Here is a 57,671-nt window from a genome sequence, read left to right as displayed (position 1 = left end):
GTCGCAAGCCGTATCGACAACTACTACTGGCCCTACCACAACGAGGTGACCCGCCTTCTGAAGAAGTTCAAAGCCGAGCATGGTGTCGCCTATCATCTGAGCTGCCATTCGATGCCTGCCATGCCCTCGCCGAGCGCGCCGGACGCAGGCCAGCGCCGGTCGGACTTCGATCTGGGAGATCGCAACGGCCAGACCAGCGGCAAGGATCTCCTTGAACTTGCAACCGAAGTCTTGCGGAGCTTCGGGTATCGGGTGACGCACAACGCGCACTTCATCGGCGCGGAAGCTGTCCGCAAACACGGCAATCCAGCGGAAAACATTCATAGCCTGCAGATCGAGATGAACCGCAGCCTTTACATGGACGAAGCAACGTCTTTGCGCGGCAAAAAGCTTCCCGAGATCCAGAGCCATCTGAAGACGCTGGCGTCTCGTATTGCCGACCATGCGCGTGCGAAGGGCTGATCCGATGGACGCTCTATCACGCGATATCCCGTTCAAACTCGTTCGGGTGAACAGCAACGACAAGCTGCCCGAGCAAGCCGATGTCGTCGTCATCGGCGGCGGCATCGCCGGCATTTCGGCCGCCTACTATCTTGCCAAGAAAGGTCACAGCGTCGCCGTCATCGAAAAGGGTGCCGTTGCGGCCGAGCAATCCAGCAGAAACTGGGGCTGGGTGCGGCAGCAGAATCGCGACGAGCGCGAGCTTCCTTTGGCGAAGTGGTCGCTCGCAGCATGGCAGGAACTATCCGACGAAATCGGTCCGGATCTAAGCTTTGTCCGCAGGGGCCTGATGTATGTTACGAGCAGCGAGAAAGAGCTCGCCGGTTGGGAAAAATGGGTGAAGATGGCGGGCGGCTATGGCGTTCAAAGCCGCATGGTGTCCAGTGCCGAAATCAAGGCTGCCGCTACCGGCTCCACCACGCAATGGATCGGCGGCGTTCATTCTCCGACCGATGGGTTCGCGGAACCGACAATGGCGTGCTCGGCTATTGCCAAGGCGGCTCAGAGGCATGGGGCGACGATCCACCAGAACTGCGCCGCCAGAGGCATCGAAACACAGGCCGGCAAAATACACAGCGTCGTCACCGAGAACGGAAGCATCCGCACGTCACGCGTACTATGCGCCGCGGGCGCCTGGACCTCGATGTTCTTCCGTTGGCATGGGATCAGTTTCCCGCAGGTTGGTGTAAGGGCAACAGCTTTCGCGACCAAGCCAGGCGCGAAGGTGATCGAGGGTGGTTTCTCCACCCCATCGTTCACCTTCAGACCGCGCGCAGAGGGCGGCTATACCGTTTCCATCCGCGGACGGGCAAAGGTCGAATTGACACCTCAGGCCTTCCGGTATGCGCAGCAGTTCATGCCAATGTTCAAGGCGCGCTGGTCGACGAGCCTGTCGCTCGGGATCAGCCGCTTCGCGGTAACCGGGCCCGAGGCTCTGGCCCGGTGGACTTTGAGTAGCGTTTCGCCTTTCGAGAAAATGCGGGTGCTCAACCCAGCACCGGACGCGAAGACGGTAGAACTCGCCATGAAGGCTTTGATGGAAAGTTTTCCGGAGCTTTCCGGAATCGGTGTGTCCCACGCCTGGGGAAGCTGGATCGACTCGACGCCGGATGCGGTCGCTACAATCGGTCCAGTTCCTCAATTGCCCGGCCTTTACGTGGCGTCCGGGTTTAGCGGGCATGGATTTGGCGTCGGACCGGGCGCAGGTCGGCTCGCAGCCGATCAGATCATCAACGACGACCCGATCGTTGATCCCACCCCGTTGCGGTTCACCCGCTTCTCCGAGCATGACGTGGGCGCTCCGGCGGCCATGTAAGAACACCTCCCGCCTTCGGGTGTTGAATTCCAAGCCCATCTCATATAGTGGCGACTGCACCGCAATTCGCGTGATGCCCAGCCGCATATGAGATGGTTTTTTTGCGTGGGGGAGCCCCCTGTAGCACGACCGCGACTTGCCACCGCTAGGATTACGCGCCGTTTGGCCACCTGCGGCTTCAAGCAAATATCTGGATCTGAACCCTTCTAATGTTTGACAGGATTGCGTGTTTGGGCGAAGTATTGACACATCGCGCCGCGCAAATTCTGATAGTTGTCATGATCAAGCGCAAATCGTTCTCTTAACTGGAATTTTCGGTCGATGAAATTTTCCGCTTCTTCTTCAAATGCCGAACGCGCACTTGACATATTGCTGCTGCTTGGAGAGGTGGGGCCAGAGGGTTATAGCCTTGCCGAGATCGCGAGCCGGATAGGTACTGCGAAACCCGCGGCGCACCGCACTTTGGCGGCTATGGTGTCAAAAGGTTTTGCGGAGCCGACCGAGCGTTATGGACACTATCGCCTGGGCACCGCCGTACCGATGCTTGCGCGTCGGCAGGAACGACTTGAGCCTCTGGTCCAGAGATATCGTCCCGGAATGACCGAATTCGCCCGCAGAACCGGGTTCAATGTATATCTCCTTGTTCAGTCTGGTATCGACGCGATCTGCGCTGAAATGATCAGCCGCTCTTCTCGGCACCAGTTTGCAATGGGCCTCGGCGCCCGGGTTCCGATGGGCGTGGGAGCCGGCAGCCTCGCATTGATGTCGCTACTCGCGGAGAATGTCGTTGAGCAGATCCTCGATGCAAATGCCGAGCGATATCAGGCCCATCCGTCAATACGTCCTGTGGACCGCGACATTATTCGCAACCAGGTGCTTGAGGCAAAGCAGCGCGGCTACGCCGTCAACCAGGGCTTCTTCTTTTTCGGAGAAGGCGGCGTGGGCCTGCCGCGGATGGCTTCAGGCATGTACGAGGTCAACATGGCCTTCTCCTTCAACGCACCACTCGACATGATGAACGATGCCTGGGTCGAAGATCAGGTCGGTCAGTTGCGGGAATGCCTGCCCTGACGCAGCGCGAGTCAGCTGATCAGACCGCGCCTGCAGCGCACTGACGGAGCTTGTGCGTTCTAAATATTGAGAGGCCGGACAGCGGAAGCTGTTCCGGCCTCAAGGCCCTCGTGCCTGTATTTTCTGGAGCGCGTCTACATCGCTCTAGTCTTCAAAGTGGGTCGCTTCGGTGACCAACGGACCGAGCGACATCGATCCCTTAAGGTCAAAGCCCCATTTGAGCTTTTGATTGTGGACCCACACCTGGCTTGTTTCGGTGATCGGAATCGCACATACGTTTTTCAGGATCAGTCTTTGAGCTTCTTGCCATAGGGCAATCTGCTTGGCCGGATCGATCTCGGTTCGAGCTTCTCTGATCTGCTTGTCCGCGACGTTGCAATGACTGAAGTTCGTTACCGCGCCTGGCTGGCCGACGATCGAAGCAGAATCGTAAAACTGGGTGAGAAAGATGTCGGCGATCGGGAAGCGTGCCGCTCCGTAAAGTACGACGGGGCTTAGATCCTTGCGGATCATCTGATGCCAGCTCGCGTGCTCGACCGGTTGCAACTGCATGTGGATGCCTGAATCCTCAACCTGACCCTGGAGGACCTGGGCAGTGGTCTCGTATTCCGGCAGCTGGCTCGACAGCATCGAGAATGTCAGGCCATCTCCAAAGCCAGCGTCCTTGAGAAGGGCCTTTGCTTTTGCCGGATCATAAGGGAAGACGCCTGCATCCTTGAGATAACCCAAATTGTTCGACGGGACGACGGATGTCGGCCGGGTTGTGAACCGTGCGCCCTTGAATTCGACGACTGCTTGCGGGTTAACCGCGTAGGCGAGAGCCTCGCGTACACGGATATCGTCAAACGGAGGTTTTGTGATGTTGATATGGAGCAGGCTGACTTCCGCCGGATAGAACACATCGATCACCGCGCCCGGAAGCGGTTCGGTCCGCTGAAGCCAGTTCTTGTTGGCAAGACCTGCAGCGGCCTCGATTTCACCGGCGACGAAGGCAAGGTCACGCGACGCATTGTTGTTGATGAAGCGGTAGTTGAGGGTGCTCAGCTTGGGGGCACCCCGGAAGTAATCCTTGTTGGCAACGAAGCTGACATTCTGACCGGCGACGATCGACTTGACCTCGAACGGACCAAACCCGACCGGCGCGCGAGCAAAACCTTCCTTTCGCTCTTCGAAAGCCTTCTTTGAGACGATGAAGCCGCCGGCGTAGTTCGTCACGAGGCCAAGCAGGTTCGGAACGCGCCTCGAAAGCGTGATGCGGACAGTGTGAGGATCGACCGCGTCGACCTTGTCGAAAGCCGCGAAATCGGCAGAAAACGCGGATCGCTTCGGATCGCGAGCCTTGTCGAGGCTGAACACCACGTCATCAGCGGTGACTTCACCATAGCCAGCCTGCCATTTGACATCGGACCGCAACTTGAAGGTCCAAACGAGCTTGTCGTCGCTGGATTGCCAGCTCTCGGCCAGATCAGGTTCTAGCGTTGCCGGATCAGTGGATCCCGGAGCAAACCGGACGAGCGCGCCGTAAATCCACGCAACCAGGGTTCTGTCGGATGTGCTCGTCGCGTAGTGTGGATCAAGCGTGCCGACATCATTTGCCGCCGCACCCAATGTCAGTGTTGTCTTGGCGGCAAATGCGGGCGAAGGCCCCATCACGCCGCCGGCAAGAAGGCTGGCAAGAACCAGCGCGCCGAAACCCGTTTTCAAATTTTTCATGAGTTCCCTCTCCATCAAACGGAAGTGCATACGAAAGCGCAGCCGAAACCACGGCCAAAGGTCCGTCGTTCACGACCTAGACCTCTTCAGGTTGGTAAGTTTTTCTGAGGCAAGACTCGAGCGCGGATGCACTTCGGTTACACCTCTCACCCTGGAACGACCGGTTCATTGGCGGTCACTCAGGACAGTTCCCACTTTTCTTTTTGTTGCCGAAAACTGACCAGAGAATCGGCAGGGTGTCAACGAAATTCTTTTATTCGATATTATTTAGCTTAACGATTCTATTATTTAGAATTCTAGCCGAGGAAGACAGCTACCTTGGTAGTTCGCCAAGAGAGATCAGCTTGCATACAAACGCATTATGCGACGGCCCTATCAGGAAAAAAACAACGAACCCCTCAAGGACAATGCCGCCAGGAAACACGAAAGCGGGCGAAATTCTCGCCCGCTTCTCTAACAGTCCATGTGCTTTCCCGAGGTCTCGGCGGCTAAGTGCCGATCTCACGCTCGGGACTGTTGGGAGGTCAGTCTTCAATGCTCACGCAAAGATATTTGATCTCGACATAGTCATCGATTCCGTATTTCGAACCCTCTCTACCCTGCCCCGACTGCTTGATGCCACCAAAGGGCGCGACCTCTGTGGAAATCAGCCCTGTATTGATCCCGACCATCCCGTATTCCAAGGCCTCCGCGACGCGAAATACGCGCGAAAGATCCTTAGCATAGAAATAAGAGGCCAAACCGAATTCGGTATCATTGGCCATCTCGACAACATCGTCTTCAGTTTCAAACCGGAACAACGGTGCAACGGGACCAAAGGTCTCCTCCTTTGCCACTTTCATTGCAGAGGTTACGCCCGTCAGAACGGTTGGCTGGAAGAACAGACCGCCACGGACGTCCCGCGAGCCGCCTACTGCGATGGCGCCACCTTTTTTGAGTGCATCGGCAATGTGCTCCTCGACTTTGGCGACGGCTTTTTCAGTAATGAGCGGACCAGCCATGACGCCGTCCTCGAACCCATCGCCAACCTTCATGGTCGATACACGAGCCGCGAGCTTCTCCGCGAACGCGTCATACACCCCGGCCTGCACGTAGAGGCGATTGGCGCAAACGCAGGTTTGGCCGTTGTTGCGATATTTCGAAATCATCGCGCCTTCGACGGCAGCATCGAGATCGGCGTCATCGAAGACGATAAATGGCGCGTTGCCGCCAAGCTCCAGCCCGAGCTTCATGATCTGCTCAGCGCCTTGGCGCATTAAGATCTTGCCGACATCTGTTGAGCCCGTAAAGGTCAGCTTCCTGACCTTGTCGTTTTCGGTGAATTCTCGACCAATATCGGCTGATTTCGTCGAGGTCACGACGTTAAACAAACCAGCCGGCAGCCCGGCCCGCTCTGCAAGAACAGCAAGCGCAAGAGCCGAGAGAGGCGTTTCCGACGCCGGCTTCGACACGATAGAGCAACCGGCCGCGATGGCCGGGGCGAACTTTCGCGCCAGCATGGCATTGGGGAAGTTCCAGGGTGTGATCGAGGCGACAACTCCGATTGGCTGCTTCAATACGATGATGCGCTTGTCCTGTTGATGACCGGGAATCGTGTCACCGTAAATGCGCTTTGCTTCCTCGCCGAACCATTCCACGTAGGACGCACCATACAGGATTTCACCTTTGGCCTCGGTGAGCGGCTTTCCCATTTCCGCGGTCAAAATGACAGCCAGGTCGTCCGCATTCGCGACCATCATGTCAAACAACCTTCGCAGGACGGCGGCTCGCTCTTTCCCAGTCTTCCTTGCCCATAGCTTCTGCGCCTTAAAAGCTGCGTCAATGGCACCAGCGGCATCCACGCGTGTCATATCGGGCAAGACGGCGATCACGTCGCCGGTCGATGGATTGGTAACCTCGAAACTGGCACCGTTCTCGCCCGTCGCTTGCCACTGCCCCGCAATAAATGCCTTATCGGTGACAAGCGTGGGGTCTTTGAGCCTTGATAGAAGCGAATTTGAAATAGCCATCAATCGAACCTTTTATTGCATGAGCATGTAAGCGCTCATGGGCGGGTCTGTTGTCGGAGCTTCCAGCAGGGATCCGACGCCGAGCCTTCCCCCCCTTAAACGCTGCCGTCCGGGCAGTTCACCTTCTGTCTTGATCACAAAGAAGATGTATCGCCGATCCCGGACAAAACATATGGACCGTCTCGCCAGCGCGTAGCAAACGTTGCTCTCGCGTATTACGAACGCGCGCGACTATTGCCGCCCCCCCGTTGAGACGAATAGAGTAGAGACGGTCGGCCCCGACATAGACGTCACTTTCAATCTGACCAGTAAAGACGACGTCGTCGGCCTCCCTACGAGTGAACGTCAAGGCTTCTGGCCGCATCGCGACCGTGCAATCCGCATTGACGACCAATCCAGCTGTACATTTCAGTTTCAATCGGGTTTCTGCTGCCAGAACTTCAAAAACGTCGTCTTGACGCTCCACGACTTTCGCAGGAAGCATATTCATATCGCGGATGAAACTTGCGGTGAACCGATCGGCGGGGCGCTCATAGATCCCTACAGGGTCATCAACCTGTTGAATTACCCCAGCGCTCATCACAGCGATGCGATCCGACATCGTTAACGCTTCCTCCTGGTCATGTGTGACGAAGATGAACGTAATGCCAAGCCGGCGCTGCATCTCCTTGACCTCGATCTGCATTTCGCGCCGGAGCTTGAGATCGAGGGCGCCGAACGGCTCGTCTAGCAGGAGAACGGAGGGTTCATTGACCAGGGCGCGCGCCAATGCGATGCGTTGCTGTTGACCACCGGACAGTTGCGACGGCTTTCTCCCGGCGGCGTGACGCATGCGCACCAGATCAAGCGCAGCTGCGACACGGTCGTTCCGTTCACTGCGGGGAACTCGTTTTACCGAGAGACCGAACGCGACGTTGTCCTCGACCGAAAGATGCGGAAACAGCGCATAGCTTTGAAAAACTGTATTGGTGTTCCGCAGATGGGCTGGCAACCCCGAAACGTCGCGGCCGTCGAGCAGGATTTCCCCTGCAGACGGGCTTTCGAAGCCTGCGATCATCCGCAGCGTCGTGGTCTTTCCGCAGCCAGAAGGACCGAGAAAGGTAAAGAACTCACCCGAAGCTATCTTTAGGCTGAGATGGTCCACAGCATAGGCCGGAGGCGTAACCGAGGTCTCGAACACCTTGCAGACATCGACCAGTTCCACGGCCGTCTGCCGCGTTTTGGGCGGTTTGCTCATTTCATCGTTGGACATTGAGAATACTAACCCTGTCGAGAGTCAAAGCAGATCCGTGACAGGTCTGTTGACCTGTCACGGAATGAAACGATCGGCTTGTGACTACTGGGCAGTCTTCAGCTTTGTCCAACCGTCTTGATAGAGTTTCATGGCGTCCCCGACATCAAGGATGAAATCAACCTTCTTCAGCTTGTCGGCCGCCGGGTAGATTGCCTGGTTGTCGGCCACTTCCTTCGGCAGCAGCGCCTTCGCTGCGTCGATGACGGTAGCGGCCTTGCTGAGGGTTGCCGCCTTGGCCGCGACCTCAGGCTTCATGATGTAGTCCATGAACTTGTAGGCTGCCTCGATATTTTTGGCGTTCTTGGGAATGGCAAAACCATCAATCCACATCGATCCGCCCTCGTCCGGAATGACGTAGTGGACCTTCGGATTTTCCGTGAGGACCTGGCTGACGTTGTTATTCCATGCCTGGACGATGCATGCTTCTCCGGAGGAAACAAGTTCGGGGAAGCTGCTGCTATTGTATCCGCCGAGAACCTTTTTCTGCTCGATTAACGACTGCGTCGCCTTTTCGATTTCCTCAGGCTTGCTCGTTCCTGCATGGAACCCGTTGACCTGGAGGGCGACGATGTAGGCCGAAAGCATATTGTCGAGCATGAAGATGCGACCCTGGTACTGCGGATCCCATAGCGTTTTCCAACTCGTCACGGGTTGTTTGACGCAGTCATCGTTGTAGGCGAGCCCCGTGGTGCCCCAAACATAAGGTACGTTGAATTTTAAGCCGGGGTCATAGGAAACGTCCTTAAAGGTAGCCCCCAGATTGCCAAGGTTTGGCAACTTGGAATGGTCCAGTTCGAGTAGCAGGCCCTGCTTGGCGAGAACCTGTACCGCATTTTGGGTCGGCTCGACGAGATCGTAGCCTGAAGCGCCCGCCGACAACTTCGCCAGCATGGTCTCGTTGGAATCGTACGTATCCATGGTGACATCGATGCCAGTCTCCTTCGCGAAGTCATCGACGATTTCCTGTGGCACCTCTCCGCCGCCCCAGGCGTAGATGTGAAGTTCCTCGGCGGTTGCGCTGAGCGCCGTTCCCGCAAGAAGCAGGCTCGTTGTTGCAATAAGGAGTCCGTATTTCAGCATTGTAGTTCCCCTTTCTTTTTTGGGTGTGTTGAAAGTCGTTATCCAGTACTCCGAATTGTCTTCAGGTAGCGTCCCATGACGAGCAGAATGGCCAATACGTTGACAGCGAGCAGCATCGTGCCGAGCGCATTGATCTTCGGTGTTAAGCCGGTCTTCAACATCGAGTAGATCTGGATCGGAAGCGGCGTGGTTCCGACGCCCGAAACGAAGGTCGACATCACGAAATTGTCGAAGGAAATGACCGCCGACAGAAGCGTCGCCGAAAGGATGGCGGGCATGAGGAGCGGCAGCGTGACACGCATGAAAGTCTGAGCGCCATTGGCACCGAGATCGGCTGCCGCCTCGTCGAGCCGAGGGTCGAGACCCGCGGCGGCCGCACGGACGATCAGAAATGCGAAAGGCACGGAAACAAGCACATGACCGGCTACGAGCGTCACATAGCCGAGTGCGATACCTGACCAAACGGTCGTCACCAGAAGGCCAACCGCCAGCACGATTTCCGGCAGCACGAGCGGCGCGATCAGAATGGTCGAAAAAAGGTTCTTCGCGGGAAAGGACCGCTTGATGACGGCAAGCGCAGCACTTGTCCCGATTGCCGTGCTGATGACTGCAGAGAGCACTGCAACAATCGCACTGACCTGAAGCCCGCGTTGCAGGCCGCGGTCGTTCAGCGCTTGTGCGTACCAGTCCATCGAGAAACCTGCCCACACGACGGTCGAGCGGCCGGCGTTGAAGGAATAGATGACCAGCACTAGAAGCGGCGCGAACAGGAACACGTAGCCGAAGATTGTGACGACCGGCACATAGAAGCCGGCGAGGCGGGAAAGCTTCATGCGTGCGCCTCCTCGACCCTGCGCAGAATGCGCATATAGAAAACGATGATGACCGAAGACACCACGAGCATGACGACCGAAACTGCGGCCCCCAGGGGAATATTGCGGAAATCCAGGAAGAGCTGGACGATCAGATTGCCGAGAATAATGCTCTTGCCACCGCCGAGGAGAACGGGAATCGCATAGACGCCCATAGCCGGCACGAAGACGAAGAGCATCGCCGCCATCACGCCTGGGAGAGAAAGCGGAAAGGTTACCCGCCAAAAAGCCTCGATCGGCCCGGCGCCGAGATCGTCCGCAGCCTCAAGCAGACGCTTGTTGATGCCGGAAAGCGCGGCGTAGATCGGCAGCACAGTCGTCGGCAGAAACGCGTAGAGCATGCCAACCGTCACCGCCGGATAGGTACCGATCATCCTGATTGGCTCATCGATCATCCCGATGCCGCTCAGAATTCCGTTGATCGTGCCGTTCCGACCCATCAGGACCATCCAGCTCGACATGCGGATCATGAAGTCGATCCAGAACGGGATGAGCAGCAGTGCGAGCAGGAGCCCGGCATGCCTACCAGCACGAAATGCTATGAAGTAGGCGATCGGATAGCCGATAAGAAGGCAAACAGCGGTCGATACCGCCGCAATCTGCAACGAGTTTACGAAGATCGGCAGATAAGTTGGCTGAAGTAGTTCGATATAGCTTGCGAGGGTAAAGCCGGTGACAGCGCCGCCATAGGCATCCCGGCCAGCAAAGCTATAGGCAATCACCACCAGCAGCGGCACCACAAGTAATAGCACTGACATGACGAGCGAAGGCGCCAGCAAAAAGAGTGTGACCAGTTCCTGCCGCCGATTTAGCATTTTTTCGCGCACTCCCTGTTTGAAGTAAGTCGGACCTGATGGCGCGACTTTGGCGTCTAATGTCGCGTTCAGGCCTCTATCGAAAACAGTTACCTGACGAGCGATCATGCTGAATCCGACAGGTGCATTTTCTTCCAGTCAAATTGCTCGTTTGATGTCCTGAGCCATGGACGGTCCTAGACGACAATTCTCTCGGATCGAGCCGCTATCGGCCCGATCAAAAGCGGGAGGAGTGAACCGCGCTCCGGCTCGTTGCCTCTATTTTCGACCAGGTGGACTCGAACATTACGCGTGCGCTGGCGATTTGCGGCAATTACCGCAGCGCAGCCCTTTGCGTCACATTCCCCTATTCGACTTATTCTTTTGTTCTCATGAGAAAGGACAATAAACGAACAAATGTTAACTAGTTTCTTTTAATTGATATTTATGAGTCACTATTATTCTGATTATAAGAATTTATGAATCGATACGCTGGGCACCAAGTCGGTGTGACTTGGAACCCAGCAGCCGGGAAATCAAAAACGTTTCGTGCGATTTCACCGCGAGCGGGCAAGTTTCCGGCTCGCGGTATGGGCGCTGTCAATCGATCACAAGCTGGACAAGCCTTTGTCCATCGCATCGACGATCTCATCGATTTGCGACGCCTGGATGGTCAAAGGAGGCGATAGGATGATCATGTGACCGCCTTGGCGCACCAATACACCGTTGGCTGCGGTTGCCTTGACGAAGCGCTTCATCATCTCGGCGCCGAGCGGCGTCTTGGCGGACCGATCGGAGACGAGTTCGACCGCTGCCATAAGTCCCCGACCGCGCACGTCTCCAACCAGCTCGTGCTTGTCCTTCATGCGCTGAAGTCCAGCCATGAGGCGCTCACCCAGAGGGCCAGCATTTTCGACCACGCCAAGCTCGCGTGTGAGCTTCAGCGTAGCGAGACCAGCCGCACATCCTGCAGGATGACCGGAGTTCGTGTATCCGTGGCCGACATTCGCGACCGGACCCTTGGTGTTCTCGAAGGCCTGCGCGACTTTTTCGCCGATCATCGTTGCACCGAAGGGGAAGTATCCGGAAGTGATCGCCTTCGCCAGGATCATCATATCCGGCTTCACGCCCCAGCCTCGTACGCCGGAATCGAACCCGGTACGACCAAAACCGGTCACGACCTCATCGGCGATCAGAAGCACTCCATACTTGTCGCAAACCTCGCGCACCATCGGCCAGAAGCTCTCGTGAGGAACGATGATGCCACCAGCACCCTGAACCGGTTCAGCGATAAACGCAGCGACGGTCTCGGGCCCCTGGAAGATAATCTCCTCCTCGAGCAGACGCACGCAAATCTGCGCGAGACGTTCCGGAGAAGTTTCGTCAAAAGCGTTGCGGTAGGTGATCGGCGCGGGAATGTGAAAGCAACCCGGCATTAATGGCTCGTAGTTGCGGCGCAGATGAGCGCCTCCGCTAACGGAGGAGCCGCCGAAATGGGTGCCATGATACGAACGCTTAAGGGAGATGAACTTGTAGCGGTCGTTCTGCCCCAGGATTTTCCAATACTGGCGTGCAAGACGTAGAGCGGTTTCGACGGAGTCGGACCCGCCGGACGTGAAAAATACTCTTGCCATTCCGTCGGCGCCGAACCAGTCGTCGACGAGGGTCTGGGCAAGCTCTTCCGCCACGCCGGTGGTGTTGCCTTTGAACACTGATGTATAGGCCAGTTCTTCGAGTTGCTTCGTTATCGCCTGAGTGATCGATGGCTGGCTATAGCCGAGATTGACGTTCCAGAGCCCACCGACAGCGTCCAGCAGTCGACCGCCATCGTCCGTGACATAGACGCCGTCGCCAGATGCGACGCGGCGCGGTGGGTCCATCAAGGTTTCGGATGGCGTATCGAAGGGACGCCAAAAGGATTGGACAGAATTGCTGTTTGCGGTTTCGTTAGCCATCTTTCTTCCTCACTCTGTAGGTGACAGTTATTGGGACCGACGCCATCAGAAGCTTCGCATCGGCTGTTTCGTTGAAGTAGGCGCAAGCCGGAGACTTCGGACCGGCTTGCGCGATGGCGGCTAAAGCCGCCTTTGCGACCTGATTCGGAAGAAGGCGATACCCAGCAGCGGCAGCCCGATCGTGATCGCGACCATCACCGTTCCCAGCGCATTGATCTCAGGGCTCACCGAGTCCCGGAGCATGCTGTAGATTTCAGTGGGAAGCGTTTCCGTGCCGATCGGCCGCCAAAAGATCGAGGCGGTGACGTTGTCGAACGACAGGGTGAATGACAACAGCAACCCTGCGACAACTGCTGGCATGAGCAGCGGAAGGGTGACTTCGCGGAAAACCTGCAACCGGTTGGCACCCAGCGTCGCAGCCGCTTCCTCAAAGGTCTTCTGGATTGTGATGAGGCGCGCATGAACGACCAGAACCACATAGGGCAGCGCCAGCATGATGTGGCCCATCAACAGTAGGCTAAAACTGCGCGGCTGCTTGAACAACTGCATGAACAACAGAAGCCCCACGGCGAGAACCGTCTCGGGAACGAGAAGCGGTGTCAGCAGAAAGACGTTCATGAGCCGCTTACCTCGAAATTCATATCGGGCAAGCGCAATGGCGGCCAATACTCCCACCACACCACAGATGCCGGCGGTCAAAACACCGAGCACCAGCGACGTCTTGAGCGCCCGCATGACACTCTCGTTCTGAAAAAGCTCGGCGAACCAGCGGAGCCCGACCCCTTGCATGGGGAAGGAAGCAAAGTCGGCGGTGTTGAACGAAAGCAGGATCACCGCGGCGACGGGTCCAAAGAGAAACATGTAGACCAGCGCCGTGAAGATTTTTAGCGGCCAGCCAACACCGGGTTGATCAGCGTTCATCGCGTCAATCCTTTCGTGATGGAGCCGATGCCAAGGAAGCGGCTGTAAATGGCGGTGAGAAGCAGCAGCAAAAATGTCAATGCGAGCGACAAAACCGCGCCCATTGGCCAATTCAGCTCGAGGCTGATCGTGTCAGCGATGATGTTGCCGAACATGAAATTGTCAGGCCCGCCCAACAGAGCTGGCGTGATGTAAGTGCCGGCAGCGAGGACGAGCGACAGGAGGACGCCAGAGCATAGTCCTGGAAGAGACAACGGAAGGGTTATTTCCAGGAACGCCTGCCATGACGTGCAACCCAGCGTTCGAGCGGCGTGAAGCAAGTTCCGGTCGATGCCATCGAGGCTCACATAGATGTTCAGGATGATGTAGGGCAGCACAAAGCTCAGTATGCCAAGTATCACCGAGAATTCAGTGTATAGAAACTTGAGCGGGCTATCGGTCAGGCCAAGTCCCATCAGCAACGCATTTATGGCGCCGCGCTCTCCCAGAATATTGATCCAGGCAAGGTTTCTGATGATGAAGCTGATCCAGAAGGGAAGCACGAGCAAGATCAACAGGAATGGGCGCCAAACCCGGGAGCTGAAAGCGATCGTATAGGCCACCGGATAGGCGATAAAGACCGCGATCACCGTTGCCTCAACAGCGATACGCATCGTCTTCCAGAGCCCCAGGAAATAATAGGGGTCCGAGAAGAACATTTTCCAGTTCTCGAGGCTGAGGCCCGATGCGTCCCGGCCACCACCGATATATGTATTGAAGCTGTAACGGATCATAGTCGCTGTCGGCGCCACGATCAGCAGAAGAAGCAGGATGATTGCAGGCGCCAAGAGTAGGAGGATGCGCAGCCTGTCATTTTTTTGAGAAAGAGCCACCGCCATCTCAGCTCCTTCCTTCTATCGGAAGATATTGACCGTCAGCATCAAGGAGAGTAATCCGCGCCGGATCGAAATTCAGTTCGGCAAGATCCCCGACTTGAAGGGGATGGCTATCGTCACCAGCAGATGCAGCGACGCGCGTCCCTTCAAGATCGATGACATATGTTGTCTTGTCCCCAAGGAACGTCCGCTCGATAACTTTTCCGAGATGAAGCGCAGGGTTCGCCGATTGCTGAGCGGCTCCGACCTTAATATGCGCCGAGCGAACAACTGCCTCGATCGTATCGCCGACCTTTGCACCAACATTTCCGGATAGACGCGTTTGCACGCCGCCGATATCAATAAGAAAAGAGCTTTCGGTGCTTTCAACGACCTTGGCTTTCAAAAGGTTCGCATGACCGATGAACTCAGCAACAAAACGGGACTTTGGCGTGCGGTATATTTCCTCGGGCGAGCCTGTTTGGACGACGCATCCATCCTTCATCACGACGACAAGGTCGGCCATTGCCAGAGCTTCTTCCTGATCATGGGTAACGAATACCGTGGTGATGCCGGTTGCCTGCTGGAGAGCCCGAATCTCGCTTCGCATATCCGCGCGAAGATTGGCGTCCAGCGCCGAGAGAGGTTCGTCTAGGAGCAGAACGTCCGGCTTCGTGACGATCGCGCGCGCAATGGCGATGCGCTGCTGCTGACCGCCGGACAGCTGGGAAGGATACCGATTTGCCGTGTGCGGAAGCCGGACCATTTCTAGGGCTTCGGTAACCTGCCGCTTGATGTCGGCTTTTGGAAGGCCACGATATTTCAGGCCGAAAGCGATGTTGTCGAAAACGGTCTTGTGCGGAAAGAGGGCGTAGTTTTGAAAGACCAGGCCGATATTGCGCTTGTGGACCGGCACGTCTGTGACCGGGCGACCGTTGATGAGGATCTCGCCGGTCGTGTTGCCGGCGAGGCCGGCGACCGAGCGCAGCAAGGTCGTCTTGCCGCAGCCAGAGGGTCCAAGCAACGCGACGAACGCGCCGGTTTCAACGACGAGATTGATGTCGTTGACCGCAACGACTGGGCCGTAGCGGAGTGTGGTAGATCGAAATTCAAGCATGATAGTGACTTAATCCTGTCGCGGAGCGGGGGCTGAGGTTCGCATTTGGCCGCCTCTGACGCGGCCATCTGTGCGAAAAGCTCATGCACCCCTGGCAACACGCCGCCACTGTGGCTCAAGCTTGTCGATCTGTTCCGCCCAGTAAGCTCCGTCGGGGATATTAAAGCCCTCGAACGTTCCGCTGGGATCGAAGCCGGGCTGGTTCTTCAGCTGATCCGGGAAGTTCGTCTTTCTCGGATCAAGCGCGGAGCCGTTATTGGTGCGCATGCAATATTCGAAGTTGATCTCCGGCTTGAGCATGAGATCGAGGAGCTTTTCGCAAGGCTCCATCGGTGCGCCTTTCAGGACGAACAAGTTCTGGACCCAAGCCTGGCATTGTTCGGGTTCGAGATATTCGATTGGATAGTTGTCTTTCTTCAGCGCCGCCGCCCGCGTCGACCAAGTCTCGGCGACCACAACCTCTTCCTTGGCGAGAAGGTCCATAACTTCCGAGCCGGACTCCCAATATTTCTTGACGAGCGGCCTCTGTTCACGAAGAGCCGCGAAAATAGCATTGGTGTCGCTGAGCTTGTTCGGGTCTTGGCCCGTATAAAGCGCCGCCGACCAGATGCGGTCGAGAGCGTAGTTGCTCAACGCGATCTTGCCGGAGAAACGCTTGTCCCAAAGGAGCTTGTAGCCAAGTTTTTTAGCCTCCTCGCGCGATACGTGTTTTGTGTTGTAGGCGATGCCGGTGGTACCGTAGAGGTAGGGAATCGCTGAGAGCTTACCATTTGGAGTTAGCTTGCGCATCTGCTCGATCAGCACCTGAGAAACAAGCTTCAGGTTCGGAATGTTGTCTTCATTGAGCTCAGAGTTGGCTCCTAGGTCCACGTAGCGCTTGTACATATCGAAGCCAGCATTTGAGTAGACGCTGAGATCCCCAGCACCACCGGATTTCAGGCGAGTGATGATTTCGGTTTCGTCGCCGAACGTACCTTCAACCACCTCAATGCCGGTGGCCTGGGTGAAGGGCGTGAAGACGACTTCATGCATGTTCTTCTTGCTCTGGCCGCCGTAGCCGTAAAAAGTTATCTTCTCGCCGGCAGCCCAGCTCGGACCCGCACGCATTGCAACAAGCGCAGCGGCCGACCCCAATCCGAGAAGATTGAAATTACGGCGGCTGATACGCGCTTCCATTGTGCCTTTATTCTCAGACATTGAGTTCCCCTTTTTGGTTTTGCAGTGGTAGACCGTCCGGCGTACCGGAACTGGCTGGAATTCAGTGCTAATTAACGAATTCTTACAATCAGGCATCTTGCGATAGTGACGTAAACCTGCAATTTGCTTCCAGCATACGGAAGAAATGCTAAATCAATAACGGATTATCGCTAAATTATGGAAAACCACGACGCGTCTCAATCAAGTCTAGGCAAGGCGGTCTTACTATTGAAAGCTATTGCCAGGTCGGGGGCGGCTGGTGCCCGCCTTAAGGATATCGCCCAAGGTATGGATGTAAGCCTGCCGACGGTACATCGGCTGCTGAAGACGTTGATCAGTGAGGGCCTCGTCGAGCAAGCGGACAAGAACTACCGCCTCTCGTATGAATTCTTCTGTATGGCCGCCAAATCCAGACAGATGAACAGCATTTCCGAAGCCGCCAGACCATCTCTGCTGCGCGTGTTCGGTATGTTGAAAGAAGCAGTGATATTGATCGAAAGGTCTAAGTTTGACGCGATATGCACCGATTGCTTCTGGGGAAGTCATCCTATCCGAACGTTCTATGGCGGTGTCGGAGGGCGCGTTCCATTGGGTGTCGGCCAAGGCGCATTGGCCATCCTTGCGTTTCAGCCTGACGAAGAGCGTGAACAGATCATCCGCTTCAACATGCCGCGTATCGCCGCCGAATACCCGATTGATGAGCTTGATCTGCGTACAATGATCAACGAAATCAGGGAAATGCGAGCTGCTGCGTTCGACTTCAACATCAACGACGGAATTTCTGCGATAGCAGTTCCGATTTTCGACCGGGCAGGGATTGCAGTCGCCTCACTCAGCATTGCAGCTCCCTTGGTAAGGCTTTCGGGTCCGCGTCAAAAGACAGTAATTGACCTTCTGACGAAAGAAGCACGCGTCATTTCCAAGGCGTTGAACCCTCTTGGGCAGATCGACGAACCTGTTATCTGGGGTGAAGCCGCCTCCAAACTGACTTGATGGTCACAGCGCCATACAGACCGATCAGTCTGCACTGCCTGATTCCGACAGCTCAAACCACCCTCAAAGCAGGGTGCTTCCTGGGGATGGCCACGTGCCTCGGTCAATCACGCTCGGCGCACATCCACGGAAATCGGAATTGGTTTATAGGCAGAAGACATCAGGACAGGCGTTCGAAGGCACACCAACTCTTGCTACTTCACTATGGTCGCCGTCGATGATGCCGGCAAGCCTACTGCCGTCCCAACGCGTGTCGATGATCGGCGACGCTACAAGGCTGCCGAGTTGCGTCGCACGCTGGCCGGGAGTTCGCTGATCGACATGAAGAACCGCAGCGATCGGTGGCGAAGTCGCTAACTGAATGGCCCGCGCCCCGGTACCTAAGTTGAGATGCTGCAGTGGCCTCGAATGAAAATTTAGCGGCGCTTCGACTTTGTCGCCAGCACGTTCCGGATCGAAAAACTGGAATGGATCCTGAGCACGCCTGGCAAGGTCGACAGGATCTCCTTGTGGATCCGCTCGAATTCGCCTGCGTTGGCGACCTCCACACGCAGCAGGTAATCGGAACCACCGGTCATCAGAAAACACTCACGTATTTCCGGGTGGCGCCTGACGGCCGCCTCGAAGCGATCGAGATGTTCTTCGGTCTGGCGTTCGAGCGTGATGTTGATGATCACCGCGATCGCCGTCTCGACATTCGATGTGTCCACCAGCGCCGTGTAACCGCGGATAATGCCGGATTTTTCCATGATCCGGATGCGTCTCATGCAGGCCGATGGGGACAACCCCACCTCGGTAGCGAGCTTGGCATTTGGGCTCCGTGCATCGAGTCGCAGAAGGCGGAGAATGTTGCGATCAATCGCGTCCAGAGCGGACATGGCGGATTCCTCCGTTTTTCAATACATTCCCCTTAAAATCACGCCGTAATCGAATAATCAATCGCTTTTTGGCGAGAAATTCGACGATCGTTTCAATACGTTCTCGTGAACATTTGTGTTCCGGGGAAGCGATAATGCACACGGTGAGACCGAACGATCTGCACATCGAGGACGCTTGCGTTGTTGGGGGCGCATCGGGGTATCTGACGATCGATCTCGGCGCTCTCAGCAGAAACTACGAGCTGCTGGCCGGTATGGCCGCACCTGGAAATACCGCTGCGGTCGTCAAGGCAGATGCCTATGGGCTCGGAGCAGAGCGCGTCGCGAGGACCTTGTATGCCAAGGGCTGCCGGCATTTCTTCGTTGCCCAGTTCATCGAGGCGACCAGGCTGCGCCCTGCCCTTTCGTATGATGCCCGCATCTTCGTTCTTAATGGACTGCAGCCTGGCAACGAGGATGTATGCGCCTACGAAAACATCGTTCCGGTCATCAACTCGATGGACCAGTGGCGAAACCGGAACAGGACCGCGCGCCGTCTCGGCCGCCGGCTTCCCATAGTGGTTCAGTTTGACACCGGAATGTCCCGGCTCGGCCTGCCGCCGGAAGAGCGTCCCCTGCTTGCCGAGGCGGTCGCGCAAGGATCGGACGTCGATATCCTCTTCCTAATGAGCCATCTGGCCTCCGCCGACGACGAGAAAAGCGCGCAGAACGGCGAGCAGCTTGAGGAGCTCCGAAAGATCGCCGCCGAATTTCCGGGTTACGACCTGTCGTTTGCCAATTCCGGCGGCATCTTTCTCGGCGACGACTATCGCGGTCTCCTCGCCCGGCCCGGCATCGCGCTCTATGGCGGAGCACCATCCGCTGCGCGCAATCCGATGGAAGCCGTCGTCCGGCTCGACGTCGCCGTCGTGCAGACTAGAACCGTGCCGGGCAGCACGAAAGTCGGCTATGGCGGAGCGCATGTCACCACACGTGAGACGCGCCTTGCCACGATCGCCGCAGGCGAGTGCGATGTCTAAATATCAGCGAAAGATACTTTCGAGGACCCGAGATTTTGGTTGTCGCACTGTTGGTGCAACATCTTACGCGAGTAGAGACAGACGGATTGAGAGCGCTTTGAGGCCTGGTGCTGGCAAAAAATTGAGGAGACGACCAATGGCTGAGCAAGCGAAAAACGGGTTCGACGACATATGTGAAAACGACCTTCAAACTGCAGGCCGATGAGCATGAAGGCGGCGCTTTCGGCTTGTTGTTCGCAAAAAAGCGCTTCGGCGATTGCCCCCGAACAACGCCACTGTCATTACCGCAACTGGCTTCCGGACGACCACTGTCGACAATAAAAATGACACGTCAAACGGAGGGCACGAATGCAAACTTGGTTGGAAAAGCTGACCGATCTCGCCGCGATCGAAGGCGATGAGTGCATCCTGAAGACCGGGTTGGCGGACATCGCCGATCATTTCGGCTTCACCGGCTATGCCTACCTCCATATCCAGCACAGGCACATCACCGCCGTCACCAACTATCATCCCGAGTGGCAGTCGGTCTATTTCGACAAGAAGTTCGACGCTCTCGACCCGGTCGTCAAGCGCGCAAGATCCCGGAAGCACATCTTCACCTGGTCTGGCGAGCACGAGCGACCGACACTGTCGAAGGACGAGCGTGCCTTCTATGCCCACGCAGCCGATTTCGGCATCCGCTCCGGCATCACCATACCCATCAAGACTGCCAACGGCTCGATGTCGATGTTCACGCTGGCATCAGAGAAGCCGGTGATTGATCTCGATCGGGAAATCGATGCAGTGGCAGCCGCGGGAACCATCGGGCAGATCCATGCCCGTATCTCATTCCTCCGCACCACCCCTACCGCGGAAGATGCCGCATGGCTCGATCCGAAGGAGGCCACCTATCTGAGATGGATTGCCGTCGGCAAGACGATGGAGGAGATCGCCGACGTCGAAGGGGTCAAGTACAACAGCGTCCGCGTCAAGCTTCGCGAAGCCATGAAGCGCTTCGATGTCCGCTCCAAGGCGCATCTTACCGCGCTCGCGATCCGACGAAAACTCATTTGAACCGAGTGCAACGTTCACGTCACGCAGTTACGACCGGGAAGAATAGTTATGTCAGATGGGCTCTCCTGCACGTTCTATAGTTACTTGCCCGCATCCGCGGTGCGAATGCCAGACTGGGCTGACGACGAAAATCGAAAGCACTTCTACGAAAGTATTGACGCTGCCCGTCAGGCAGTTGGTCAGCTGAAGAGCTGATGTGGCCCAGGATCCCGAATACAGTTGGAAACCAATCCATCTTGTTAAAATCGAGATCAGCGCGATCTCGACGGATGCTGTGCTTGTTTTGCTGAATGAAGGCATCTCGAGCCTGGTCAAAAACTACGAAATCCTCGAGAGGCTCGACGACAAAGACTAATGCGGCACCTTCAAACCGCGAATCCGCTACCCTGATAAAATTTAGGTGTCGGTCAGTTTACGACGACCTTGGGAATGAAGCCAAGAATACTGATCAGCGTGTTCACGGCGCTCATCTGCGCATGCATCTCGATGCTCGCTTCAATGTATCGGACATGCTGTGGGCCGCCGGCTTCTTCTCCGGTCTTATAAGTCTCAGGGAGAGCCTGAAATAGCTCGTCGGCTTTCTCCACCAGTTGCCGGTGCGTCCTGATGGCGTCGATCGTGATGGTTTCCAGGTCCGCCGGAGGTAATCCGTGCGTCAGCCCGATCAATGGGCGGAGCTCGACCTTCTTCGTCACTGCGGCATCTTCCAGTTCCATTCCTGACCTAACCCTGGTTGGTCCGCGGTGCGCCTCCGCTGACGTTGAACCCTGTGAACCCTTGCCGGGGGTTAGAATCCGAGATGAATCGGCCCTGCGACCTTTAGCCGGAGCCTGGACATACGCCGCAGGCCCCCGGACACAAAGTCAGAGGGTTCCTGGCGCCATTCCGGTCAGCGCCAACCGTTCATCTGCGGATTCTAAGCCGCAACGCAGCGCGTACTGCGTCAACTCCCTTATAAGAGTCATTCCAGGGAGAAACCAGTCTGGATAAAGATCGCGTACGTGCAATTTTTCACGAAACCGCGGTCAGAAATGATTTCACGCGCCTGTCGGTTTAGTTTTGAGCTAAATTTTCGCTTTCACGTTGCTGGCGGCGCTGCTTGCGTCGTTCCTGAACGATCAGGAAAGACTGGCGGGCGTTGAGCCGATCTTCATCTCTGACGGCCTCGCAGGGTTGACCAACAATATCATGGCGTAAGGCATCCGGCTGCGCGGTCGCATAAAGATACGCCGCACTGTGCGTGTACCGGCGTAGCGCTTTGCGAAGATCCGACAGTGCCGCATCCGGTCTCAGTCTCCTCTCAATGTCAGTATTGATCCCGATCCTGAACGGTAGCACTGTCTCCCCTTCGGCCGAAGGAAGCACCGCGATTGGCTCGTTCAACAAGGCGTTTACCGCCTTGGCCGCTTCAAGCGAGTATCGATCGACCTTGATCGGACCGCGCGACGCTTTCCATGGGCTGAGGGGCTTCGTGTTGCTGTCGTTCATTTATCCTGCCTGGGACGGGGGAGAGTTAACTGAAATTGGCCGGATTGTCGAAGAACGCTTCGCATTTCGCCTTGTTGAGCCGCACATCCGAACTCCCGAAATAGAAGTATTTAAAGCTCTTGATGAAGTGCTTGTACCCGAGCTTGTCGTAGTCCCGCGTCTGGCGGACATAGGCGAAATCGAGCGTCGGCGAGCGGGACGTTCTGCTCGACCCGACGTACGGTGCACGATCCGCCTCCACAATGTCGAAATGTGCAAACTTGCCGTCGGGCGTTAGAAAATACTCAACACGCCAGTTCGCGGGATCCGGTTTGGGGATTTTGATACGGCGGACTTTACGAAAAATGTCGGATGCCTGCTTCGCAAGGCCGCCCCTGAAAAAGTCATCCTGCTCCATCGCCCAGAAGAAATAGTCTGGGTCCGACAGCAACAGCTGCGGCAGCGTTTTGCCCTTATACTTGCCGATTGGCATTTCTGACCACATGATCTCCTCCGCGTGCACCGTGCGGAAAATGTGGTGGGACTTCGGATCCCCTTCAATAATCCTACACGTTCAATCCTGCAGCCAGCGGCCCGTCTGCAGGGGTCTCGGGTGCGCATACCATCTCTTGCACTTTGGAGGCTGCCTTAACGCTCTCGCGCCCCGATCCCCGAGAGGTCGATCCTGATGCCAGCCTTGTTTGGATCAGACGAGACGTCTTCAGGTGAAGGAGCTTCATCTCCTGGATTTTCGCGAGAACGAGCGCTTGCCTCGGCCTCGTCACTCTGGATCGTAGCAGGTTGGGAAATTTTCCCCTCGCCGGGATCTTCCGCCCGAAACACCGCCGTTCCCTCGAAGTATCCCGTCTGCCAGGCGATGATCGAATCGTCCATCACTTGCGGAAGCACGTCAGCGGCGGTCGGATTGCCATACCACTTCATGACGATGCGCCAGACCTTGGCGAAGAGCGCCGTGCCCATACGGATGTTTTCGCAAGCATCGACCAGATCGGGCTTCAGCTGCCCGGCCTCGACGATTCCGAGCCCCGCCGGATATTGGGTGATGCCGACGCGCACGGTATTGCGGCCGAGATTGTCGCGGATCAGCACCAGCGCCTCCTCCGGCGTCATGGGCTTGGGCACCAGCACCACGCGGCTTCCAGACCGGACGGTGATTGCCAACGGGTCTTGCGATCCAACACGCGCGATGAACTGCTCGACAATTGCGGGCTTCAGGGCCGGATCGGCACATTGCTTGATAAGGGCGGCATCGACCATCCCGGATTCTCCCGTTTTAGAGGTTGAAGGCGATGACGACGGGCAAGACGAACAGCTTTGCCCAGGCAGTCACACTCGCTCTTTGGATGGCGACGATCGACGTGCCGTCGGTCCACCAGCCGTTGCCCGTGGCGACGATGACATCGGGCGAATGCAGCATAGACTGCAACACCGGCCAGAGGATCAGCTGCTCGTAGCAGATCAGTGACAAAATCCAGGTGCCTGAGACTTCGGCTGCCGGATTGTCGAAGATGTGGGCGCGGGCGCCGCCCCCTCCCCCGTCCATCTCAACCATGGCTGCCACATCGAAACTGGAACCGGCATACGCTCGCGATAGAGGATCTTGGCCTCGTTTGCCGAGATCGCCACCATGACGTTGTCGTAGCCCTTCACCCCAATCCTGGCCGCGCCGGCGACCACGGTCACGTCCGGCCCACGCAACCCTTCCCGCCACAAGCTTTCAACCGTCGGCGTCCAGAAGCCGAGCGCGCTTTCAGGCAGCACGATGACATGTGTGTCCGGATGCGACGCAATCGTCTGGCGCACCGTTGCGATCAGGTCACGCTGGTACGCGAGTGACCCGTCCCGACCAAGGTTTTGCCCCTGCTGGAGGTCGACGCTTCGCCATCCTTCCGCTAGATTCAGCGGTGTCCATGTTGCGGCGGACCAGAGCCAGAACGCCCCGAGCGTAATGGCAGCGGCCGGCCAGAATCTCGTCGTCATGACGAGCAGGCCGGCCGTCAGCGCAAACAGTCCCCACCATCCCCATCCGGGAAACAAAACGCCGGCTGCGGTCAGCGGATGCGCCCAGCCGGTGATGCCGAAGGGCGGCAGCCCTGTCAGCACCATTGACACCAGATAGCGCAAAGCCCTCGCCGCATCCGCTCCCCTCTTCCCGGTAGCGTCCTTTACCCGACGAGCAGTCCAGAGCACCGCATGTACACCGACAAAGGACGCTGAGGCCGCGACCCAGAGCAGAAGACCGGGCCAGACATCGGCGGCATAGAAGTTGGCGACGCCTTGCGGCAGACCACGCGAGGCAGCGAGGAAATACCCCGCCGACACGAAGGCTGCGACCATACGCGACGGTGCCATCGCCCAGAGCGCCGGAAAAACCATTGCGAAGGGCAAAAGAAGCACCTCGCCGCTCCAGCCGATCGAGCCACAGGCGATAGAAGCTGCGATCAGCAGAATGGCTTCCCAGTGATCGACCGTCCAGCCATCGCCATCGCGATCACGGATCGAAGGTGATAACCGGCTGCGCCAAGCCGAGAAGACCGGAATCCGGAACCGGGCCGAAGTATCGACTATCATAGGAGCTCGCAAAGGAAGAGTGGAGAAACAGGTGATGCGGCGGCACGATGCCGCCGGGATCAGGGGTGAGCGGTCTGCCCTCACCGTCCCGATCGCGCACAGTGGATGCAGGTAAAGAGCGGCCATCGATGGCAACGTGGCCGGCGATGTCGACATGCTGACCGGGCAGCGCCGCGATCGTCTTGATCAACGGCGCAAACCCGTCATCGCAGAGCCCACGCCGCAAATACCCGCGCACGCGGGCTTGCTCGATTGCCGATGTTTCCGGCGGGCAAATGAAAACAAGATCGCCGATCGCGACCGGACGGTGAAGCGCATCGATGCGCCAAAGCCCGAGCGGCTCGCTCGTCGTCAGATTCAGCCGATACCCGCCCAAGAACGCTATCGACACCAGACCTGACATAAGGACGCCGGCGCCCGTCAGCAACAACAGAACCCTACGCCGCCTCATTGCTTCAGCACCGGCGTCTGGCGCTGGGTGAGACGTTGCTCCTCGGCCAGTTTCAGCGACTGGACGGTGCGCTCGTGGGCGGCGAGCTGCTGCGCTGTCCGCATGACCGGCCAGGCTTGCTTCAGTTGCTCCTTCTGCTCGGGTTTCATCCCCTCGGCAAGCTTTTCGTACAGCTTTCCGGAGGGCTCACGCGCGGCGTTGCTCAACAGCACCCGCTCACCGAACCGCTCGGTGACATCCTGGTTAAAGCCGTCGATCTCAAGCTTGGTCTCGCGGTTGCTGAGCGCATAGGCCATCGCCGCCGGCAGATCGTTGCGGTCGATTGCATCGCGTACCCGCTCCAGCACGACACGCGCCTCCGGCGACAGGGCCGGAATATCGATCGAAACGCGCTGGCGCATAACCTGCTCTTCCGTCTGCAGCCGCTGCGCAGCAGTTTCCCGCATGCGAAGATATTGCTCGAGGTCCCGCTTCAGGGCCGGAACATTGACTTCGGCGATACGGCGGTCCTCTCGTTCTGCCTTGCTGGCTAGGATGCCGGTCTTACCCTTCAGAGGCCCGATAGACGTCGGCTCGGCTTCGAGTTTCTGCAGGATCTGTTTTGCTGCTTGCCTGTCGGCGAGGACCGCGTCGAAGTTCATCGAGCGGAATGCGGTCTCCGGATCGGCGAAAACATAGCGGAAGCGCGCCGAGACTTCCTCCCATTGCTGCCTCAGGGCGGGCTCGGCGCCGAGCCTGTCCCCGACCGTGTCGGCCACGGAACCGGAGAATGTCTTGATGCCTGCGACCATGGGCGCGGCCTCCTTCACCGTTTGGGCTTTCAGGGATTGATTGAGGCCGAGACGCTCGGCGAAGGCGCCAAGGCGCTCCGCAAGATCGGCAAGCTTCGCCTTCTGCCGTAGCGTCCAGTCGAGCCGGTCGCGCAGCAATGTTTGCGCCACCTGAACGATGTGCAGGCCACGGTTTTCAGCGAAGCGCAGCGCCTCGCGATACAATTTTCCGCGCTCGTAATCGAGGGTGGTTTCCTTGGCATTCCTCCGGGAAAGAACCTTTGCCAAGCCACCATTGAAGGCGAAGGATCGCTGTCCGTAATAGAGTTGCAGATCCTCACGATGACGGGTCATCGCCACATAGGTCAGATGGCGATCCAGCGACAGCGATGCCAGCACTTTCATCCGGTCGACGGTGGCGCCCTGGGACTTGTGGATGGTCGTTGCATAGCCGTGATCGAGATTGCTGTAGAAGTGTTGTTCGACCACGACATGCCGGCGATGCTCGCCTTCGCCGGTCACGGCGACGATGCGGTTTGGCGCGGCCTCGACCACATGGCCGATCATGCCGTTCTTGACGCCGAGCGACGTCTCGTTCTTCAGGAAGACGATCTGGTCGCCCGTGTCGAACTGGCGGATACCGTCAGCCGTTTTGAAGACATGGCCCTCACCGACAAGTCCGCGTTCAACGAGTTTTTCGCGGGCCATGACGTTCAGCATGCGCACGTCGCGGCGCAGATGCGCGAGGATCAGCGTCGTCTTCGTCTGATCGTAATCGTGGTTCCAGTCAGCGATCAGGCGCTCAACCGCTTCCGCCTTCAGACGCTCGCCGGTAATTCTGGCATTTGAATTGTAGGCGGTCAGCGCCTTTTCGACATTGCCGCGGGCGAGATCGAGGGACGCCTTGCGCATCCAGTCCTCGCGCTGGCGATAGATCGTTTCGAGTTCAGCGTAACCAATCCGATCGACAATGGCGCGGAAAGCGGCCCCCGCTTCGATCGGCTGAAGCTGCTCGGGATCGCCGACTAGCACGATCTTTGCCCCTGCCCTGACGACGGCATCGACAAAGCCCGCCATCTGTTTCGAGGCCACCATGCCGGCCTCGTCCATGACGAAGACGGTTTTATTGTCGAGCACGTCACGACCGCGGTTCCAGCGCAGCTCCCAGGAGGAGAGCGTGCGGCTCTCGATGCCGGCTTCCTTCTCCAGACCTTCCGCCGCTTTGCCGGCGAGCGCGCCACCGACGACACGATATCCGGCCAGCTCCCACGCCTCCCGCGCCGCCTTCATCATCGTGGTCTTACCAGCACCCGCGCGTCCGACGACCGCGGCGATGCGGGCCGGACCGGCGATGCACTCGATGGCTGCTTTCTGTTCCTCCGACAGCCGCCCATGCCGCCCAAACGTCGCTGCGAGCACCACCGTGGAAACGGCATGCGTTTCCTTGTCCGACAGCCACATCGCCTGTCGCGCCATCGTCGCTTCCAGCCGGATCATCGCCCGTGTCGAATAGCGCGCCGGCACTTTCTCTCCGGTCGTGAACTCGATCGTGTCGCGCTGCAGCCGTAGCACCTCCGGATTCAGGATGATGCGCAACATCAGCTGCTGGAAGACGGCGGGATCGTCGACATAGCGGTGCAGCACTTTCGCGACATCGCGTTCATCGAAGACGCTCTTTTCCCGCATGATCAGGTCGAGCACGATGGCTGGATTTTTGAGGATGCGGCGGGTGTTTTCCGAGCGGCGTTCTTCGTTCAGTTCGATCCTTTCGAGCTCCGGCCGAACACCCTGTTGTTCCGCTTTCCGCGCGATTGCCTTGGCGCCTACGCCTAGATGAATGGTCGGCTCGAGCTCGATGGCCTGCTTTTTGTAGGAACGGCCATCGATCCTGAGATCGATGCCGCCGAGGGCCAGATGGTGGTTCAGCCGTTCGAACCAGCCGTCGCGCAGGGCGTTGAAATCGTCCGTCGAACCGGCCCAGAGTTCGTAGAGGATTTTGCCGGATTTCGTGCGAACCAGCTGGCCGTCCTCACCAATGACCGCTACCTTCTTGGCCCCGAATCCGTCCTCGGTCAGCGGCCGCAATGTGGTCATCAGGTGGATGTGCGGATTGCCGGGATTGTCGTGATAGACCCAGTCGGCGACCATGCCCTTCCCCAGGATATGTTTCTCCACGAAATCACGGACCAGGGCGATGTTCTGCTCGGGTGTAAGCTCCAGCGGCAGTGCAATCGTCAGGTCGCGGGCCAGCTGCGCGTCGGAGCGTTTTTCGAAAGCCTCGACCTTGTTCCAGAAGGCTTCGACGGCGCCGGAAACAGAGCGATCCGCAATGAGCGCTTTCGCCCATTTCGGGGCATCGGCAGGAAGCATGAACTCCTCATGCAGCAAACCCTGCTTGCGCGTGTAGTCGATGGTGCTGGCTTCACGCTCGTATTCCATCTTCGCGCAGTGCCGGTAGGCAGCAGACAGCACGACACTGCGGCCGTCGCCACGGCTGACGATACTGGCTGAGAAATGGGCGATGGCCACGGCGTAAAACACTCCCGGTTCGAATCTCGTTCGTCGGGGGCGACAACCCCACGACGGCCCCGCCAGGGCCGCCAGCAACTCGTCGGCCAGCGACGTATAATTGCGCCCTTGGAACCGCTCCTTCGGAACGGCGGGATCATCCTCCAAAGTGTCGGCTTTGCCGACGTGCAGATCTGCACATTCCTTCGGACGTGCTTTTGGGGAAATCTTGCAGCGAGATAAACGCCGCAGGATTTCCAGGGAGATGCGACCGGAATGAAGAAACCATCGTTGAAGATCAGGGAAGAAATCGCCAGATTGCAGGATCAGCTGAGACAAGCCGAAACACGCGAGGCGGAGCGCGTCGGCAGGATCGCGCTGAAGGCCGGCCTCGGTGAGATCGAGATCGAGGAAACCGAGCTACAGGCTGCGTTCGAAGAGATCACCGGGCGGTTTCGCGGAGGCAAGGCGGCTTCGACTGGGAAGAGAAATGCTGGTGACGGCAGGACAGCAGGTGAGACGGTCACGACGATCGAGACTGGCGCTGCTGCGAGCAGCGGTCGTGAGGCTTGAACGGATGGCCCGCACGATCACGAATGACGCGCGAAAGAAAGACACGCGCGAGAAAATCGAACTCGGTGGCCTGATCGTCAAGGCAGGACTGCGCTACGAGAAGCGGGCTCTTCTGCTTGGCCTGTTGATCGATGCCGGTCGCCGCCTTAAGGGCAACGATGGGGAGCAATCGCGCCTCACGGCGATAGGCGCGGAGGCATTCGCTCATGACGGCGAGTAAAGTGTTCCTCGCCGTCATCCCGGCCGCGATGATGATCGTCGTCTTGGTGTTCATGGCGGGGATCGAACACTGGCTGGCCGCTCTCAGTAAGACCGGGCAGGCAAAGCTGATGCTCGGGCGGATCGGCCTCGCGCTGCCCTATGCGACCGCGGCTGCGATCGGCACGCTTTTCCTGTTCGCGTCGAATGGCGCAGCGGGCGTCAAAGCGGCAGGATGGGGTGTTGTCAGCGGAAGTGGAGTGGTAGTCGCGATCGCGGTGCTGCGTGAAGGGGTTCGCCTGGCCGGGATCGCTGGCGACATCCCGAAAGGTCAATCCGTGCTCGGATATGCGGACCCCGCAACGATGCTTGGCGCATCGACAACGTTCCTCGCCGGCGTCTTCGCACTGCGCGTGGCGATGAAGGGTAACGCAGCTTTTGCCAAAGCCGCACCACGGCGGATTGGGGGAAAGCGAGCGGTGCATGGCGAGGCCGACTGGATGAAAGTGCAGGAGGCGGCAAGACTTTTCCCCGATCCCGGCGGCATCGTTGTCGGTGAACGGTATCGTGTCGATAGCGTTGCGGCGGTGTCGTTCCGCGCCGATGATCCGTTGACCTGGGGAGCGGGAGGCAAGAGCCCGCTCCTATGCTTCGACGGCTCCTTCGGCTCGTCGCATGGCATCGTCTTCGCCGGCTCCGGCGGTTTCAAGACGACGTCTGTAACGGTCCCGACCGCGCTCAAGTGGGGTGGCGGCCTCGTTGTCCTCGACCCGTCGAGCGAGGTCGCGCCGATGGCATCGGAGCATCGCCGCAAGGCTGGCAGGAAGGTGATCATTCTCGATCCCTCGGCGTCAGGCGTCGGCTTCAATGCGCTCGACTGGATCGGGCGACACGGCAGCACGAAGGAAGAGGATATCGTCGCCGTCGCGACCTGGATTATGACCGACAATCCGCGCTCGGCGTCTGCCCGCGACGACTTCTTTCGGGCATCGGCGATGCAGCTTCTGACAGCCCTGATCGCCGACGTCTGCCTATCCGGTCACACGGACGAGGAAGACCAGACGCTGCGCCGTGTGCGGACGAACCTTTCGGAGCCTGAACCACAGCTACGGGCGCGCTTGACAAAAATCTACGAACAGTCGGAATCGGACTTCGTGAAGGAGAACGTCTCGGTCTTCGTCAACATGACGCCGGAGACGTTTTCCGGCGTCTACGCCAATGCGGTGAAAGAAACCCACTGGCTGTCCTATCCGAACTACGCCGCGCTCGTCTCAGGCGACAGTTTCTCGACCGACGATCTTGCCGATGGCGGGACAGACATCTTTATTGCGCTCGATCTGAAGGTCCTCGAAGCCCATCCAGGACTGGCGCGTGTGGTTATCGGATCACTGCTCAATGCCATCTACAATCGAAATGGCGATGTGAAGGGTCGCGCGCTCTTCCTGCTCGACGAGGTGGCCAGGCTCGGCTACCTGCGGATCTTAGAGACCGCGCGCGACGCCGGGCGCAAATACGGCATCACGCTGACGATGATCTTTCAGTCCATCGGCCAGATGCGCGAGGCCTATGGCGGGCGGGACGCGACGAGCAAATGGTTCGAATCCGCGTCGTGGATCTCGTTTGCCGCGATCAACGATCCCGACACGGCCGACTATATCTCGAAACGCTGCGGCGATACGACCGTCGAGGTCGACCAGACAAACCGCTCGTCAGGGATGAAGGGATCGTCGCGCTCACGTTCCCGGCAGCTCAGCCGCCGTCCACTGATCCTGCCGCATGAGGTGCTGCGCATGCGCGCTGACGAGCAGATCGTGTTCACATCGGGCAATCCGCCGCTCCGATGCGGACGCGCCATCTGGTTCCGACGCAAGGATATGAGCGCGTCCGTCGGAGAAAACCGCTTTCATAAGCAAATCGCGGACGGAGTGAAGAGCTATAAGGCCGCTGGGATGACAGACACTGAGGAGACATGACATTGAGACTTTTTACGGCAGTCGCCAGCCTATCCCCCTTAGCCATTGGCATCCTCGCGTCTGTTGCCTCAGCGCCGCCGAGCAGCGCGAGCGAAGCCTTCTCTATCTGCGGAAGCGGGCAACGTATCACCTGCGTGGTGGATGGTGATACGTTCTGGTTTAGAGGTGAGAAGATCAGGATCGCCGACATCGACACGCCGGAGCTCAGCCCGCCAAGATGCGAGCGCGAACGCGAGCGCGGACTTGCGGCAAAACAGCGTCTGCTCGAGATCCTCAATTCGGGTCCGGTCTCGTTCAAGACGACCGCCAGGGATGAAGATCGCCTCGGTCGCAAGCTCAGGATTGTCTACCGCGAGCGACGATCGGTCGGCGATATTCTCGTCGCCGAAGGCTTGGCTCGGAAGTGGGAAGGATCGCGCCGGAGCTGGTGCGGATGATCCGGGCGCCGGCGGATCACTGTCGTGAATCGATGATGCCCAACCGATTCAAAACTGTCATTGGACGGCAAATTCCGAATGCGCGATTCTGCGGGCATGATCACGCAGCCCTATCACCTCTACGTCGAGCGTATCGCGCCGGAAAAAAACATGGCGCGGTTCTACGCCCTTGCTGTCCAGCCGACATTGTTTGGCGAGGTGTCGCTAGTGCGCGCCTGGGGTCGGATTGGAACGCGCGGACAGCAGATGGTGCATCTGTTCGACAATGAGAGCCAGGCTATCAACCTGTTCCTCGACGTCCTTTGCGAAAAGCGCAAACGGGGTTATCGACCAAAAGCACCTGTGGACATCCAGCGGATCTGATCCTCGCCCCCATCGTCACCGATGACAATCCAGTCAGAAGCTGACACGGATTTTATCTTTGACAACAAGATGCGAGGAATTCCATGACCACCACCAATGAAATCGCCGACAAGATTGCAGCCGACAACGGCCTGACGAAGGTTCAGGCAAAGGGCATTGTCGAGGCCGTGTTCCAGGCCATCGCCGATGCCGCAGGCTCCGACGCTGAAACCTCAATCCCAGGCTTCGGAAAGTTTAAAGTGAAGGCATCGCCTGAGCGTGAGGGTCGCAATCCTGCGACCGGAGAAAAGATGACCGTTGCGGCTTCGAAGAAGCTGACCTTCGCGCCTGCCAAGGCGCTCAAGGATGCACTGAACAAGTGATCCAGGTAGTGGAGAGCCCCGCCTCGCGGCGGGGCCTCCAGTCTTAGTCCCGGTTCGACCGGGACCAGATGAGGGAGAGGCCTTCCTCGCCTTCGACCTCGATCAGCGTTGCGTAGATCGGGGCCGGGAAGCTTGGGTCATCGAGCTTGACCGAGAGGTAGTCGCGGCCTTCGTTCGAGGTCTTTTTCCAGGCTGCGCCGAATCCGTGGCTCCCGCGAGGATGCGGTAGTCAGGGCCCTTTTCGGAAGTGCGCTCGACGGCGCGGATGGTTGCCTTGACGTTGAGGTTAAGGGTCTTGATGGTGCCGGAGAAGCCGTTGCCGGAAGCGGTGAATTCGCCGATGGTTGCCATTGTCGTAATCCTTTTCGGTTGTTCGGGCCGTGTCCATCGCGGCCTCACATGAGGAACTACCTGTCAATCTGTGGTTTTAAGCTGCCGAGTGGCCTAGGCTGGCGACGCCCCGCAGTATGCGGGGCGTCATATCCGGGGCTTATTCGGCACCGCGACGGCTCGGGCGAGACCAGATGAGGCTGTAATTCTGGCCGTCCTCGTCCTCGACCAGATTGGCGTAGATCGGAGCGGTGAAGCTCGGATCGTCGAGCTTGAGACCGAGGTAATTGCGACCCTCGTTAGATTGCTTGGACCAGGCGGCGCCTATTTCCGTGTTATGCGGTGCACCACATAACATCGATTATGCGTAGCGCGTGATTATGCGGAGTCTTATGGCGGCGGCCCCAGTATTCCGGGGCTTTTGTGGCTGTTTCGCACCGCATAATATCGGGGTGATGTGGACGGCGCCGCCCGTATTGAGCGGCGCCGCGGTGTCGGTCAGCGCGACCAGATCAGGGCATATTTGCCATCGTCGCCTTCGAAGAGGTTGGCGTAGATGGGTGCGCTGAAGGAGGGATCGTCGAGCTTGGCCGAGTGGTAGGTCCGATCCTCCTTGGAGGTCCGGCGCCAGGCGGCACCGATCTCGACGCCGGAGACGATGACCCGCAGGTCGGGCGCCTTGTCGCTGGTGGCTGCGGGATCGCTGGGGACGAGGCGCGCCTTGGCGTCGATGGCGAGGGTCTTGATGGTGCCGGTGTAGGTGCCGTCATTGCTGAGGGTGAACGAACCGATCTGGGACATGGTGGAACTCCTGTGCTGTGTTCAAGCCCGCGACCATCGCGGCCTTGTGGCGATCGAGAGCCCTGGGACGGCCGACCCGCACCGTCAGGCCGCAGCGCATGCGAAGGACGGCGCGTAGCGATCTTGTTGTTGGGCGAGGAGCGGCGCCGCCGCGGGGAAGAAGATCGCCGGAGCGCTGTTGCGGGGAACAGGCCGGGTCGCAGACCGCATCGCGGGGCAGATCCGCCCAGAACAAGGCCCGTCGGTCGAAGGGCATCACGGCACCCGGCAGCACCACCCACAGCCGGGCGTTCGCACATTGCCATGATGCTCATACCGCCCATCCCGCCTTACGTTGACGCGGTATGCGCATCGGCCATCAGCGACGCGATCAATGCGTCCGGGGCCCTGAACCGACCGCGACGGAGCGCCGGCGGCAACACGGCCTCTATGGCCTCGAGCTTCTCGGACGGGTCCATCCGCAGGTATACCTCGGTCGTGCGGATATCGGCATGGCCAAGCCAGAGCGCGACCTTACGGATATCGCGCGTGGCCTGCAGCATGAGAACCGCGCAACTGTGCCGCAGAAGATGGGGTGAGAGCGGCCGGCCGATCAGCGTCGGGCATCGAGCTGCGGCGGCCTTTGCGTGCTTTTCGAGGATATACTCGAAGCCGGCTCGGGTCATTGCCATTCCTTGAGCATTGACGAACAGCTCCGTCACCGGTGGCTTTCCGCGCACCGCAAGCCAGGCTCGCACGTCGCGGGCCGTTTCTTTCCAGAGCGGAAGACTGCGCTCGCGCCGGCCCTTGCCGAACACCAGGATGCTCGGACTGGGTTGCAGCGTGACGTTCTCCAGGGTGAGGCCGACCAGTTCGGAGACGCGCAGGCCCCCGGCAAAGCAGAGGTGCAGCATCGCCCGGTCCCGCAGCCCCAGCCGCGTCTTTATATCGGGCGCGTCGAGCACGGCACGGACCTCGTCCATGGTCAGGTGGCGAATGAGCTTGTGGTCATGGCGCTTGCCCGGGATAGCGTTGATCTGGGCGATCTGCTCCAGGGCGTTTGGGTGCCGCAGCTCGACGTAGCGCATGAACGCCTTGATCGCGGCGAGCCGCAAGTTGCGGGTCGACGCGCCGTTACCGCGATCATGTTCGATGTGATGCAGGAACGCGAGCACCATGTCCGCATCGATCTGCTCGAGATGGAGCAAAGACGGGCGTGTATGCAAGCGCCCGGCAGCGAAGACGAACAGCAGCCGGAAGCTATACGCGTAGGCTTCGCAGGAGTGCGGACTATAGCCGCGCTGCTGCGGCATGTGCTCCCGCATGAAGCGGGTGATGAGCGGAGCGATTGGTGTCATGCGATCTCTCCCTCGATCAGCGCCTCGGCAGCCGCCGCGATATCGCCCATGAGGTCGGGCGTGGCTTCCAGATACCAGTAGGTATGCCGGATACTCGCGTGGCCAAGATAGGTGGAGAGTGCGACGAAGTCCCGCGCAACATCATCCCGGCGCATCGCACATTGCTCCAGCGCACGGGTCGCGAAGGTGTGGCGCAGATCATGGATACGCGGGCGACGCGACCGATCCTGACCGACGCCAGCCTTGCGCAGGATCACATGGAAGGTGCTCTCGACGGTTCGAAGGGGCATCGGCTTGGCATCCACCGAGAGGAACACATGGTCGTCCGCCCCGGCGAACCGCCGACGGACCTCAAGATAGGCCCGCAGCGCCTCGACCACGCTGGCGTGCATCGGCACCAGCCGGCTCTTGTTGAACTTGGTCTGCCGGATGTGCAGCACGCCATCTGGCAGCGCATCGTCCAACCTCAGGTTCAGAGCCTCCGATATCCGCAGGCCCGTCGACGCCAGCAGCCCAACCAGCATCACATAGATGTGGCGCCTGAGCGGGCTGGGCTTCTGGTGCCGCAGATTGCCCGCGGCATCGAGCATGCGCGCCAGTTCCGCAGATGTGTAGATATAGGGCGCGGGACGTTTTGCAGCACCAGGGTCGGGATGATGGTGCGGCACTTCATGGGCGCGATCCTCGGCATGCAGGAAGCGTGCGAAGAGAGCGATCTCGCCAAGCCGCCGCTGGTGACTGCGCGGGGTCGACGAGACGGTCGCCGCCCATGCGATCGCGGTCTCGTGGCGAACATGGATATCGCCGTGGTCAACCGCATAGCACGCGAACGCAGCCAGGTGCCGAGACGTCTTTGCCAGTTTGAAGCCGAGCGAGCGGCGCAATGCGATATAGCGATCAGCATCGTCGGTCAGCATGGCGACCTCCCCGGCCAGGACTGAGCGATGGCCGACAGAAGTGCGATATCGACCTTGGCGTAATGCGCAGTCATCTCCGGCGACCGGTGACGCAGCACAGTGCCAACATGGGCTAAGCTGACGCCGTGGCGGAGCATCGCCGTAGCCGCCGAGTGCCGCAGGATATGTGCCCCCTTGTAATGGCTTTCGACACCGCCGCGTTTGAGGGCGCGCTTGACCAGGCATTTGACCGTGATGCGGTCGATGGGGCGCAGCGGCGCATATTCGGTAATGAACAGGGATGGTACCGCCAGCGCCGGCCGACCGCGTTCGATATAGGCAAGCAGCGCGTCGCCGATCTCCTGGGTGAGTGGCAGCAGTTCTTCGCGCCGGCCTTTGCCGAACAGGCGGATGCTGCCCTGCCGCCAGTCGATATCGCCGAAGCCGAGCCGTGCGACCTCGCTCGCCCGAAGTCCGAGCCGAACCAACAGCAGGATGATGGCCCGGTCGCGCAGGCGACGCTCACCGTTGCACGCCCCGATGATCCGCGCGATATCGGCATCGGGCAGAAAGCGCGGGATCGAGGCCAGCCGCCAGCCCGCAACGTTGGGCATGGCGTGGTCGAGTCCGGGCCGGCATCGTCCTGTCGCGATCAGGAAGCGCAGGAAGGCGCGAATGCCGACCGATATCCCCTTCATCCGCGCCACCGATACTGCTTTCGCGCGCTCGATCATGTAGGCTCGGATCGTTGCGGCGTCGTAGATAGCTGGCGTGTCCCCCAGCGTATCGATGAAGGGTGTGATTGTTCCGAGATACGTGGCCAGCGTCGTTTCGGCCAGACCGCGCTGCTCGCGGGCCCAAGCCGCAAACTCGGCCACCAGCGGCGCAACCGGCTTGGCCGGCGGGCCCACCAATACGCTGCGATCCTCGAGATAGGCGATGAACAGCTTGGCGATCTCGACCGCATCCTGGTTGATGTCGCCACGGAAGCGCGGGCATTGCCCCGCTGCAATTAAGGCGAACGATGTCGCATGCGCCTCACGGATCGCGGCGAGCGTGTAATTCTCCGCGCATGCCCAGTGCGTCCAGCTCGCAAGCAGCCGCATCTTCTCGATGATGGTACGTGGCGTATAGCGTCGCTCACGAAGCCATTGCGCGAAGTCCGCCGCGTGGTCCGCAGCCATTCCCGCCTTCAAGCGGTCCCCGACCGCGTTCTTCCGAACATAAACACCCGTTGGCATGTCGCCTCCTTTTGCATGTGGAAGCAGGACTATGATCCGAGTGGACTGTGATTCCGAACGCCAGCAGTTGTACCTGGTGCTGTCGTGCAATGTGCGAACGCCCGGCTGTGGGTGGTGCTGCCGGGTGCCGTGATGCCCTTCGACCGACGGGCCTTGTTCTGGGCGGATCTGCCCCGCGATGCGGTCTGCGACCCGGCCTGTTCCCCGCAACAGCGCTCCGGCGATCTTCTTCCCCGCGGCGGCGCCGCTCCTCGCCCAACAACAAGATCGCTACGCGCCGTCCTTCGCATGCGCTGCGGCCTGACGGTGCGGGTCGGCCGTCCCAGGGCTCTCGATCGCCACAAGGCCGCGATGGTCGCGGGCTTGAACACAGCACAGGAGTTCCACCATGTCCCAGATCGGTTCGTTCACCCTCAGCAATGACGGCACCTACACCGGCACCATCAAGACCCTCGCCATCGACGCCAAGGCGCGCCTCGTCCCCAGCGATCCCGCAGCCACCAGCGACAAGGCGCCCGACCTGCGGGTCATCGTCTCCGGCGTCGAGATCGGTGCCGCCTGGCGCCGGACCTCCAAGGAGGATCGGACCTACCACTCGGCCAAGCTCGACGATCCCTCCTTCAGCGCACCCATCTACGCCAACCTCTTCGAAGGCGACGATGGCAAATATGCCCTGATCTGGTCGCGCTGACCGACACCGCGGCGCCGCTCAATACGGGCGGCGCCGTCCACATCACCCCGATATTATGCGGTGCGAAACAGCCACAAAAGCCCCGGAATACTGGGGCCGCCGCCATAAGACTCCGCATAATCACGCGCTACGCATAATCGATGCGGCCTATGAAGACCCGGTGGCTGGGCGTGTTTTCGCCGCTCACGCGCGCATCGGGAACGATGCGAACCTTCTTGGCTTGAAGGGAAAGGGTGACGATCTCGCCGTTGAACTCGTTAGTGTTGGACTGCTGGAAAGTGCCGATGGTAGCCATTTTCGTCTCCTGACTGATTGTCGAAGCCGCCCTGTGCGGCCTCGTGGCGGTCAAAAGGCAACGGGCCAGGCCGACTGCATCCCTGGACCGAAGCGAAAGCGAAGGACGGCGGCAGACGAGCTTCTTGATGTTTCGCGAGGAATGCGGCATAGCCGCAGGGGAAGAAGGTCGGTGAAGCCGTTGCAAGTCAAAGGACTGACCGGGGCAAGACCAGCCAGCAAAGAGGCAACACAGGACGGCCTTCAGCATCATTCTGGTGAACGGTGCTGTTCATCGGCCCTACAGCCGTACGACGACCGGCAGGACTGGTTAGATCGCTCCACGCCTGATGAACCAAAGGTCTGAGCCCATTCCTGATCCGCGCTGATACACGTATCAACCTCACATCCGGTCGCCGCACAGGCGGCTGCACCATAATCCCGCTTTCGACGGCAAGGCTCAGGAGGACGATACCATTCTCGATGACGGCATGTACGCCAGGCCGCGATCCGGTCGTCCACCTGGTTCCGGCGGGACTGATCAGGCCCCTGCCGAACTGGTATTCGAAGAACTTGTCATGCGCGCAGTACGACCCCTTCTATGACAACCCCTGCGGTGACGTATTTCCACAACGCCACCACAAGCTTTCTAGCCAGCGCAGTTATCATGACCTTCTTGAAGCGGCCGCCACTTTGCGCGATCCGTTCGTTAAACCACCGGCTTAACGCCGTTCGGGGTTGATGCCTGAGCCAAAGCCAGGCCATCTCCAGCATCGTAACACGCAACCGCGGATTTCCAGATTTTCCGATCCCCTGTTCCCGGTCGATTGATCCGCTCTGCCAGGGCGTTGGCGCAAGCCCTGCATAGGCGGCAACTTGTCGGCGATTATCGAAATGGCGGCAGAGACCTTCGCTCCAAAGCATGCCAGCGAATTCTGAGCCAATACCCACTATGTTGGTCAGATGCCGACCTCGCGACTGGCGTGCTTGGCGCTGGTCAGCATCTCGTCCCGTTCTGCTTCGACCTGCGCAATCTGTTTCTGTAGTATTTCGAGCCGATCGAGCTCGCGACCGATCTGCCTCTTCATGTGCTCCGGCAATGGGCGCCCGTCGCCGGTCTTCAATGTTTCCAACCGTTCGCGACGATCCCGTTGAAACGGGCTATATCCCCGAATTCCTTGCGAGAATAAAAGCCCCTTGATCCGGTTGCTATGTTGAATCCGCTCTGTCAGCAATATCTGGCGCTCGCGGCCAATACGTCGCCGATCCTCTTCAGCATCAGATGGAATACGCACCATTGAGCATGCTCGAGGCTCACCGCGCTTAAAGGCCAGCAGCGCCCTGATGAGAGTTTCACCGTCAAGACGATCAGTCTTCACCCTGCGCCGCCGGCGGGATGTGGCAATCGACGCCGCATCGACAACATAGCTTTCGTGGCCTTCGGCCTCCAAAACTCTTTGTAACCAGAAACCGTCGAAACCTGCTTCGTGGATAATGACCAACAGGCATTCTCTGCCAGTGCGTTCGCGGGCCTTCGACTTCAAGTGAATGAACCGATCGCGAAGAGCGGTAATATCTCCACCGTCAACGTTGTGACGTGACATCTTCTCGCCGGTGCCCGGCGAAATAGAGGTCACCAGCCACGTTTTCTTGCTCAATTCTATCGAGACGAAAATCGCATCCGCCCCATTTTGCATATCGAACTGCGACATATCCTGCTCCTTTCTGCAACGGCACTGATGTCCAGAAGATCAAAACAGGTTGCCGCCGCGACTCATAGGATCTCGATGGCAGTCGATAGGACCGGGGACGATCGGCCTGCACCTGAAAGGCCGAAACGCAGTGGAGGACGGCCAGGGAGAGGCTTTCTTGATGATGTGGACACCCCCACCACTACCGCCGAGAATATCGGCAGGGACCAATCAAACGTTGGAAAGGAAACGGGATGTCCAGGCTGACAATCGGAATCGACCTCGCAAAGAATGTCTTCCAGGTTCACGGCATTGATGACAGCAATCGTGTCGTGATCGCTCAGAAACTCCGGCGCGCGCACCTTCTTGCATTCTTTGCCAAGCTGGAGCCGAGTCTGATCGGCATGGAGGCGTGCGGCTCCGCGCATCACTGGGCGCGCGAACTGACAGGCATGGGCCATGAGGTCAAGCTGATGGCGCCGGCTTATGTGAAGCCGTACGTGAAGCGGGGGAAGAACGACATGGTGGATGCCGAGGCGATCTGCGAGGCTGTGACCCGGCCGACCATGCGGTTCGTTCCAATCAAAACCGTGTCGCAGCAGTCGATCCTGATGGTGCACAAGTCGCGTGCTCTCCTCATCCGGCAGAGGACCATGCTGGTGAACGCCTTACGAGGCCATCTCACGGAGATCGGCATGGTGGCGCCGGTCGGGATCGAAAGAACGGCAGAGCTCGTCGAGCGGGTGCTCGCACACAAGCCGACCGAGCTGGACGTTCCGCCACTCGTGACTGACATTGTCGTATCCTTGGCCAGGCAAATCGACTCCCTGACCGCCGAGGTTAGGACACTTGAAGCCAAGATACGCGAATGGCAACGAACGAGCGAAGCAGGCCGCAGGCTTGCGACGATCCCCGGCGTCGGCGTAATCACTGCCACAGCATTGGCGGCGACGGTGCCTGATGCGTCAGTCTTCAGGTCGGGGCGAGAATTTGCCGCATGGCTCGGGCTGACGCCACGATCGAACTCGTCCGGAGGAAAAGAGCGCCTCGGCAGGATCACGAAGGCCGGGAACCGATATCTGCGAACGCTGCTGATCGTCGGCGCGACAGCCGTCCTCAGGCATGTCAGGCATAATACCAGCCTGCGTTGAGGCTGACTCAGGTTGTGGATTCCCAAAGCGATGAAAGTGTGAATCAATGGCGTCCTGCATCGAAAGGACGTGGCGATGGGACAAGCGATCGGCTTGCGGGAAGATTTTGACGGAGCGTCGCTCCGGCGACTGGCGCGATTATCAAAGAGCGCGCCGCAGGCCCGGCGACTGCTGGCCCTGGCGCAGATCTACGAGGGGAGCAGCAGGAGCGAGGCCGCAAGGATTGGCGGGGTGACCCTTCAGATCGTGCGGGACTGGGTGATCCGGTTCAATGCCCGTGGCCCCGACGGTCTTCTGGACGGCAAGGCGCCGGGCAAGCCGTCGATCCTCAACGATGCCCAGCGTCGTGCGCTGGTCGAGGCGGTCGAGCGCGGGCCGATCCCGGCGATCCATGGTGTCGTGCGTTGGCGGTTGATCGACCTTGTGTATTTGCTGCACGAGGAGTTCGCGGTGTCGCTCGACGAAACCACCGTGAGCCGCGAGTTGAAAAAGCTGGGCTATGTGAAGCTGACCGCGCGACCACGTCATCATGCGCAGAACGAGCTGGCCATGGAGACATTCAAAAAGGGGGCTTTGCTGCCGAAGTGGCAAAGGTCCGGACAAGCCTCCCGAAGGGCACGTCCATAGAAGTCTGGTTCCAAGACGAGGCCCGCGTCGGTCAGAAGAACACCATCACACGGCGCTGGGCCAGACGCGGAACACGACCCTCGGCGCCCAAGGACCAGCGCACGAAATCGGCCTACATCTTCGGAGCCATCTGCCCCGAACAGGGCAAGGGTGCCGGGCTGATCCTGCCCTTTTGCAACACAGAAACGATGTCGCTACATCTCGCTGAGATCGCGCTCGCCGTAGCGCCGGGCGCGCACGCCGTGGTGTTGATGGACCAGGCCGGATGGCACATGACCGACAAGCTCGAGGTCCCCGACAACATCAGCATCATCGCGCTACCCGCCAAGTGTCCCGAGCTGAACCCGGTCGAGAACGTTTGGCAATTCATGCGCGATAACTGGCTTTCCAATCGCGTTTTTACCTCCCACGACAATATTCTCGACCACTGCTGCGAGGCTTGGAACAAGCTGGTCGATCAGCCTTGGCGCATCATGACCATCGGCCGCCGAAAATGGGCTCGTCAGTTCTGATCAATGCAGGTTGGTATAAGATGCACGGGCCGCTCATCGAGTGGGTCAGGAAATTGTTGTTGACGAAGCCCCCGCGCCTGACGACCGTGGCGCTGGCGAACAAGATGGCGCGGATCGCATGGGCCGTGATGACGCGGCAGACGGTATACACAAACGCCATCGGATAGAAACCGACGCAACAGCGTCACCGAGTTCGGAGGGCCTGCCAGACGATCGTGATGAATACCGGTTCCGCCGGGATCAGGACAACCCGTTCGCGAGACTGCATCTGCAGAATGCGCTTTTTTGATTGGGACCATGATCCGCGGATTTCATCAAGGCCCGCGACCGTTCGGCCGATCATCAGAGAGGCCGGACATATGCGAGCAGCCAGCCGGGTTCAAAAAGATCAGAAGATAGGCTTGACCGAGGGGGTGTCCACATATGTTTCGCGAGGAATGCGGCATAGCCGCAGGGGAAGAAGGTCGGTGAAGCCGTTGCGGGAAGGCGATCGAGACGAAGGCGTCCTTCGGTCACACCAGATCCATTGAGGTCTGCGTGGGTGTGGCCAGTCCCAACCGGATGGCACATGACATACCGTAAGAGTTATCGACGATAGTGTTCCAACGGGTAAATGGACGGTATCGTCTTTGGCAAGACGATTATCCCACGTCACATCCACGTCCTGCCCTGCCATTTCCGACAATACCATCGTTGCGCCCCGGCCACATCACCACCGACCTTGGCCGATACCGGTGCTTGCTGGACGATGCTCCCTTCCAGCGTCGAACGAACATCTTCAGCCTGGCCCCGGCCCGGCACCTCGTGCCTATCGTCCGTTCCGGCTGATCGGGATGGACGGCATTGCCTCCTCCGGCATGGCTGGGAGCAAGCTTTTCGCTTCCCGAGAATGAAAGACTAAGTATCAGGCAGAGCGCCACCTACCATCGCGTCGATCCCCCCGTGCGCCTCCATCAGCACGATGGTGGGCGACTGGACGCCAGCGCGAAACGAAAGTGCCGCTGGCGATTTTGGGAGAATGTGTCCACCTCGGCGAGATCTGGAGCATAGAGCATCATGCCGCCTCCCGCTCCGTGTCCGCCTGCGGCTGCAGAGCGTGGAGATAGGCGACAGCCCGCTGCGCATGTGCGGCAGCCTGGAAAATTGCACGGCGGTCACCTTCAAGCAGCTTCAGCCACGAGGCCACATAGCTTGCATGATCTGGCCGCGGCTCCAGTTCCGGCACGATGCCAAGATCGGCGCATAGGAAGCTGGCTCCGATGTCTGCACAAAGCTCTTCGCGCGCGCGATCGGTGCGATCCTTGTGATAGCGGCTGAGATCGCGATTCAGCCGGTGGGTTGCGCCGACCCAGTGGGTGACCTCATGTCCAAGGACGGCGTAATAACTCTCCGCATCCCGAAACGTCTCGAAAGCTGGCATCTGGATCGTATCGGCGGACGGCTGATAGAAGGCTTGGCCCCCGCCGTAGCAGATGACCGCTCCAGTGTTGGCGAAAAAGCGGTCGGCATGGGCGATGCGCTCGAGCGGCTTGATGACCGGTTCAGGGCGACGGTAGAAGTGGTCGGGAAGGCCATCGATCTGGTCGCAATTAAAGACCGTGTAGGCCTTCAGAAACGGGATGTCGCGCTCAACCGCGTCGCCGCCAGCCCCCTTCTCGGTCTTCGTAAAGCGGCTCGCATAAACCACGGTTGCGCCGCTTTCGCCCTTGCGCACATGTCCGCCAAGTTCGTTCGCCTGCCGAAGCGTCATCCAGCTTGCGGACATGAAGCCGTTGGCGATAGTCTCCGACCAGAGAAGAAGAACATTAAGCCCGGTGTAGCGTTGGCCGTTGTGGCGCAGCGGTCGGCTGACCCAACCGGACAGGTTTCCGGCATTCCACGGCTGCACCCATGGGCGCACACCCTTTTCCAGATCGGCGACGATGCGGTCGGTGATCCGCGCATAGACGTCAGTGCGCGTACCTTCTGATTTCCTGCTCATTTTTCCAAACCTCCATTTGCGGGGCCCGCGTCCATCGCGACCCCGTCACGGAGGGCCGATGGCAGGAGCGATCAGGCGGCAGGGGCACCGGAACGGCCGGAACGCATGTGGAGGACGGCGCAGCCGTTGCGCCTTTGACGCCGGCTCCTGCAGGACCAATGAGCGGGACGGGGTCGCGATGTGTCGCTTCCCATTCATTTTCCTCTAACTTTCCTTCCAGCGGTCTCGTGGTGACGATCGACACGCCAAAGGGCCGCCCCCAAAGAGGGCGACCTTGAAGTGATGAAGGCGGAGCCAAAGCCCCGCCACGGTGGTTTACTCAAAGGCTGACATCTGGGCTGCGGCCGCCTTGCGGTCGAGTGTCTGGCCGGGCTGTTCAATCGGCCGGTCAAAAGGCTTCCAGGTTTCGCCGACGATCTGCTCGTAGGCGGCCACAGTTCCTTCGGCGGCCATCCGCAGCGCGTGCGCCTGAATGCCCATGTCGGCTGCGAACTCGCGCTTGCGCTGGGCGGCGCTGTCGTATCCGACAGGTCCATCGAGATCCTCGTCCCGGTGATCGCCCGCACCCTTTGCGGTGGCGTCTCGTGCTTCGGTGACAGCGCGGCTGTAGAACTGCCCGGCACCATGGGCCGATCCGACATAGGCGCCGACGATGCGTTGCAGGTGGATCTGCATTGCCCGTTCGCCAAGCCCATCGGAAAGGGCGGTGGCAGTCTCGATGATCAGGCGTTCGTGCAGGTCGCGAATGCTGTCGCTATCGAGAATGGCTGTCCCAAAGCTTTCAGCGATCTTTAGCGCCTGGGCTTCATCGGGGCATGTGAGGCGGACCATCTCGATCGTGGCTCCCTTGCACAGCGGCACGACACGGGCGGAGGGGCGATTGGCTTGACGGGACTGGGTTGCGGGCTTTGCCATGATGGTTTCCTTTTTCTGTGTTCCCGAAGCGGTTTCGGCCCCCTGGCCGGTCTGTCCTTCGGTGCGGTCGAAAGGAACCGGCGCAAGCCGGGCGGTTCAGGGTCCGGGCAGGCCAGATCGAGCAAAGCCGGTGTGCGGGAAAGCGGGTCTTGCAGAGACCTGCGAAGCCCGCGTGCCTGCTTTTTCGAGAGCGGCATGACCGGCCGCCCCGCGGCGCGATAGCGGCCTTGAACCGAACGGGCGCTGGTTCAGACCGTCACAAAACCGAAGGACAGGCCGGCCCGGGGATAGAACCCGGGCACCAGGCCCTGAAAGGAAAACAGGCAAGGCCCCACCAGCTATCCATCAATCCGTCAAATCGCACTCCGCTGCATGCCCGCCGCTTCGATCAGGATTGAGGTCGTCATCAGCTTGCTGACCTGCCCACGCGCAACCGCGCATGAGAGCGGTACGGTCCCGAAATGATGCGATGGCCGCCTCCTGCCTTGCGAGCTTGCTCGAGAGCGCGTCGATCTCCGGCTGGCGCTCGGCGGTGATTGCGGCAAGATTGGAACGGTAGCGGCAAACGAAGGCTTCCGGCTCCGGTCGTATGCCGCGATGATGCCCAAACTTGCGCTGGCCAAGAGACGGGATCAACGCGGTCATCTTGCGGATGATCTGGCGCTCGATCAGATCGAGCTGGTGGCGTGTCTGACGGCATGCATCTTCCATCCGGCGCAATTCCACTTGGGCGTCTATGGAGGGCATCATGTCCTGCGCCTCCCGGACCAGGTCAGGAAGCTCGATGGGCCATGGTAGGCTGCATGCTGCGTCTCATCGATGACGAAGCCGAAACGTCCCACCTCGTATTGCGCGGATGGCACCAGAAAGCGTCGTTCCTCGAGGTGGGGATCCCGCTTGCCGCCACAGGTGGCGATGACTTCCGTTATGCCGGGATGATGATCCGAACGGAGCGCGGAGATCACCACCCAGTCATTGGCATGTTCCGTTTCAAAGGTGCGACGGTCCTTTATATGGGATTGACCGGGTGCCAGCACTCTTGCGAAGATTGCCTCCCAGGCATCGGGCTGCCAATCCCTGATCGTCGCTTCCGCGCAACGTCGCTCAAATCCGGTGAACAGATCTGGAAATGTGATTGCCACGGTCGCCCAGGCGCAATCTTCCTCGTAAAACCCACCCTCCAACCGCAGTATCGGATGGACTTGTACGTTGCGCCCGGCCGAAAGCTTGAAACCACCATGGCTTGCGGTCGAGTGGCATTCGACACCATCGGCATAGATGGACGTCCGCTGCGACACTCCCCACGGCGTATGAGTGCCGGCGGATATCTCGTATCGACCGAGTGCTTGCATCTCGCGCTGGTGCTCGGCATTTTCCAGGACGTAGCCACGAAACGCCGCCTCGTCGGCGAGCTCGCCGGAATGGCCGTAGAAATCCTCTCGCCGCCATTCGGCAAACGGTCGGGCGATCTTCCAGCCCGTTGCCAGATAATGCCGCTCGGATCGACCCGTCATCATGGCAAAGGCGTTGTCGCCGACCCGCGCGACCGGAAAACCTTCAATGGATCGCCCAAAAGAAACCCCCGGAAATCCGGGGGTGCTGTCGACGTTGGTCATGGCGGGGACGGTGTTCATGCCACGGCCCTCCCCTCCACGGCGTCGGCTGCGATCTCGTCAGCCGTGACCTCCTCTATCACGGCATTGGGATAGCCGTGCCGGGACAACCATTCCTCCGCCGCCTGGCGGGACGCGGCAAGATGTACGAGCTCCGCATTGTCGCCGGTACGATCAAACACGCGGAAACTGCCGAAAGCGGGACGCTCGATGATCGTGAATGTCAGGCTGGAGACCAGTGAGAACGTGCGATGGACCCGGATGGCGATGACACCACCTGCCCCATAATCAGCTTCATGGATTGTGAAACACGGCGGCACGACAGTCGTTCCGACAGGATGTTCGTCCTGCTTGCGGATCAGCCTTCCGCTGCTGTTGTTGGTCTGCCATGCTGATAGTTTTCGGTGATGGCGCTCAGACGGACGCGGCGTGCCGTCCGACCAGCTGATGATCGAGCCAATCGGGGCGATAAATGCGAGGTGTGCAGACATGCGAATTCTCCCTGAATTCTAAGGGTGTAAAAAACCAAACCGCCGCTGATGGAGACCAGCGGCGGCGGACGTTCATCCGGAAGGAAAATGCCCGATCCAGCTACTCTGCCGCGATCCCGTAGGCATCCTGATCTTCGTCGAGCTCGATGGTCTCGGGAGCATCATCAAAGGTGTCCGGAAGATCATCGTCGCCATCGACAACGGCTAATTCAGCCGCCTCACCAACGGCTCCATCGCTGCCAGCACCCTCGCTGCTTTCCTCTTCGTGGACGTTCTCACCCTGCTTGATGAGATCAGAGATGTCCTGGCGGTCTGGCACAAAGAGCGCAGCTGAGTGGACAAAGCGCTCTTGTCTGAAATGATCGACCAGAGCTGCGCGGGTCTCTCGCACCTTCTGGCGAGGAAGCACGTTGGCCTCCTTCGCTGCCGCTTCCAGCGCCTGTCGCGACAGGCACAACAGGAAGTCTTCCGATCCCATGTTGGGCAAGAACCCGTCTGCGCCTATCGCGTTGCCTGCAATGCGCGAGACCACACCGCTGTTCGACATGCCGCGTCGGCATGAGAGCACGTCGATCAGCATCGAGCGGGCGGCGACGCGGAGCGTGTCGGTGTCGAAGGCGAGTCTGCCGTCCTCACCGATAAGCTGTGCCGCATGGCGCTTGAACCGCTTTGAACCGAATACATCGTCGCTCGCGCCGGAATCGACACGGACATTGAGACCTGCGAAGGCGAGAATGAGGAGCGCCATCAGCGTGTCGTCCTCGATTGGAGCACGGCCGAGCGCCTCGTGCAGCGCATCCGTGCGGAAATCACCGATCATGTCCTGCCCTTTCTGCGTGACGTCGGGACGCGGCCTCGGCGATTCGATGACGGAGTCATCAAGCGCGTCTGCGGAAGTATCGCTGGCGGAGGTGCCACCTTTACCCTTGACCTTCTTTTCCTCCGGCATGCGGAACGCGACGGACTGCACCTTGCCATCGCGGTCGAGATACATGGCGACACGATCGGACTTCGACGGCTTGCCATAGACACGCTCCGCCTTCTTCGGAAGTTCCGGCTGGCCCCAATTGTTGACATCGACAATTGCCCCTTCCTGGGAAGGTTGCTCGTCATCCATTCCTGCTGGGCACCGAGGAATGCCTCGACATTGGTCGTGTAGCGGCTGTCCTGATCGGCCGGTGCGAACAGATCCTCGATCCATTCGATACCGTAGGCAGTCGCAAGATCGTCGCCGAAGCTGGCATCCCTGGCGAACATGCGGTCTTTGAAAGCACACGGGAGATCGTGTGCCACTCGGCGCGTTCGGTCTTCTTCGGCTTGTTCGCCTTCCATACTTCCTTCTGCTCGTCGAGTGACGCCGCCGCAATGGTGCGGAGCTGCTGCTCATTCGGCATATCACCGAGCGCCATATGATCGAGCATTGCCGGCAAGACGTTGGCCAGAAGTCTGAGCTTCCTGATCTGGCGGACCGGCAGGGCGAGCGCGATACCGATCGCTTCCTCGGTCCAGCCGAGTGCCACAAGACGTTCGATACCGCGCCACTGGTCGATGGCGTTAAGCGGTTCTCTGGCAATATTCTCGATCATCGAGCGCATCGCGCCGTTATCATTCGCGGCCTCGCGGACGATAACCTCGATTTCTTCGAGACCGGCGGCGATTGCTTGGGCGACGCGACGGTGGCCAGCCTGAATGATGTAGCCATTGCCGCCATCGGTTTCGGGTGAAACAACCGGCGGCTGGATAATGCCGACCGCCTTCACCGTCGCCAGCAGCAGAGCGTCGGCCTGCGGAGAAGATTTGGACCTGCGCGCATCGTCAGGATTGCCCTTGAGCGCACGGGGATCGAGTTTGAGGATCTGCATGGGATTTGCTCCTTCCGGGGTTTTGGAGCGGCGGTCGCCACCCCTTCCTGCCTTCAGTTCTTTCCGAAGACATTTCCCGGACCGCAGGGCGGACGGACCGGCGCAACAGCGCCCGAGCGACCCTGGCCGTCAGGGCGAGCGGGGCGCAGCCTTGCGAGAACGACGGATAGGGTTGAGGAGGGGGCGATTGAGCGCAAGCGGCGGCGGGAAGGCCGATCTGTGAGAGGCTTTTTCTTTTTTCTCCGGTTTTCCTGATACTTGCGCCTATGTTCTTTATTTGTTCCTAATCCTATGTCACCTTGGTGACGGTGAAATCGGAGAGCCACATGGAAGACAAGGGCAGAACGTTTCGACAGCTGCATGAAGGATCAGGGACGTTTATCATTCCCAACCCTTGGGACATTGGTACAGCTCGGATTCTCGCAGCATTGGGCTTTCCGGCGCTCGCGACCACCAGCGCCGGGATGGCTTTTTCTCTCGGCGTGCCGGAGGGCATTGTGTCGAGAGATGATACTCTGGACAATTGTCGGGCAATCGTGGCAGCTACGTCTCTGCCAGTTTCTGCCGACCTTGAGAAAGGTTTTGGGGACAGTCCCGAGAGTGCTGCAGAGACGATCGTCACCGCCGCCAGCATCGGACTTGCGGGTTGTTCTCTTGAGGATCACACCGGTCAGCGTGATAATCCAGTTTACGACTTCACGTTGGCCGTCGAACGCATCGCGGCGGCAGCTGAAGCCCGCCGCGCCTTGCCAAGTGATTTTGTTTTGACGGCTCGGTGCGAGAATTTCCTGTGGGGCCGCCCCGATCTCGATGACACAATCAAGCGGTTGCAAGCTTTCGAGAAAGCCGGTGCTGACGTACTCTATGCACCTGGTCTCCACGACCTCGACACGATCCGCACTGTTTGCGAGGCTGTGACGAAGCCCGTCAACATCGTTATGGGGATGCCAGGAGCAACGTTCGGCATCGCAGAACTGTCGGAGGCTGGTGTCAAACGTATCAGTGTTGGGTCGGCGCTCGCGAGGCTCGCATTCGGCGCTTTCGCAAACGCGGCCCGAGAGATGAAATCGGCGGGCACTTTCCGGTTTTCGGAGGACGCTATGGGCTTCGCGGAGCTCGAAGGTTTTTTCAACGGCACGACGAAAGCTTAGACTGTCGCAAATGTTTGTCGCGAAACTCTGACTTTTGCGACTGATATTTGCGACAAAAATTCACTTGTGTTTTCAACGCGGCCACCGATGAAGCAAAACTTAGGAGATTTGCGACAGCTCGACTGCTTTGCGCCGATCAGTGGCCATATGGAACAACCTAGCTAGTAGCCAACACGGATGGAAAGCTTCGGTCCGGTTCCTACATGGGTAAGTCATTAAGTGGAATGCATCGTCTTTCTCAACATTGCATCTTCGGATGATTCTGTTCCATATCCATCTGTACATATTGACAATCATAAGCAACGGGCGTTCGATCTACTTTTGCGGGAGGCCTTCGGAATGGCAAACAAACTGCAAATGTTCACTTTGACCCTTGCATGTCTGGCACCGTGTTTCGGATGGGCGGAGGAGACTCCGACTGTTCCGCCCGCGAACCTAGCGGTACAGATCCTCAACTTCGATGCCGCCAACCCCACCGTACCTTGGATCCGTCCTCCGGAAGTGCAGTTCGTGCTCCTCAGCGGTTGCGGCGGCGGCGGCGGCGGCGGGACCACTACTGTCACCGGATCGGGCAGCAACACGAATAGGGTGCCGGGGAAGGGTGGCGGCGCGGCACGGCTGTACACCATCATCGTTCCCGTCAAGGCAGACCGCTACGACATAACGATCGGCGATGGCGGTGGCAGCGCTGCGAACGGCATGCCAACGACAATGACGGGCGCGGGCGCGGGCGCGGCGGCGATCACGTTAGGGGGAGGTCAGCAAGGATCGAGCGTTTCCGCGGACGGCGAGGCCAGTCCGTTCGGGCCAGGCGGCAAGGGGGGGACATCGGTGGCGGAGGCGTCCGGGAAAAACCCCTGCTCAGGCGGCGGCGGATCGGCGGCATATTGGACAGCGGTTGGTGGAAAAGGTGCGCCCGGTCAGCTCACGATCATGCCCATACCTGACCTCGCGCGCTTCGGAAGAGTCATGGCGATGGTGGAGGATCTCTCCCAACCGCCGAAGGTGCCGGACGATGCGAACTCGACATCCGGCGAAGACGAGCAAGGGCCGGTGGCGGCACCCGGTGGGACGGGCTCGCTCAAATGAGGTCGATCGTCCAGACCTTCTGCACCGCGGCCCTGCTATCGTGCGCCGTCCACCAAGCCGGCGCGGAGGACGAGATCCGCAAGCGGCTCGCATCGCCGTTCGGAATTAGCGACGCACGCGGGGTCGATGCGATAGGCGAAACGCTCATATCGTCCCGGGACCGGGCCGAACTCGGTTATTGGTTCTACCAGCAGGACACCTTGGCCGCGGTGTCGAACGCACAGGAGTCGCAGAACAGCACGATCTACCTCGGCTACGGGGTGAAGGGGATCGGCCGAGCAGTCGGTGCCGGGGGAGGAGCCTTCGGGGGCGGGTTCGGCCCTGCGATCGGTGGTGCCGCGACTATTGGGGGAGCCGTTGTAGGGGGGTATGTTGAGGACTACGGCGACAAGCTAATCCGGCAAGGCGGTCAGCTCGCCGCGGCCGCGGTGACCAACTATCTTCATAAGGAATACGGGCGGATCATTCGTCCGAATGGAACGATCGACCAAGAAAGGCTGCGCAGCTTTGGCGAGGAAAATTTCGCCCGAATGCTGCGCGATCCGAGGTTTATCGAGCAGGTGGGCGACTCCGCGCTGATGGCGGACTTCAAGGCTCAGATCACGCTCGATCAGCTCGGGGTCGTGCTGAAGGACAACAAGTCCTTGCTTCTCTCGAGCGAGAAGACGGGTCGGCAGCTCACGGAACTCGACAAGGGATACAGGGAGGTCAAATCGCTCCAGCTCAAGACCCTCGGCCGTCTCGATGCCCAGGGACAGGTTTTAGGGTCGATCGAGGGCAAATTAGATCGCCAGACACTGATCGTCAGCACGATCGCGACGTCCAAACTACCGCCGCGGCAGATTCTGGCGCTTTCGCAGGCTGGTGCCTTTACGCTCGACGCCCCTGTCGTACAAGCTCTCGAGACTGCGGCTTCGGCGCAGGAGCTGCAGGCGGACTTCAACAAGGCAGCGGGCGTTTTCCGGGACATGTCGACCGCGCTGGACGTCCTTGGTGTTGATCCAGAGTTCACGCGCGCGACGAACGGGATCGGGAATGTGCTTTCGGCCGGCGGAGGGCTGGCCGCCGCCATCACGTTGGGCGAGCCATTTTCGATCTTCTCGAGCGGCGCCGCCTTCCTAGGTTCCGTCAAGTCCCTCTTCGGCGGGAAGCAGGAGGATCCCACACAGGCGGCGCTGAGAAATGTGTTTCGCGAGATACAGAGGCTGAGCCAACAAATCGAGCGCAACCACCGGCAGCAGATGGAAGCCCTTCGGCGCATCGCCGAGAAGCTCGAGTCTCTCGAGGACACCGTGAACCGTCGGTTCGCCGAACTTGAGCTAGACGTTGCCTACATCCTGCAAGATACACGCGAACTTCTCTACGAGGATGTCCGCGTTTGCGAGCGGCTGGTTGAGGAGTTCCGCCTTGCGGAGAACCAAGCGCTTCTCGCGCGCGGTCTTCTAGGCTTCTCCTTGTTCTTCGAGACCGACAACCGGGCCCTCGACTACGCCCGCTGCATGAATGGACTTATTGCTCGGCAGCGGGTGATTTCTGAGCGCGACTTCTCCGGCATGCTCCGTGCGGACTCTGTCGAGGAGGCTGACACGGGAGCCCACGGCGGGAAACGGCGGGAGGCGGTGCGCCGCATTGAGCAACGGGTGCTTCAGCCCACAGTCGATTACATTCGCCTCATGGCAGACGGCGACAACGCGGAAGTTGTGGCGCGCAAGCTTTTCCGTCCGGTAGCGACGCTGTGCCAAGCGCTTTCGTACCACGATCCTGAAGCGGCATCGTGCGAAGGGGCTCCACCGTCCTCATGGCCCGACTCAAGGATCGACCGGAGCCAGTACAACCCCGGGCAGGGAGCGCTGTTGAGTCCCACGACCGCCGTCCTCCTTTCCGGGTTCACGCGCGCCGTCGCACCTTGGAACGGCATACTGATAGAGCGGACGACCGGGGCGGCTGCGCGCGTCATGAGCGAGGACGAGGTCGCGAGTGTGTCGCGACGCTCCGCCTCTCGCCGCACGAGACATGTGTTGGCCTTAGCGAACGCGACCGACGTGCTCGACCTGAACATCGCACAGGCCAACCTGCTCGCGGGGGTCCCCGTGATCGACAAGGCCTCCGACATCTTGGACAAGAAGATCATTCCGGCCTACGCGCAGGCTCGTCTCATGAAGACGCCGGCGGCGATAAACCAGATGCTCGCAGCGCCGCCGCCGAACCGGGCGCTGCCCGGCCCGAACTGCGTGGCCGGCAGCGAGGAATGGAACACGCTTTGCCTGATGGAGGCGAGCCCGACTTTCGCCAAGAACGTCGTTCGCGCACTGGTCCTGAAGCGGTTGAAGGCACGCGGCGCCACGATCAATGAATGGCGCCAAGCGATCCGATCCCCCTTCAGCGACAGGATGCGCGAGATCATCGGTCACGACGTGCTGTTCGAGGACGCGGCGGCCGGGCTGCCGACGAGTACCCTCGGCATGTGGGCGATCGAGCTTCCAAGGGTGTATTCGGACCCAGATCTGGAGCCGAGTGCCATTGCGTCAGCCAAGCTGTGCTGGAACCCAACCGCTGTAGAGCCTCTCACCGACGACCAAGGGAAACCCTCGAAGGACAATCCATACTACACAACGCCGGCCAGCAGCCGATGCAACATGATCGACCCGTTCACGTCGTCCGACATGCTTTCCGTGGCGCATTACACCCAGGGCTATGCGGCACTACTCACGGAACGCGAACTGAGCGTCGGCCTGCTGCGCGGGCTGTGCGACGCGAACCCGTTCTACCCAACCCGTTATTGCGCCTTCGGCAAACCACTAAGCGAGGCGACCGCGTCCCGCGATTCGGACTAGCCGGACGGTGGGATATGGTGCGGTCATTCCTGACGCGTTGCTTGCGATCCTTCGGCATCGCGTGCTTGCGGATTCGATCTCATGTCCGCCTTCGGCTCGAAAGGACCGAAATGGGGGTCGGAACCCGAACGGTGGCTTTGTCGCAAAAATCCCGATTAAAGTTTCAGTTTTACGGCTGATTTTTGCAACATGTATAAACAGGAATTTTGCGATACTCATGCGTCTTGGCAGCGTGCTTATCAGGCTATCTACCATTTCTAGTCTACAAAACCCCATCAACATCAGCCGACAAGGATCGCTCCACCTCGCGCAAAGCCTGGTGCTTCTCAACCAGTTCATCGGCAAAGGCGAAGGTGCCATCCTTCCGCGACTGATAGGATGCCAGGCGACGTCGGTATTCCTCCAACCGCTGGCGGTAGCGCTCCCGCTCCTGGTCGAACCCGTCGAGAGCATGCTCGAGGCGCGAGATGGCACCCAGAGGCGTGACGGTCTGCGCCAGTGCGCTGCAGCAACGTCTGGTAGCGGTAATTGTCACTACGGCCGAATTTTTCGCCATCGTAGACAAGATCAAAGCTTCCAACGGTGGCGATGTGGACCTTACTCTCTTGCTGTAGTTGAACGAGGGTGAGGATCTCCTTCATCAGCGCCCGGCCAGCATCCTTACGTTCGGTATAGGGCTTGCCTGTCACAGCCATGGTGAATGCTTCGCCCGACGTCGGAACCAGGCGCTCGATATCCTGGCCGATCTCGACGATGCGCCGGGTCGCGGTTTCGATCTCGCGCTCGGCATCGCGGACCTGCCTGCGGACAGCGAACAGATCGTCCTCATGGGCGGCACGCAACCTCTCGAGGCGGGCGATATCAGCTTCGAGACCAGCCTTTTGCATCAAACGTTCATCGCCACTGGCGATCGCCTTAGCCATGGCAAACTGATTTGCCTGCCCCTCGCCCATGTCTTCAAGACGCCGGATCGACGTGTCACCAGAAAGCGCTGCTGCGATGAACCGTGCCTTGCGCTCGTTGTTCTGCCACATGCTAGCGTCGAGCGAGCCTGCGTGGCATAGGCAAAGATATCGACCTCGTCGTGCTGGTTGCCTTGCCGCACGATGCGACCCTCGCGCTGCTCGATCTGCGACGGCAGCCACGGCACGTCGAGATGATGAAGCGCCTTCAAGCGAAGCTGGGCGTTGACGCCGGTGCCCATGGTCTCCGACGAACCGATCAGAAAGCGGACCTTGCCGGCCCACACGTCGCCAAAAAGGCGCTGCTTTGCCTCGGTTCTTGTAATCCTGCATGACCGCGATTTCAGAAGGCGGCACCCCCATGCGGATCAGTTCATCCCTGATCCAGCGATAGGCCGAGAAGCCTCGGGTTTTCTCGACATTGATGGTGCCGAGGTCCGAGAAGATCATCTGTGCCGCGCCCGTGAGTTCGAAGGGCTTCCCGTCAGAACGAACATACTCCCGTTCTGCGGTTTCCGCCCAGATGCGGTAAGAATTCTCGACGAGGAGATTGAGCTTATTATCGGGCTCGTTGTCATTGTCCGGGTCGACCAGACGCAGATCGATCGCCGCGTGGCGGCCATCGGTGATGACCGAGAGCAGGATGTCATCGCCGGGTTTGGTCGGCCCCTCGCGCTGCTCAATGGCCTTGATACGGGCGTCGAGAATGGTCTGATAATTTCTGAAGGACTGCGTTGGCTTCGCGGTCAGAATTTGACGCCGGCCCGTCGAGATTGCCGGCACCTTTACGTACTGGCGGAGATCGTCCGGCAACACGACATCTGCAAAGCTGCGGAACATTGCAATCAGTTCAGGGACATTGACGAAGCTGGCGAAGCGGCTGACCGGCTTGTATTTGCCGGACGGCTGGATTTCGAGCGCCGTGGTGGTGTCGCCGAATGTGCTCGCCCAGGCGTCGAATTCGTGCAGGCCGCGCTCGGCAAGCGCTTCACGGCCGAGCAGCCGCTGGATCGAGAACATTTCGCCGAGCGTATTGGTGATCGGCGTGCCTGAAGCGAGCACCAGAGCGCGGCCGGGGTTCTTCGTTTCGATGTAGCGAGACTTCACGTAGAAATCCCAGGCGCGCTGCGAGCCATTCGGGTCAATTCCCTTCAGCGTTGACATATTGGTGGCAAAGGACAGCTTGCGGAATTCCTGCGCCTCGTCGACGACGATCTGGTCGACGCCGATCTCCGAGATCGTCAAAAGATCATCCTTACGGGTCGCCAAACCTTGAAGCCGCTCCTGCAGACCTTCCTTCAGTCGCTCGAGGCGCTTGCGCGAGACGCGGTCCTCGCTGTCGACCTTGGTGAGCAGATCCTCGTAGAGCTGCAGTTCGTCCTGGATCATCTCCTGCTCGAAAGCCGCGGGCACAGTGATGAAGCGAAACGCCGAATGGGTGATGATGATCGCATCCCAAGTGGCCGTCGCGGCGCGCGACAGGAACCTGGCACGCTTGTCTTTGGTGAAATTCATTTCATCGGCCACCAGGATATTGGCGTTCGGATAAAGCGCCAGAAACTCACGGGCGGCCTGTGCGAGGCAATGGCCGGGGACGACCAGCATCGCCTTGGCGATCAGGCCCAGCCGGCGTTGCTCCATGATCGCGGCTGCCATGGTCATCGTCTTGCCGGTCCCGACGGCATGCGCGAGATAGGTCGAGCCATCGGCAATGATCCGCCAGATGCCGCGTTTCTGGTGCCCATAAAGAACGAAGGCGCCAGAGGCACCGGGGAGTTTCAGATGGGAGCCGTCGAATTTACGTGGCGCGATGTTGTTGAAGCGGTCGTTGTAGACCCGCGCCAACCGGTCGGTGCGATCGGGATCGGTCCAGACCCAGTCCTGGAAGGACTGCTTGATCTTCTGCAGCTTATCACGCGCTGCCTCGGTGTCGACGACATTGAGAACCCGGCGCTCGCCATCGGCATCCTTGAAGACATCGAAAATTTGTGGGACCCGGCTGTTGAGCGCGTCAGTAAGCAGTTCACCGGCATCACGGCGGCTTGTGCCCCATTCCGATGTACCGGCAGCACTATAGCCCAACTGCCGCGCCTCCACGGTCCAGGACCCTAGCTCCGGCAGATGATGGATGCGAATATCGGCATCCATCCTCTCCTTGACGAAGGCGACGATATCGGCGGCCGGGATCCATGGTGCCCCAAGCCTGGCAGTGATGTCGGACGGTCGCAGATCGGCCGGCTGAACTTGCTTCAGGGCGCGGACATTGCGCTCGTACGCCGGATCAAGCTCCTCTGCAGCCTGCGCGGCGGTGAGCTTGGTGCGAACCGAGCCGGAAAGATAGGCGTCGGCCGTTTGCCAGGATCCGTCGGCGGGATCGCGAAAAACCTCGCCGCCGAGATCGGCGATAACGGTGGAAACGTCGCGGTGCAACAACTCGGCGATATGATCGAGATCGACATGGCCGCGTTCGTTGAGTACGACCGCCAGCGCATCAGCCGCACTGGTGATGACAGGCGAGATCGGCGGAGCGATCACACGGGTGGCGAAGATCGGACCTGGCTTCGCCGTGTCCGTCTCCAGATCGTAATTCTCGATCGAGGCGACCAGCCAGCAATCCGGATCGTCGCGGAAGGGTGCAAGGTTCGGCTGGCGGTGGGTCTCCTTGGCCTCACCGGTCTCGGCATCCTCCTGGATCGAGACAGTGGTGTGGTTGATCGGCCCGAAGTCGCGCACGAAGCTCGACCAGGCGATACGCAGCCGGACCTGAAGGTCGCGCCAGGGCCGATCAGTCTCCTGTGCCTTCAGCACCTCACGGACCGCGTCGCGGATGGGAATCAGCTTGCTGATGATCCGGACATGTTTCTCGGAAATCCCGTCGCCCGAGCGTCCTTTG

45 protein-coding genes and 11 pseudogenes (2 of these 56 cut by a window edge) are annotated in these 57,671 nt (G+C 59.4%); 21 read left to right on the top strand and 35 right to left on the bottom strand.

All coding sequences use genetic code 11. From position 1 onward, the window contains the following. The 3 genes from AVCG78_RS26510 to AVCG78_RS26500 all read left to right on the top strand — a co-directional run. A protein-coding gene (locus tag AVCG78_RS26510) for an N-formylglutamate amidohydrolase (RefSeq protein ID WP_012648996.1) crosses the window boundary here: on the top strand, positions 1 to 462 show its 3' portion. The gene continues 396 nt to the left of window position 1, outside the view; only the last 462 of its 858 coding nucleotides appear in the window; the start codon falls outside the window, past its left edge; it ends in the stop codon at positions 460 to 462. 25 nt (positions 463 to 487) lie between these two features. Then, positions 488 to 1,816, top strand: a complete 1,329-nt coding sequence (locus tag AVCG78_RS26505; protein ID WP_049777494.1) for an NAD(P)/FAD-dependent oxidoreductase — start codon at positions 488 to 490, stop codon at positions 1,814 to 1,816. A gap of 321 nt (positions 1,817 to 2,137) precedes the next feature. Beyond that, positions 2,138 to 2,887 (top strand): IclR family transcriptional regulator, encoded by a 750-nt coding sequence (locus AVCG78_RS26500; protein WP_012648994.1) that lies wholly within the window; start codon positions 2,138 to 2,140, stop codon positions 2,885 to 2,887. A 144-nt stretch (positions 2,888 to 3,031) separates the two neighbouring features. Here the strand turns inward: AVCG78_RS26500 and AVCG78_RS26495 are convergent, their stop codons facing one another. The 11 genes from AVCG78_RS26495 to AVCG78_RS26445 form a co-directional block, all read right to left on the bottom strand. Further along, positions 3,032 to 4,600, bottom strand: a complete 1,569-nt coding sequence (locus AVCG78_RS26495; RefSeq protein WP_012648993.1) for an ABC transporter substrate-binding protein — start codon at positions 4,598 to 4,600, stop codon at positions 3,032 to 3,034. 524 nt (positions 4,601 to 5,124) lie between these two features. Continuing rightward, on the bottom strand, positions 5,125 to 6,609 hold the full coding sequence (locus tag AVCG78_RS26490) for an NAD-dependent succinate-semialdehyde dehydrogenase (RefSeq protein WP_012648992.1): 1,485 nt from the start codon (positions 6,607 to 6,609) through the stop codon (positions 5,125 to 5,127). A 118-nt stretch (positions 6,610 to 6,727) separates the two neighbouring features. Next, entirely contained in the window at positions 6,728 to 7,861 is a 1,134-nt protein-coding gene (locus tag AVCG78_RS26485) for an ABC transporter ATP-binding protein (RefSeq protein ID WP_012648991.1), read from the bottom strand. 84 nt (positions 7,862 to 7,945) lie between these two features. Next, positions 7,946 to 8,983 carry an ABC transporter substrate-binding protein gene (locus tag AVCG78_RS26480; RefSeq protein ID WP_012648990.1) on the bottom strand — a complete coding sequence of 346 codons (1,038 nt, stop codon included), beginning with the start codon at positions 8,981 to 8,983 and terminating at the stop codon, positions 7,946 to 7,948. Between the two features lie 38 nt (positions 8,984 to 9,021). After that, positions 9,022 to 9,816: an ABC transporter permease gene (locus AVCG78_RS26475; RefSeq protein WP_012648989.1), complete on the bottom strand. Its 795-nt coding sequence runs from the start codon at positions 9,814 to 9,816 to the stop codon at positions 9,022 to 9,024. Beyond that, the gene (locus AVCG78_RS26470; protein WP_139191477.1) at positions 9,813 to 10,778 is read right to left on the bottom strand and encodes an ABC transporter permease; all 966 of its coding nucleotides are present in this window, start codon (positions 10,776 to 10,778) and stop codon (positions 9,813 to 9,815) included. Before AVCG78_RS26470 ends, AVCG78_RS26475 begins: the two co-directional genes overlap by 4 nt. A gap of 479 nt (positions 10,779 to 11,257) precedes the next feature. After that, positions 11,258 to 12,604, bottom strand: coding sequence for an aspartate aminotransferase family protein (locus AVCG78_RS26465; RefSeq protein ID WP_012648987.1), 1,347 nt, complete (start codon positions 12,602 to 12,604; stop codon positions 11,258 to 11,260). Positions 12,605 to 12,724: 120 nt separating this feature from the next. Further along, a complete protein-coding gene (locus AVCG78_RS26460) occupies positions 12,725 to 13,525 on the bottom strand; it encodes an ABC transporter permease (protein ID WP_012648986.1) in 801 nt (266 codons plus the stop codon). Next, positions 13,522 to 14,403: an ABC transporter permease gene (locus tag AVCG78_RS26455; RefSeq protein ID WP_012648985.1), complete on the bottom strand. Its 882-nt coding sequence runs from the start codon at positions 14,401 to 14,403 to the stop codon at positions 13,522 to 13,524. The genes AVCG78_RS26460 and AVCG78_RS26455 overlap by 4 nt, the downstream gene beginning before the upstream one ends. A 1-nt stretch (position 14,404) precedes the next feature. Continuing rightward, a complete protein-coding gene (locus AVCG78_RS26450; protein ID WP_049777480.1) occupies positions 14,405 to 15,496 on the bottom strand; it encodes an ABC transporter ATP-binding protein in 1,092 nt (363 codons plus the stop codon). Between the two features lie 81 nt (positions 15,497 to 15,577). Next, a complete protein-coding gene (locus AVCG78_RS26445; protein ID WP_012648983.1) occupies positions 15,578 to 16,693 on the bottom strand; it encodes an ABC transporter substrate-binding protein in 1,116 nt (371 codons plus the stop codon). A gap of 177 nt (positions 16,694 to 16,870) precedes the next feature. Between AVCG78_RS26445 and AVCG78_RS26440 the strand changes: the two genes are divergently transcribed. Next, positions 16,871 to 17,686, top strand: a complete 816-nt coding sequence (locus tag AVCG78_RS26440) for an IclR family transcriptional regulator (protein WP_012648982.1) — start codon at positions 16,871 to 16,873, stop codon at positions 17,684 to 17,686. 93 nt (positions 17,687 to 17,779) lie between these two features. Beyond that, a pseudogene (locus tag AVCG78_RS26435) lies at positions 17,780 to 18,075 on the top strand (acyl-CoA thioesterase); the annotation flags it as partial. A 27-nt stretch (positions 18,076 to 18,102) separates the two neighbouring features. On the opposite strand, the gene AVCG78_RS26430 reads toward AVCG78_RS26435, so the two are convergent. Beyond that, positions 18,103 to 18,564, bottom strand: a complete 462-nt coding sequence (locus tag AVCG78_RS26430) for an Lrp/AsnC family transcriptional regulator (protein WP_012648981.1) — start codon at positions 18,562 to 18,564, stop codon at positions 18,103 to 18,105. Between the two features lie 134 nt (positions 18,565 to 18,698). Between AVCG78_RS26430 and AVCG78_RS26425 the strand changes: the two are divergent. Then, positions 18,699 to 19,577: pseudogene (locus tag AVCG78_RS26425) on the top strand (alanine racemase); the annotation flags it as partial. A 354-nt stretch (positions 19,578 to 19,931) separates the two neighbouring features. Continuing rightward, complete coding sequence (traR, locus tag AVCG78_RS26420) at positions 19,932 to 20,636, top strand: autoinducer-binding transcriptional regulator TraR (RefSeq protein ID WP_041699488.1); 705 nt, start codon at positions 19,932 to 19,934, stop codon at positions 20,634 to 20,636. 407 nt (positions 20,637 to 21,043) lie between these two features. Here traR and AVCG78_RS26415 read toward each other — a convergent pair whose 3' ends face one another. The 7 genes and pseudogenes from AVCG78_RS26415 to traA all read right to left on the bottom strand — a co-directional run bounded on the left by AVCG78_RS26415 (position 21,044) and on the right by traA (position 28,445). Then, a complete protein-coding gene (locus AVCG78_RS26415) occupies positions 21,044 to 21,352 on the bottom strand; it encodes a transcriptional repressor TraM (protein ID WP_012648978.1) in 309 nt (102 codons plus the stop codon). A gap of 337 nt (positions 21,353 to 21,689) precedes the next feature. After that, entirely contained in the window at positions 21,690 to 22,124 is a 435-nt protein-coding gene (locus AVCG78_RS26410; RefSeq protein WP_012648977.1) for a ProQ/FinO family protein, read from the bottom strand. Between the two features lie 25 nt (positions 22,125 to 22,149). Then, complete coding sequence (locus AVCG78_RS26405) at positions 22,150 to 22,608, bottom strand: hypothetical protein (protein WP_041699486.1); 459 nt, start codon at positions 22,606 to 22,608, stop codon at positions 22,150 to 22,152. Positions 22,609 to 22,751: 143 nt separating this feature from the next. Next, on the bottom strand, positions 22,752 to 23,381 hold the full coding sequence (locus AVCG78_RS26400; RefSeq protein WP_012648975.1) for a TraH family protein: 630 nt from the start codon (positions 23,379 to 23,381) through the stop codon (positions 22,752 to 22,754). Positions 23,382 to 23,397: 16 nt separating this feature from the next. Next, positions 23,398 to 24,572: pseudogene (locus tag AVCG78_RS26395) on the bottom strand (conjugal transfer protein TraB). Positions 24,573 to 24,615: 43 nt separating this feature from the next. Further along, a complete protein-coding gene (gene traF, locus AVCG78_RS26390) occupies positions 24,616 to 25,146 on the bottom strand; it encodes a conjugative transfer signal peptidase TraF (protein WP_012648974.1) in 531 nt (176 codons plus the stop codon). After that, complete coding sequence (traA, locus tag AVCG78_RS26385) at positions 25,143 to 28,445, bottom strand: Ti-type conjugative transfer relaxase TraA (protein WP_174089770.1); 3,303 nt, start codon at positions 28,443 to 28,445, stop codon at positions 25,143 to 25,145. Before traA ends, traF begins: the two co-directional genes overlap by 4 nt. A 255-nt stretch (positions 28,446 to 28,700) precedes the next feature. Here traA and traC point away from each other — a divergent pair, with 255 nt between their 5' ends. The 6 genes from traC (at position 28,701) to AVCG78_RS26355 (ending at position 32,330) form a co-directional block, all read left to right on the top strand. Beyond that, on the top strand, positions 28,701 to 28,997 hold the full coding sequence (gene traC, locus AVCG78_RS26380; RefSeq protein ID WP_012648938.1) for a conjugal transfer protein TraC: 297 nt from the start codon (positions 28,701 to 28,703) through the stop codon (positions 28,995 to 28,997). Between the two features lie 4 nt (positions 28,998 to 29,001). Continuing rightward, positions 29,002 to 29,217, top strand: coding sequence for a type IV conjugative transfer system coupling protein TraD (traD, locus tag AVCG78_RS26375; protein ID WP_012648937.1), 216 nt, complete (start codon positions 29,002 to 29,004; stop codon positions 29,215 to 29,217). Next, entirely contained in the window at positions 29,204 to 31,168 is a 1,965-nt protein-coding gene (gene traG / locus AVCG78_RS26370; protein WP_174114561.1) for a Ti-type conjugative transfer system protein TraG, read from the top strand. The genes traD and traG overlap by 14 nt, the downstream gene beginning before the upstream one ends. Beyond that, positions 31,165 to 31,605, top strand: a complete 441-nt coding sequence (locus tag AVCG78_RS26365) for a thermonuclease family protein (protein ID WP_012648971.1) — start codon at positions 31,165 to 31,167, stop codon at positions 31,603 to 31,605. The genes traG and AVCG78_RS26365 overlap by 4 nt, the downstream gene beginning before the upstream one ends. 78 nt (positions 31,606 to 31,683) lie before the next feature. Continuing rightward, positions 31,684 to 31,968, top strand: coding sequence for a WGR domain-containing protein (locus tag AVCG78_RS26360; RefSeq protein WP_041699482.1), 285 nt, complete (start codon positions 31,684 to 31,686; stop codon positions 31,966 to 31,968). Positions 31,969 to 32,051: 83 nt separating this feature from the next. Further along, on the top strand, positions 32,052 to 32,330 hold the full coding sequence (locus AVCG78_RS26355; protein ID WP_012648969.1) for an HU family DNA-binding protein: 279 nt from the start codon (positions 32,052 to 32,054) through the stop codon (positions 32,328 to 32,330). A 43-nt stretch (positions 32,331 to 32,373) separates the two neighbouring features. Here the strand turns inward: AVCG78_RS26355 and AVCG78_RS26350 are convergent. The 7 genes and pseudogenes from AVCG78_RS26350 to AVCG78_RS26320 all read right to left on the bottom strand — a co-directional run bounded on the left by AVCG78_RS26350 (position 32,374) and on the right by AVCG78_RS26320 (position 36,935). Beyond that, positions 32,374 to 32,681 (bottom strand): annotated as a pseudogene (locus AVCG78_RS26350) (DUF736 domain-containing protein). A 139-nt stretch (positions 32,682 to 32,820) separates the two neighbouring features. Continuing rightward, positions 32,821 to 32,991 (bottom strand): annotated as a pseudogene (locus AVCG78_RS26345) (DUF736 domain-containing protein); the annotation flags it as partial. Between the two features lie 167 nt (positions 32,992 to 33,158). Further along, complete coding sequence (locus tag AVCG78_RS26340; RefSeq protein ID WP_012648963.1) at positions 33,159 to 33,461, bottom strand: DUF736 domain-containing protein; 303 nt, start codon at positions 33,459 to 33,461, stop codon at positions 33,159 to 33,161. Further along, on the bottom strand, positions 33,427 to 33,717 hold the full coding sequence (locus AVCG78_RS26335; RefSeq protein WP_139192342.1) for a hypothetical protein: 291 nt from the start codon (positions 33,715 to 33,717) through the stop codon (positions 33,427 to 33,429). The genes AVCG78_RS26340 and AVCG78_RS26335 overlap by 35 nt, the downstream gene beginning before the upstream one ends. Positions 33,718 to 33,790: 73 nt before the next feature. Continuing rightward, a complete protein-coding gene (locus AVCG78_RS26330; protein ID WP_012648966.1) occupies positions 33,791 to 34,798 on the bottom strand; it encodes a tyrosine-type recombinase/integrase in 1,008 nt (335 codons plus the stop codon). Further along, complete coding sequence (locus AVCG78_RS26325) at positions 34,795 to 35,715, bottom strand: tyrosine-type recombinase/integrase (protein ID WP_041699479.1); 921 nt, start codon at positions 35,713 to 35,715, stop codon at positions 34,795 to 34,797. The genes AVCG78_RS26330 and AVCG78_RS26325 overlap by 4 nt, the downstream gene beginning before the upstream one ends. After that, positions 35,709 to 36,935: a tyrosine-type recombinase/integrase gene (locus tag AVCG78_RS26320; RefSeq protein ID WP_012648964.1), complete on the bottom strand. Its 1,227-nt coding sequence runs from the start codon at positions 36,933 to 36,935 to the stop codon at positions 35,709 to 35,711. The genes AVCG78_RS26325 and AVCG78_RS26320 overlap by 7 nt, the downstream gene beginning before the upstream one ends. Before the next feature lie 84 nt (positions 36,936 to 37,019). On the opposite strand from AVCG78_RS26320, the gene AVCG78_RS26315 reads away from it, so the two are divergent. Together AVCG78_RS26315 and AVCG78_RS26310 are read left to right on the top strand one after the other, a co-directional pair. Continuing rightward, positions 37,020 to 37,358, top strand: coding sequence for a hypothetical protein (locus tag AVCG78_RS26315; RefSeq protein WP_143050364.1), 339 nt, complete (start codon positions 37,020 to 37,022; stop codon positions 37,356 to 37,358). Then, the gene (locus tag AVCG78_RS26310; protein ID WP_012648963.1) at positions 37,324 to 37,626 is read left to right on the top strand and encodes a DUF736 domain-containing protein; all 303 of its coding nucleotides are present in this window, start codon (positions 37,324 to 37,326) and stop codon (positions 37,624 to 37,626) included. Before AVCG78_RS26315 ends, AVCG78_RS26310 begins: the two co-directional genes overlap by 35 nt. 136 nt (positions 37,627 to 37,762) lie before the next feature. Here the strand turns inward: AVCG78_RS26310 and AVCG78_RS26305 are convergent. Both AVCG78_RS26305 and AVCG78_RS26300 read right to left on the bottom strand, forming a co-directional pair. Then, positions 37,763 to 37,921: pseudogene (locus tag AVCG78_RS26305) on the bottom strand (DUF736 family protein); the annotation flags it as partial. 554 nt (positions 37,922 to 38,475) lie between these two features. Then, a pseudogene (locus tag AVCG78_RS26300) lies at positions 38,476 to 39,611 on the bottom strand (IS110 family RNA-guided transposase). Positions 39,612 to 39,844: 233 nt separating this feature from the next. On the opposite strand from AVCG78_RS26300, the pseudogene AVCG78_RS26295 reads away from it, so the two are divergent. From AVCG78_RS26295 to AVCG78_RS26285, 3 genes and pseudogenes are all read left to right on the top strand, one after another. Continuing rightward, a pseudogene (locus tag AVCG78_RS26295) lies at positions 39,845 to 40,720 on the top strand (IS110 family RNA-guided transposase); the annotation flags it as partial. Between the two features lie 96 nt (positions 40,721 to 40,816). Next, a protein-coding gene (locus AVCG78_RS26290; protein ID WP_174083776.1) for an IS630 family transposase occupies positions 40,817 to 41,880 on the top strand; the annotation gives its coding sequence in 2 pieces (ribosomal slippage) (positions 40,817 to 41,308 and positions 41,311 to 41,880; 1,062 coding nt in all). Between the two features lie 41 nt (positions 41,881 to 41,921). After that, a pseudogene (locus AVCG78_RS26285) lies at positions 41,922 to 42,047 on the top strand (IS110 family transposase); the annotation flags it as partial. Between the two features lie 887 nt (positions 42,048 to 42,934). On the opposite strand, the gene AVCG78_RS26280 reads toward AVCG78_RS26285, so the two are convergent. The 6 genes and pseudogenes from AVCG78_RS26280 to AVCG78_RS26255 form a co-directional block, all read right to left on the bottom strand. Next, positions 42,935 to 43,861, bottom strand: a complete 927-nt coding sequence (locus AVCG78_RS26280; protein ID WP_012648960.1) for an ArdC family protein — start codon at positions 43,859 to 43,861, stop codon at positions 42,935 to 42,937. A 315-nt stretch (positions 43,862 to 44,176) separates the two neighbouring features. After that, on the bottom strand, positions 44,177 to 44,776 hold the full coding sequence (locus AVCG78_RS26275) for a hypothetical protein (protein WP_012648959.1): 600 nt from the start codon (positions 44,774 to 44,776) through the stop codon (positions 44,177 to 44,179). Positions 44,777 to 45,121: 345 nt separating this feature from the next. Continuing rightward, positions 45,122 to 45,526: a hypothetical protein gene (locus AVCG78_RS26270; RefSeq protein WP_012648958.1), complete on the bottom strand. Its 405-nt coding sequence runs from the start codon at positions 45,524 to 45,526 to the stop codon at positions 45,122 to 45,124. Further along, positions 45,523 to 46,410 (bottom strand): DUF7007 domain-containing protein, encoded by an 888-nt coding sequence (locus AVCG78_RS26265; protein WP_012648957.1) that lies wholly within the window; start codon positions 46,408 to 46,410, stop codon positions 45,523 to 45,525. The genes AVCG78_RS26270 and AVCG78_RS26265 overlap by 4 nt, the downstream gene beginning before the upstream one ends. After that, on the bottom strand, positions 46,407 to 46,880 hold the full coding sequence (locus tag AVCG78_RS26260) for a hypothetical protein (protein ID WP_012648956.1): 474 nt from the start codon (positions 46,878 to 46,880) through the stop codon (positions 46,407 to 46,409). The genes AVCG78_RS26265 and AVCG78_RS26260 overlap by 4 nt, the downstream gene beginning before the upstream one ends. A 100-nt stretch (positions 46,881 to 46,980) precedes the next feature. Next, positions 46,981 to 48,742, bottom strand: a pseudogene (locus AVCG78_RS26255) (ParB/RepB/Spo0J family partition protein). 326 nt (positions 48,743 to 49,068) lie between these two features. Here AVCG78_RS26255 and AVCG78_RS26250 point away from each other — a divergent pair. The 3 genes from AVCG78_RS26250 to AVCG78_RS26240 all read left to right on the top strand — a co-directional run bounded on the left by AVCG78_RS26250 (position 49,069) and on the right by AVCG78_RS26240 (position 53,816). After that, positions 49,069 to 49,893, top strand: a complete 825-nt coding sequence (locus tag AVCG78_RS26250; protein ID WP_012648955.1) for an isocitrate lyase/PEP mutase family protein — start codon at positions 49,069 to 49,071, stop codon at positions 49,891 to 49,893. 339 nt (positions 49,894 to 50,232) lie between these two features. After that, entirely contained in the window at positions 50,233 to 50,982 is a 750-nt protein-coding gene (locus AVCG78_RS26245; RefSeq protein WP_041699472.1) for a hypothetical protein, read from the top strand. Beyond that, the gene (locus tag AVCG78_RS26240; protein ID WP_012648953.1) at positions 50,979 to 53,816 is read left to right on the top strand and encodes a hypothetical protein; all 2,838 of its coding nucleotides are present in this window, start codon (positions 50,979 to 50,981) and stop codon (positions 53,814 to 53,816) included. The genes AVCG78_RS26245 and AVCG78_RS26240 overlap by 4 nt, the downstream gene beginning before the upstream one ends. Before the next feature lie 262 nt (positions 53,817 to 54,078). Here the strand turns inward: AVCG78_RS26240 and AVCG78_RS26235 are convergent. Further along, positions 54,079 to 57,671 (bottom strand): annotated as a pseudogene (locus AVCG78_RS26235) (DEAD/DEAH box helicase family protein); its annotated part runs 86 nt beyond the window's last position; the annotation flags it as partial.

The organism is Gillisella vitis (assembly GCF_021559775.1).
Classification (GTDB): Bacteria; Pseudomonadota; Alphaproteobacteria; order Rhizobiales; family Rhizobiaceae; genus Allorhizobium; species Allorhizobium ampelinum.
Note: the sequence above shows the minus strand (reverse complement) of the source record. Positions and strands in the feature narration are given on the sequence as shown.

Excerpts from the sequence above, each read along its gene's own strand:
- AVCG78_RS26500 (WP_012648994.1), top strand. The coding sequence starts at position 2,138 with ATGAAATTTTCCGCTTCTTCTTCAAATGCCGAACGCGCACTTGACATA.
- AVCG78_RS26495 (WP_012648993.1), bottom strand. The coding sequence starts at position 4,600 with ATGAAAAATTTGAAAACGGGTTTCGGCGCGCTGGTTCTTGCCAGCCTT.
- AVCG78_RS26490 (WP_012648992.1), bottom strand. The coding sequence starts at position 6,609 with ATGGCTATTTCAAATTCGCTTCTATCAAGGCTCAAAGACCCCACGCTT.
- AVCG78_RS26485 (WP_012648991.1), bottom strand. The coding sequence starts at position 7,861 with ATGTCCAACGATGAAATGAGCAAACCGCCCAAAACGCGGCAGACGGCC.
- AVCG78_RS26480 (WP_012648990.1), bottom strand. The coding sequence starts at position 8,983 with ATGCTGAAATACGGACTCCTTATTGCAACAACGAGCCTGCTTCTTGCG.
- AVCG78_RS26475 (WP_012648989.1), bottom strand. The coding sequence starts at position 9,816 with ATGAAGCTTTCCCGCCTCGCCGGCTTCTATGTGCCGGTCGTCACAATC.
- AVCG78_RS26470 (WP_139191477.1), bottom strand. The coding sequence starts at position 10,778 with ATGATCGCTCGTCAGGTAACTGTTTTCGATAGAGGCCTGAACGCGACA.
- AVCG78_RS26465 (WP_012648987.1), bottom strand. The coding sequence starts at position 12,604 with ATGGCTAACGAAACCGCAAACAGCAATTCTGTCCAATCCTTTTGGCGT.
- AVCG78_RS26460 (WP_012648986.1), bottom strand. The coding sequence starts at position 13,525 with ATGAACGCTGATCAACCCGGTGTTGGCTGGCCGCTAAAAATCTTCACG.
- AVCG78_RS26455 (WP_012648985.1), bottom strand. The coding sequence starts at position 14,403 with ATGGCGGTGGCTCTTTCTCAAAAAAATGACAGGCTGCGCATCCTCCTA.
- AVCG78_RS26450 (WP_049777480.1), bottom strand. The coding sequence starts at position 15,496 with ATGCTTGAATTTCGATCTACCACACTCCGCTACGGCCCAGTCGTTGCG.
- AVCG78_RS26445 (WP_012648983.1), bottom strand. The coding sequence starts at position 16,693 with ATGTCTGAGAATAAAGGCACAATGGAAGCGCGTATCAGCCGCCGTAAT.
- AVCG78_RS26440 (WP_012648982.1), top strand. The coding sequence starts at position 16,871 with ATGGAAAACCACGACGCGTCTCAATCAAGTCTAGGCAAGGCGGTCTTA.
- AVCG78_RS26430 (WP_012648981.1), bottom strand. The coding sequence starts at position 18,564 with ATGTCCGCTCTGGACGCGATTGATCGCAACATTCTCCGCCTTCTGCGA.
- traR (WP_041699488.1), top strand. The coding sequence starts at position 19,932 with ATGCAAACTTGGTTGGAAAAGCTGACCGATCTCGCCGCGATCGAAGGC.
- AVCG78_RS26415 (WP_012648978.1), bottom strand. The coding sequence starts at position 21,352 with ATGGAACTGGAAGATGCCGCAGTGACGAAGAAGGTCGAGCTCCGCCCA.
- AVCG78_RS26410 (WP_012648977.1), bottom strand. The coding sequence starts at position 22,124 with ATGAACGACAGCAACACGAAGCCCCTCAGCCCATGGAAAGCGTCGCGC.
- AVCG78_RS26405 (WP_041699486.1), bottom strand. The coding sequence starts at position 22,608 with ATGTGGTCAGAAATGCCAATCGGCAAGTATAAGGGCAAAACGCTGCCG.
- AVCG78_RS26400 (WP_012648975.1), bottom strand. The coding sequence starts at position 23,381 with ATGGTCGATGCCGCCCTTATCAAGCAATGTGCCGATCCGGCCCTGAAG.
- traF (WP_012648974.1), bottom strand. The coding sequence starts at position 25,146 with ATGAGGCGGCGTAGGGTTCTGTTGTTGCTGACGGGCGCCGGCGTCCTT.
- traC (WP_012648938.1), top strand. The coding sequence starts at position 28,701 with ATGAAGAAACCATCGTTGAAGATCAGGGAAGAAATCGCCAGATTGCAG.
- traD (WP_012648937.1), top strand. The coding sequence starts at position 29,002 with ATGGCCCGCACGATCACGAATGACGCGCGAAAGAAAGACACGCGCGAG.
- traG (WP_174114561.1), top strand. The coding sequence starts at position 29,204 with ATGACGGCGAGTAAAGTGTTCCTCGCCGTCATCCCGGCCGCGATGATG.
- AVCG78_RS26365 (WP_012648971.1), top strand. The coding sequence starts at position 31,165 with ATGACATTGAGACTTTTTACGGCAGTCGCCAGCCTATCCCCCTTAGCC.
- AVCG78_RS26360 (WP_041699482.1), top strand. The coding sequence starts at position 31,684 with ATGCGCGATTCTGCGGGCATGATCACGCAGCCCTATCACCTCTACGTC.
- AVCG78_RS26355 (WP_012648969.1), top strand. The coding sequence starts at position 32,052 with ATGACCACCACCAATGAAATCGCCGACAAGATTGCAGCCGACAACGGC.
- AVCG78_RS26340 (WP_012648963.1), bottom strand. The coding sequence starts at position 33,461 with ATGTCCCAGATCGGTTCGTTCACCCTCAGCAATGACGGCACCTACACC.
- AVCG78_RS26335 (WP_139192342.1), bottom strand. The coding sequence starts at position 33,717 with ATGCCCTTCGACCGACGGGCCTTGTTCTGGGCGGATCTGCCCCGCGAT.
- AVCG78_RS26330 (WP_012648966.1), bottom strand. The coding sequence starts at position 34,798 with ATGACACCAATCGCTCCGCTCATCACCCGCTTCATGCGGGAGCACATG.
- AVCG78_RS26325 (WP_041699479.1), bottom strand. The coding sequence starts at position 35,715 with ATGCTGACCGACGATGCTGATCGCTATATCGCATTGCGCCGCTCGCTC.
- AVCG78_RS26320 (WP_012648964.1), bottom strand. The coding sequence starts at position 36,935 with ATGCCAACGGGTGTTTATGTTCGGAAGAACGCGGTCGGGGACCGCTTG.
- AVCG78_RS26310 (WP_012648963.1), top strand. The coding sequence starts at position 37,324 with ATGTCCCAGATCGGTTCGTTCACCCTCAGCAATGACGGCACCTACACC.
- AVCG78_RS26280 (WP_012648960.1), bottom strand. The coding sequence starts at position 43,861 with ATGAGCAGGAAATCAGAAGGTACGCGCACTGACGTCTATGCGCGGATC.
- AVCG78_RS26275 (WP_012648959.1), bottom strand. The coding sequence starts at position 44,776 with ATGGCAAAGCCCGCAACCCAGTCCCGTCAAGCCAATCGCCCCTCCGCC.
- AVCG78_RS26270 (WP_012648958.1), bottom strand. The coding sequence starts at position 45,526 with ATGATGCCCTCCATAGACGCCCAAGTGGAATTGCGCCGGATGGAAGAT.
- AVCG78_RS26265 (WP_012648957.1), bottom strand. The coding sequence starts at position 46,410 with ATGAACACCGTCCCCGCCATGACCAACGTCGACAGCACCCCCGGATTT.
- AVCG78_RS26260 (WP_012648956.1), bottom strand. The coding sequence starts at position 46,880 with ATGTCTGCACACCTCGCATTTATCGCCCCGATTGGCTCGATCATCAGC.
- AVCG78_RS26250 (WP_012648955.1), top strand. The coding sequence starts at position 49,069 with ATGGAAGACAAGGGCAGAACGTTTCGACAGCTGCATGAAGGATCAGGG.
- AVCG78_RS26245 (WP_041699472.1), top strand. The coding sequence starts at position 50,233 with ATGGCAAACAAACTGCAAATGTTCACTTTGACCCTTGCATGTCTGGCA.
- AVCG78_RS26240 (WP_012648953.1), top strand. The coding sequence starts at position 50,979 with ATGAGGTCGATCGTCCAGACCTTCTGCACCGCGGCCCTGCTATCGTGC.